This is a genomic window from Pseudomonas sp. TZ252, from assembly GCF_056110345.1.
Window position 1 is genome coordinate 789,900 of the sequence record NZ_CM148566.1, and the last position, 52,525, is coordinate 842,424.

The 52,525-nt window shown below is 67.2% G+C and carries 59 protein-coding genes and 1 tRNA gene (2 of these 60 only partly in view); 32 read left to right on the forward strand and 28 right to left on the reverse strand.

Annotated features, from left to right (window positions below; translation table 11 throughout):
- The 5 genes in view from ACYAF3_RS03665 to ACYAF3_RS03685 are tightly spaced (at most 48 nt apart) and all read left to right on the forward strand, a layout consistent with a single transcriptional unit that may run on beyond the window.
- Positions 1-345, forward strand: the 3' portion of a protein-coding gene (locus ACYAF3_RS03665; RefSeq protein WP_003116508.1) for an OprD family porin. Its footprint begins 939 nt before the window's first position; 345 of the gene's 1,284 nt are visible here — the last part of the coding sequence; its start codon lies off the left edge, out of view; the stop codon is at positions 343-345.
- 29 nt (positions 346-374) lie between these two features.
- A complete protein-coding gene (locus ACYAF3_RS03670) occupies positions 375-1,358 on the forward strand; it encodes a tripartite tricarboxylate transporter substrate binding protein (RefSeq protein WP_003085519.1) in 984 nt (327 codons plus the stop codon).
- Between the two features lie 48 nt (positions 1,359-1,406).
- Positions 1,407-1,877, forward strand: a complete 471-nt coding sequence (locus ACYAF3_RS03675) for a tripartite tricarboxylate transporter TctB family protein (protein ID WP_003101933.1) — start codon at positions 1,407-1,409, stop codon at positions 1,875-1,877.
- Between the two features lie 10 nt (positions 1,878-1,887).
- The gene (locus ACYAF3_RS03680; protein ID WP_003116509.1) at positions 1,888-3,405 is read left to right on the forward strand and encodes a tripartite tricarboxylate transporter permease; all 1,518 of its coding nucleotides are present in this window, start codon (positions 1,888-1,890) and stop codon (positions 3,403-3,405) included.
- Positions 3,398-4,435, forward strand: a complete 1,038-nt coding sequence (locus ACYAF3_RS03685) for an AbrB family transcriptional regulator (RefSeq protein ID WP_003114172.1) — start codon at positions 3,398-3,400, stop codon at positions 4,433-4,435. Before ACYAF3_RS03680 ends, ACYAF3_RS03685 begins: the two co-directional genes overlap by 8 nt.
- A gap of 126 nt (positions 4,436-4,561) precedes the next feature.
- Here ACYAF3_RS03685 and ung read toward each other — a convergent pair whose 3' ends face one another.
- The 3 genes from ung to ACYAF3_RS03700 all read right to left on the reverse strand — a co-directional run bounded on the left by ung (position 4,562) and on the right by ACYAF3_RS03700 (position 7,116).
- Positions 4,562-5,257: a uracil-DNA glycosylase gene (gene ung, locus ACYAF3_RS03690; RefSeq protein WP_003106436.1), complete on the reverse strand. Its 696-nt coding sequence runs from the start codon at positions 5,255-5,257 to the stop codon at positions 4,562-4,564.
- A gap of 99 nt (positions 5,258-5,356) precedes the next feature.
- On the reverse strand, positions 5,357-6,178 hold the full coding sequence (locus tag ACYAF3_RS03695; protein ID WP_003114171.1) for a VanW family protein: 822 nt from the start codon (positions 6,176-6,178) through the stop codon (positions 5,357-5,359).
- Between the two features lie 56 nt (positions 6,179-6,234).
- Positions 6,235-7,116, reverse strand: a complete 882-nt coding sequence (locus ACYAF3_RS03700; protein WP_003106441.1) for an AraC family transcriptional regulator — start codon at positions 7,114-7,116, stop codon at positions 6,235-6,237.
- Positions 7,117-7,248: 132 nt separating this feature from the next.
- On the opposite strand from ACYAF3_RS03700, the gene ACYAF3_RS03705 reads away from it, so the two are divergent.
- From ACYAF3_RS03705 to ACYAF3_RS03735, 7 genes are all read left to right on the forward strand, one after another.
- Positions 7,249-8,757, forward strand: coding sequence for a CoA-acylating methylmalonate-semialdehyde dehydrogenase (locus tag ACYAF3_RS03705; protein WP_023518357.1), 1,509 nt, complete (start codon positions 7,249-7,251; stop codon positions 8,755-8,757).
- Between the two features lie 11 nt (positions 8,758-8,768).
- A complete protein-coding gene (locus ACYAF3_RS03710) occupies positions 8,769-9,932 on the forward strand; it encodes an isobutyryl-CoA dehydrogenase (protein ID WP_003085499.1) in 1,164 nt (387 codons plus the stop codon).
- Between the two features lie 65 nt (positions 9,933-9,997).
- Positions 9,998-10,816 (forward strand): enoyl-CoA hydratase, encoded by an 819-nt coding sequence (locus ACYAF3_RS03715; protein ID WP_003085498.1) that lies wholly within the window; start codon positions 9,998-10,000, stop codon positions 10,814-10,816.
- A gap of 58 nt (positions 10,817-10,874) precedes the next feature.
- The gene (locus ACYAF3_RS03720; protein WP_003114169.1) at positions 10,875-11,978 is read left to right on the forward strand and encodes an enoyl-CoA hydratase/isomerase family protein; all 1,104 of its coding nucleotides are present in this window, start codon (positions 10,875-10,877) and stop codon (positions 11,976-11,978) included.
- 111 nt (positions 11,979-12,089) lie between these two features.
- Positions 12,090-12,986, forward strand: a complete 897-nt coding sequence (gene mmsB, locus ACYAF3_RS03725) for a 3-hydroxyisobutyrate dehydrogenase (protein ID WP_023105527.1) — start codon at positions 12,090-12,092, stop codon at positions 12,984-12,986.
- Positions 12,987-13,042: 56 nt separating this feature from the next.
- Positions 13,043-13,687, forward strand: coding sequence for a potassium channel family protein (locus ACYAF3_RS03730; RefSeq protein ID WP_003085490.1), 645 nt, complete (start codon positions 13,043-13,045; stop codon positions 13,685-13,687).
- A 115-nt stretch (positions 13,688-13,802) separates the two neighbouring features.
- Complete coding sequence (locus ACYAF3_RS03735; protein WP_031756374.1) at positions 13,803-14,444, forward strand: NAD(P)-dependent oxidoreductase; 642 nt, start codon at positions 13,803-13,805, stop codon at positions 14,442-14,444.
- A 34-nt stretch (positions 14,445-14,478) separates the two neighbouring features.
- Here the strand turns inward: ACYAF3_RS03735 and ACYAF3_RS03740 are convergent, their stop codons facing one another.
- The gene (locus ACYAF3_RS03740; RefSeq protein ID WP_105579221.1) at positions 14,479-16,455 is read right to left on the reverse strand and encodes an alkyl/aryl-sulfatase; all 1,977 of its coding nucleotides are present in this window, start codon (positions 16,453-16,455) and stop codon (positions 14,479-14,481) included.
- Positions 16,456-16,557: 102 nt separating this feature from the next.
- Between ACYAF3_RS03740 and ACYAF3_RS03745 the strand changes: the two genes are divergently transcribed.
- The gene (locus tag ACYAF3_RS03745; protein WP_003116515.1) at positions 16,558-17,472 is read left to right on the forward strand and encodes a LysR family transcriptional regulator; all 915 of its coding nucleotides are present in this window, start codon (positions 16,558-16,560) and stop codon (positions 17,470-17,472) included.
- Between the two features lie 3 nt (positions 17,473-17,475).
- Here ACYAF3_RS03745 and ACYAF3_RS03750 read toward each other — a convergent pair whose 3' ends face one another.
- The 4 genes from ACYAF3_RS03750 to ACYAF3_RS03765 all read right to left on the reverse strand — a co-directional run bounded on the left by ACYAF3_RS03750 (position 17,476) and on the right by ACYAF3_RS03765 (position 18,879).
- On the reverse strand, positions 17,476-17,664 hold the full coding sequence (locus tag ACYAF3_RS03750; RefSeq protein WP_003098351.1) for a hypothetical protein: 189 nt from the start codon (positions 17,662-17,664) through the stop codon (positions 17,476-17,478).
- A gap of 122 nt (positions 17,665-17,786) precedes the next feature.
- Positions 17,787-18,032, reverse strand: coding sequence for a DUF1145 domain-containing protein (locus tag ACYAF3_RS03755; protein ID WP_003085479.1), 246 nt, complete (start codon positions 18,030-18,032; stop codon positions 17,787-17,789).
- 116 nt (positions 18,033-18,148) lie between these two features.
- Positions 18,149-18,604, reverse strand: coding sequence for a hypothetical protein (locus ACYAF3_RS03760; protein WP_003114164.1), 456 nt, complete (start codon positions 18,602-18,604; stop codon positions 18,149-18,151).
- Between the two features lie 95 nt (positions 18,605-18,699).
- Positions 18,700-18,879: a hypothetical protein gene (locus tag ACYAF3_RS03765; RefSeq protein ID WP_003098355.1), complete on the reverse strand. Its 180-nt coding sequence runs from the start codon at positions 18,877-18,879 to the stop codon at positions 18,700-18,702.
- Between the two features lie 232 nt (positions 18,880-19,111).
- Between ACYAF3_RS03765 and ACYAF3_RS03770 the strand changes: the two genes are divergently transcribed.
- The 9 genes from ACYAF3_RS03770 to ACYAF3_RS03810 all read left to right on the forward strand — a co-directional run bounded on the left by ACYAF3_RS03770 (position 19,112) and on the right by ACYAF3_RS03810 (position 27,704).
- Positions 19,112-20,188 carry a DUF2157 domain-containing protein gene (locus tag ACYAF3_RS03770; RefSeq protein ID WP_003098356.1) on the forward strand — a complete coding sequence of 359 codons (1,077 nt, stop codon included), beginning with the start codon at positions 19,112-19,114 and terminating at the stop codon, positions 20,186-20,188.
- Positions 20,185-21,000, forward strand: a complete 816-nt coding sequence (locus ACYAF3_RS03775; protein WP_003098357.1) for a DUF4824 family protein — start codon at positions 20,185-20,187, stop codon at positions 20,998-21,000. The genes ACYAF3_RS03770 and ACYAF3_RS03775 overlap by 4 nt, the downstream gene beginning before the upstream one ends.
- Positions 21,001-21,080: 80 nt before the next feature.
- Complete coding sequence (locus ACYAF3_RS03780) at positions 21,081-21,293, forward strand: cysteine-rich CWC family protein (protein WP_023112776.1); 213 nt, start codon at positions 21,081-21,083, stop codon at positions 21,291-21,293.
- Positions 21,293-21,985, forward strand: a complete 693-nt coding sequence (locus tag ACYAF3_RS03785; RefSeq protein ID WP_003124251.1) for a pseudouridine synthase — start codon at positions 21,293-21,295, stop codon at positions 21,983-21,985. Before ACYAF3_RS03780 ends, ACYAF3_RS03785 begins: the two co-directional genes overlap by 1 nt.
- A 135-nt stretch (positions 21,986-22,120) precedes the next feature.
- A complete protein-coding gene (locus ACYAF3_RS03790) occupies positions 22,121-23,164 on the forward strand; it encodes a L,D-transpeptidase (RefSeq protein WP_003098363.1) in 1,044 nt (347 codons plus the stop codon).
- 79 nt (positions 23,165-23,243) lie between these two features.
- Positions 23,244-23,981, forward strand: coding sequence for a murein L,D-transpeptidase catalytic domain family protein (locus ACYAF3_RS03795; RefSeq protein ID WP_003085453.1), 738 nt, complete (start codon positions 23,244-23,246; stop codon positions 23,979-23,981).
- Between the two features lie 451 nt (positions 23,982-24,432).
- Positions 24,433-25,335 (forward strand): (R)-3-hydroxydecanoyl-ACP:CoA transacylase, encoded by a 903-nt coding sequence (gene phaG / locus ACYAF3_RS03800; RefSeq protein WP_034035253.1) that lies wholly within the window; start codon positions 24,433-24,435, stop codon positions 25,333-25,335.
- Between the two features lie 130 nt (positions 25,336-25,465).
- Positions 25,466-25,539, forward strand: a tRNA-Gly gene (locus tag ACYAF3_RS03805).
- A 239-nt stretch (positions 25,540-25,778) separates the two neighbouring features.
- On the forward strand, positions 25,779-27,704 hold the full coding sequence (locus ACYAF3_RS03810) for a tyrosine-type recombinase/integrase (RefSeq protein ID WP_474727461.1): 1,926 nt from the start codon (positions 25,779-25,781) through the stop codon (positions 27,702-27,704).
- Positions 27,705-27,731: 27 nt separating this feature from the next.
- Here the strand turns inward: ACYAF3_RS03810 and ACYAF3_RS03815 are convergent, their stop codons facing one another.
- Positions 27,732-28,355, reverse strand: a complete 624-nt coding sequence (locus ACYAF3_RS03815) for a LysR family substrate-binding domain-containing protein (protein WP_474727463.1) — start codon at positions 28,353-28,355, stop codon at positions 27,732-27,734.
- 104 nt (positions 28,356-28,459) lie between these two features.
- Between ACYAF3_RS03815 and ACYAF3_RS03820 the strand changes: the two genes are divergently transcribed.
- A complete protein-coding gene (locus ACYAF3_RS03820) occupies positions 28,460-28,759 on the forward strand; it encodes a helix-turn-helix domain-containing protein (RefSeq protein WP_474727912.1) in 300 nt (99 codons plus the stop codon).
- A 23-nt stretch (positions 28,760-28,782) separates the two neighbouring features.
- On the opposite strand, the gene mobH is transcribed toward ACYAF3_RS03820, so the two are convergent.
- On the reverse strand, positions 28,783-30,630 hold the full coding sequence (gene mobH / locus ACYAF3_RS03825) for a MobH family relaxase (RefSeq protein WP_474727464.1): 1,848 nt from the start codon (positions 30,628-30,630) through the stop codon (positions 28,783-28,785).
- A gap of 331 nt (positions 30,631-30,961) precedes the next feature.
- Between mobH and ACYAF3_RS03830 the strand changes: the two genes are divergently transcribed.
- Genes ACYAF3_RS03830 through ACYAF3_RS03840 form a run of 3 tightly spaced genes read left to right on the forward strand, consistent with a single transcriptional unit; the run spans position 30,962 to position 32,021 of the window.
- Positions 30,962-31,180 carry an AbrB/MazE/SpoVT family DNA-binding domain-containing protein gene (locus ACYAF3_RS03830; RefSeq protein WP_021205410.1) on the forward strand — a complete coding sequence of 73 codons (219 nt, stop codon included), beginning with the start codon at positions 30,962-30,964 and terminating at the stop codon, positions 31,178-31,180.
- The gene (locus tag ACYAF3_RS03835; RefSeq protein ID WP_474727466.1) at positions 31,180-31,593 is read left to right on the forward strand and encodes a putative toxin-antitoxin system toxin component, PIN family; all 414 of its coding nucleotides are present in this window, start codon (positions 31,180-31,182) and stop codon (positions 31,591-31,593) included. Before ACYAF3_RS03830 ends, ACYAF3_RS03835 begins: the two co-directional genes overlap by 1 nt.
- Before the next feature lie 56 nt (positions 31,594-31,649).
- Complete coding sequence (locus ACYAF3_RS03840) at positions 31,650-32,021, forward strand: DUF3742 family protein (RefSeq protein WP_474727468.1); 372 nt, start codon at positions 31,650-31,652, stop codon at positions 32,019-32,021.
- Positions 32,022-32,035: 14 nt separating this feature from the next.
- Here the strand turns inward: ACYAF3_RS03840 and ACYAF3_RS03845 are convergent, their stop codons facing one another.
- The 12 genes from ACYAF3_RS03845 to ACYAF3_RS03900 form a co-directional block, all read right to left on the reverse strand.
- A complete protein-coding gene (locus tag ACYAF3_RS03845; RefSeq protein WP_474727469.1) occupies positions 32,036-33,559 on the reverse strand; it encodes a conjugal transfer protein TraG N-terminal domain-containing protein in 1,524 nt (507 codons plus the stop codon).
- A 13-nt stretch (positions 33,560-33,572) separates the two neighbouring features.
- The gene (locus ACYAF3_RS03850; protein ID WP_474727471.1) at positions 33,573-33,923 is read right to left on the reverse strand and encodes a hypothetical protein; all 351 of its coding nucleotides are present in this window, start codon (positions 33,921-33,923) and stop codon (positions 33,573-33,575) included.
- Positions 33,920-35,317 (reverse strand): integrating conjugative element protein, encoded by a 1,398-nt coding sequence (locus ACYAF3_RS03855; RefSeq protein ID WP_474727473.1) that lies wholly within the window; start codon positions 35,315-35,317, stop codon positions 33,920-33,922. Before ACYAF3_RS03855 ends, ACYAF3_RS03850 begins: the two co-directional genes overlap by 4 nt.
- An 11-nt stretch (positions 35,318-35,328) precedes the next feature.
- The gene (locus ACYAF3_RS03860) at positions 35,329-36,279 is read right to left on the reverse strand and encodes a TIGR03756 family integrating conjugative element protein (protein WP_474727474.1); all 951 of its coding nucleotides are present in this window, start codon (positions 36,277-36,279) and stop codon (positions 35,329-35,331) included.
- Positions 36,276-36,713: a TIGR03757 family integrating conjugative element protein gene (locus tag ACYAF3_RS03865; RefSeq protein WP_474727476.1), complete on the reverse strand. Its 438-nt coding sequence runs from the start codon at positions 36,711-36,713 to the stop codon at positions 36,276-36,278. Before ACYAF3_RS03865 ends, ACYAF3_RS03860 begins: the two co-directional genes overlap by 4 nt.
- Before the next feature lie 204 nt (positions 36,714-36,917).
- Positions 36,918-37,511, reverse strand: coding sequence for an AAA family ATPase (locus ACYAF3_RS03870; protein ID WP_474727478.1), 594 nt, complete (start codon positions 37,509-37,511; stop codon positions 36,918-36,920).
- Positions 37,508-38,719 (reverse strand): MFS transporter, encoded by a 1,212-nt coding sequence (locus ACYAF3_RS03875; RefSeq protein WP_474727480.1) that lies wholly within the window; start codon positions 38,717-38,719, stop codon positions 37,508-37,510. Before ACYAF3_RS03875 ends, ACYAF3_RS03870 begins: the two co-directional genes overlap by 4 nt.
- A 44-nt stretch (positions 38,720-38,763) precedes the next feature.
- Positions 38,764-40,140: a CoA transferase gene (locus ACYAF3_RS03880; RefSeq protein ID WP_474727482.1), complete on the reverse strand. Its 1,377-nt coding sequence runs from the start codon at positions 40,138-40,140 to the stop codon at positions 38,764-38,766.
- A gap of 214 nt (positions 40,141-40,354) precedes the next feature.
- A complete protein-coding gene (locus tag ACYAF3_RS03885; RefSeq protein ID WP_474727483.1) occupies positions 40,355-41,113 on the reverse strand; it encodes a sulfite exporter TauE/SafE family protein in 759 nt (252 codons plus the stop codon).
- Positions 41,114-41,125: 12 nt separating this feature from the next.
- Positions 41,126-41,761 (reverse strand): LysE family translocator, encoded by a 636-nt coding sequence (locus tag ACYAF3_RS03890; RefSeq protein ID WP_474727485.1) that lies wholly within the window; start codon positions 41,759-41,761, stop codon positions 41,126-41,128.
- Positions 41,762-41,774: 13 nt separating this feature from the next.
- A complete protein-coding gene (locus tag ACYAF3_RS03895) occupies positions 41,775-41,981 on the reverse strand; it encodes a DUF1737 domain-containing protein (RefSeq protein ID WP_474727487.1) in 207 nt (68 codons plus the stop codon).
- A 2-nt stretch (positions 41,982-41,983) separates the two neighbouring features.
- A complete protein-coding gene (locus ACYAF3_RS03900; protein ID WP_474727489.1) occupies positions 41,984-42,595 on the reverse strand; it encodes an RBBP9/YdeN family alpha/beta hydrolase in 612 nt (203 codons plus the stop codon).
- A 107-nt stretch (positions 42,596-42,702) separates the two neighbouring features.
- On the opposite strand from ACYAF3_RS03900, the gene ACYAF3_RS03905 reads away from it, so the two are divergent.
- A complete protein-coding gene (locus tag ACYAF3_RS03905; RefSeq protein ID WP_474727490.1) occupies positions 42,703-43,440 on the forward strand; it encodes a LysE family translocator in 738 nt (245 codons plus the stop codon).
- A 61-nt stretch (positions 43,441-43,501) separates the two neighbouring features.
- Positions 43,502-44,389, forward strand: a complete 888-nt coding sequence (locus ACYAF3_RS03910) for a PhzF family phenazine biosynthesis protein (protein WP_474727492.1) — start codon at positions 43,502-43,504, stop codon at positions 44,387-44,389.
- 103 nt (positions 44,390-44,492) lie between these two features.
- Here the strand turns inward: ACYAF3_RS03910 and ACYAF3_RS03915 are convergent, their stop codons facing one another.
- From ACYAF3_RS03915 to ACYAF3_RS03935, 5 genes are read right to left on the reverse strand one after another with little or no spacing between them, the layout of a single operon-like run.
- A complete protein-coding gene (locus ACYAF3_RS03915) occupies positions 44,493-45,401 on the reverse strand; it encodes a LysR family transcriptional regulator (RefSeq protein WP_021205427.1) in 909 nt (302 codons plus the stop codon).
- Between the two features lie 37 nt (positions 45,402-45,438).
- On the reverse strand, positions 45,439-45,714 hold the full coding sequence (locus tag ACYAF3_RS03920) for a hypothetical protein (protein ID WP_024889575.1): 276 nt from the start codon (positions 45,712-45,714) through the stop codon (positions 45,439-45,441).
- Positions 45,711-46,553 (reverse strand): PfkB family carbohydrate kinase, encoded by an 843-nt coding sequence (locus ACYAF3_RS03925; protein ID WP_474727494.1) that lies wholly within the window; start codon positions 46,551-46,553, stop codon positions 45,711-45,713. Before ACYAF3_RS03925 ends, ACYAF3_RS03920 begins: the two co-directional genes overlap by 4 nt.
- Positions 46,550-47,266: a glutamine amidotransferase gene (locus ACYAF3_RS03930; RefSeq protein WP_024889577.1), complete on the reverse strand. Its 717-nt coding sequence runs from the start codon at positions 47,264-47,266 to the stop codon at positions 46,550-46,552. Before ACYAF3_RS03930 ends, ACYAF3_RS03925 begins: the two co-directional genes overlap by 4 nt.
- Entirely contained in the window at positions 47,263-48,066 is an 804-nt protein-coding gene (locus ACYAF3_RS03935) for a YggS family pyridoxal phosphate-dependent enzyme (protein WP_052151667.1), read from the reverse strand. Before ACYAF3_RS03935 ends, ACYAF3_RS03930 begins: the two co-directional genes overlap by 4 nt.
- A gap of 70 nt (positions 48,067-48,136) precedes the next feature.
- On the opposite strand from ACYAF3_RS03935, the gene ptsJ reads away from it, so the two are divergent.
- Entirely contained in the window at positions 48,137-49,438 is a 1,302-nt protein-coding gene (ptsJ, locus tag ACYAF3_RS03940) for a MocR-like B6 salvage transcription factor PtsJ (protein ID WP_029578116.1), read from the forward strand.
- 65 nt (positions 49,439-49,503) lie between these two features.
- On the opposite strand, the gene ilvE is transcribed toward ptsJ, so the two are convergent.
- The gene (ilvE, locus tag ACYAF3_RS03945; RefSeq protein WP_009463302.1) at positions 49,504-50,481 is read right to left on the reverse strand and encodes a branched-chain-amino-acid transaminase; all 978 of its coding nucleotides are present in this window, start codon (positions 50,479-50,481) and stop codon (positions 49,504-49,506) included.
- Between the two features lie 181 nt (positions 50,482-50,662).
- Between ilvE and ACYAF3_RS03950 the strand changes: the two genes are divergently transcribed.
- The 3 genes in view from ACYAF3_RS03950 to ACYAF3_RS03960 are tightly spaced (at most 6 nt apart) and all read left to right on the forward strand, a layout consistent with a single transcriptional unit that may run on beyond the window.
- Positions 50,663-51,577, forward strand: a complete 915-nt coding sequence (locus ACYAF3_RS03950) for a LysR substrate-binding domain-containing protein (RefSeq protein WP_029578117.1) — start codon at positions 50,663-50,665, stop codon at positions 51,575-51,577.
- 6 nt (positions 51,578-51,583) lie between these two features.
- Positions 51,584-52,087, forward strand: a complete 504-nt coding sequence (locus tag ACYAF3_RS03955) for a GNAT family N-acetyltransferase (protein WP_052151668.1) — start codon at positions 51,584-51,586, stop codon at positions 52,085-52,087.
- Between the two features lie 4 nt (positions 52,088-52,091).
- Positions 52,092-52,525 carry the 5' portion of a peroxiredoxin gene (locus tag ACYAF3_RS03960; protein ID WP_020649397.1) on the forward strand. Its footprint extends 136 nt past the window's final position, so 434 of the gene's 570 nt are visible here — the first part of the coding sequence; the start codon lies at positions 52,092-52,094; its stop codon lies beyond the right edge, outside the window.

Here is a 52,525-nt window from a genome sequence, read left to right on the forward strand (position 1 = left end):
CTGGAAGGCAGCAACCCGTACCTGGTCAACTTCGTCCAGGTCAACGACTTCGCCGGCCCCAAGGAGCGCTCCTGGCAACTGCGCTACGACTACGACTTCGTCGGCCTCGGCATTCCCGGCCTGACCTTCATGACCCGCTACGTCAAGGGCGACAATGTCGAACTCGCCGGGCAGCGCGGCGAAGGCCGCGAATGGGAACGCAACACCGAACTGCAGTACGTGTTCCAGAGCGGCGCGCTGAAGAACCTCGGAATCCGCTGGCGCAACGCGACCTTCCGTTCCAATTTCACCCGCGACATCGATGAGAACCGCCTGATCGTCAGCTATACCCTGCCGATCTGGTAAGCCAGAACAAGAACTCCACAGGAGCACCGATGATGATGAAACTGTCTTTTCGTCCCCTCGCCTTGGTTGCCGCCGGCCTGCTGCTGGCCGGCGCCGCCGTGGCCGAACCCAAGCGTCCCGAATGCATCGCCCCGGCGTCCCCCGGCGGCGGTTTCGACCTCACCTGCAAGCTGGCCCAGAGCGCCCTGGTCGAGGCCAAGCTGCTGAGCAAGCCGATGCGCGTCACCTACATGCCCGGCGGCGTCGGCGCGGTCGCCTATAACGCGGTGGTCGCCCAACGCCCGGGCGACGCCGGCACCATCACCGCCTTCTCCAGCGGCTCGCTGCTGAACCTGGCCCAGGGCAAGTTCGGCCGCTTCGACGAGAACGCGGTGAAATGGCTGGCCGCCATCGGCACCAGCTACGGCGCCATCGCAGTGCGCACCGACTCGCCCTACAAGAACCTCGACGACCTGGTGAAGGCGCTCAAGGCCGACCCGAGCAAGGTGGTGATCGGCTCCGGCGGCACCGTCGGCAGCCAGGACTGGATGCAGACCGCGCTGATCGCCAAGGCCGCCGGGATCAATCCGCGCGACCTGCGCTACGTGGCCCTGGAAGGCGGCGGCGAGATCGCCACCGCGCTGCTCGGCGGGCACATCCAGGTCGGCAGCACCGACATTTCCGACTCCATGCCGCACATCCTCAGCGGCGACATGCGCCTGCTCGCGGTGTTCTCCGAAGAACGCCTGCCAGAGGCGGCGATGGCCAACATCCCCACCGCCAAGGAACAGGGCTACGACATCGTCTGGCCGGTGGTTCGCGGGTTCTACCTCGGGCCGAAGGTCAGCGACGAAGACTACGCCTGGTGGAAGAACGCCTTCGACCAACTGCTGGCCTCCGAGGACTTCGCCAAGCTGCGCGACCAGCGCGAGCTGTTCCCCTTCGCCATGACCGGCGAGGAACTCGACGGCTACGTGAAGCAGCAGGTCCAGCAGTACAAGCAACTGGCCAAGGACTTCGGCCTGATCCAGTAAGCCAGCCCGCGCGCGGCCGGACCCCGGCCGCGCCACGAGGATCGTCCCATGACCCGTTCCAACCTGTACCAGCGCCTGTTCGCCGGGCTCTGGCTGCTCGCCTGCGTCGGCCTGGCGGTCGCCGGCTGGCGTTACCAGGCGCCGTTTTCCTACGAACCGGTCGGCCCGCGCGCCTACCCGCTGCTCTGCCTGGCGCTGATGGGCGCCGGCCTGGCGTGGCTGATCGCGCGGCCGACGCCGATCCGCCACGCCGAGGACGAACAACCGCTGGGCGGCGCCGTGCTGCTCAAGGTGCTCGCCTGCATCGCCCTGCTGCTGGTGTTCGCCGGCCTGTTCGAAACGCTCGGCTTCATCCTCAGCGCCGCCCTGGTCGGCTCCTGCATGGCCATTCTCTACGGCGCCCGGCCAATCCCTGCGGTGGTCACCGCGAGCCTGCTCGGGATCGGCCTCTACTGGCTGTTCGACCGCGCCCTGGACGTCCCGCTGCCGCTGGGCGTTCTCGACTTCCTGCCGCTGTGAGGACTTCGTGATGGAAACCTTGAACTACCTCGGCCAGGGCTTCGGCGTCGCGATGACGCCGACCAACCTGATCACCGCGCTGATCGGCACCCTGATCGGCACCATCGTAGGCCTGCTGCCAGGCCTCGGTCCGATCAACGGCGTGGCACTGCTGATCCCGGTGGCCTTCGCCCTCGGCCTGCCGCCGGAAACCGCGCTGATCCTGCTCGCCGCCGTATACCTGGGCTGCGAATACGGCGGGCGGATCAGCTCGATCCTGCTCAACATCCCCGGCGAAGCCTCGACCGTGATGACCACCCTCGACGGCTACCCGATGGCACGCAAGGGCCTGGCCGGCGTGGCCCTGTCGCTGTCGGCCTGGAGTTCGTTCATTGGCGCTTTCATCGCCACCTGCGGGATGGTCCTGTTCGCCCCGCTGCTGGCCAAGTGGGCGATCGCCTTCGGTCCGGCGGAATATTTCGTGCTGATGGTGTTCGCCATCGTCTGCCTCGGCGGGATGGCCGGCGACCGCCCGCTGAAGACCCTGCTGGCGGCGCTGCTCGGGCTGTTCCTGTCGAGCGTCGGGATCGACGCCAACAGCGGCGTGTACCGCTTCACCGGGGACAGCATCCACCTCGCCGACGGCATCCAGTTCGTGGTCCTGGTGCTGGGCCTGTTCTCGGTCAGCGAGATCCTCCTGCTGCTGGAGAAGACCCACCACGGCCAGGAGGCGGTGAAAGCCACCGGACGCATGCTGTTCAACTTCAAGGAGGCCGCCAGCGTATTCCTGGTCAACCTGCGCTGCGGTCTGCTCGGTTTCGTCATGGGCGTACTGCCCGGCGCCGGCGCGACCCTGGCAAGCGCGGTGGCCTATATGACCGAGAAGAAGCTGGCCGGTGCCAAGGGCGAGTTCGGCAAGGGCGACATGCGCGGCCTGGCCGCTCCCGAGACCGCCATCGGCGCCTCCGCCTGCGGCGCCATGGTGCCGATGCTGACCCTCGGCGTGCCCGGCTCGGGTACCACTGCGGTGATGATCGGCGCCCTGACCCTGTACAACATCACTCCCGGCCCGCTGCTGTTCCAGCAGCAACCGGACATCGTCTGGGGCCTGATCGCCTCGCTGTTCATCGCCAACGTCATGCTGATCATCCTCAACGTGCCGATGGTCCGCGTATTCACCCGCATCCTCGCGGTGCCGAACTGGGCCCTGGTGCCGGCCATCGCGATCATCACCGGGATCGGCGTGTACGGCGTGCATGCGACCACCTTCGACCTGTTCCTGATGGTCGGCATCGGCGTGATCGGCTATATCCTGCGCAAGCTCGACTTCCCGCTCTCGCCGCTGCTGCTGGGCTTCATCCTCGGTGGACTGATGGAGCAGAACCTGCGCCGCGCGCTGTCGATCTCCAACGGTGAACTGGGCATCCTCTGGTCGAGCCCGATCAGCCTGGTGACCTGGGCGCTGGTGGTGGTAATGCTGCTGTTGCCGCTGGTCCGCGCCTGGCGCCGCCGCGTGGCCCGTCGCGCGACAGGGCTGGCCGATGCCTGAGCGCGTCACCTGGAGGCTGTACTGGGCGACGCCGCTGGTGGGCGCCCTTGGCGGCTGGCTGGCAAGCCTGGTCGGCTGGCCGCTGCCGTGGATGATCGGCTCGCTGCTTGCGGTGATGCTGGTGCGTTGCCTGGCCGACCTGCCGCTGGCCGAAGTGCCGGGGGCACGCAAGTGCGGGCAATGGATCGTCGGCATCGGCATCGGCCTGCACTTCACCCCGGCAGTGATCGAGCAAGTGCTGGCGCATAGCGTGATCATCGTCTTCGGCGCCGTGGCCACCACGCTTTCCAGCGTGCTGGCGATCGCCTTCATGCGCCGCAGCGGCGAGGACCGCGCCACCGCGTTCTTCGCCAGCATGCCCGGTGGTGCCAGCGAGATGGTCAACCTCGGGCAGCGCCACGGCGCGGTGCTCAGCCGCGTCGCCGCAGCGCAGAGCCTGCGCCTGTTGCTGGTCGTGCTGCTGGTGCCGGCGGCGTTCCAGTACCTGCTCGGCGGCGGCCAGCCAGGCCCGCACCAGGCCGCGCCGGTGGACTGGCACTGGCTGGCCCTGCTGTTCCCGGCCGGGGCGCTGGTCGCGCTGGGCTGGCAGAAGTTGCGCCAACCCAATCCCTGGCTGCTCGGCCCGCTGTTGCTGGCGGCCGGCGTCAGCCTCGGCTTCGACCTGCATATCGGCCTGCCGGCCGGTTCCAGCGGCGTCGGCCAATGGCTGATCGGCAGCGCCCTGGGTTGCCATTTCAACCGCAGTTTCTTCCGCAGCGCTCCAGCCTTCGTCAGTCGTACCCTGGTCTGCACGCTGTGGATGATGTTCGCCGCGGCGCTCGCCGCCGAGTTGCTCGGCTGGCTGACCACCCTCGACCACCAGTCGCTGATGCTCGGCATGATGCCCGGCGGCATCGCCGAGCTGAGCCTGACCGCCGAAGCCTTGCAGCTCTCGGTGCCGCTGGTCACCGCCTTGCAGGTACTGAGGCTATTGCTGGTGCTGTTCCTCGCCGAGCCGTGCTTCCGCTACTGGAGGAAGCGCGCCGGCTGATCGAGCCACGCCGCCACACTGGATGTGTGGCGTTTTCCAGCCCGCCTCGTGCGGGCTTTTTTTTCCGGGCGCGGTCAGAGGCACACAGCGGCGCCCACCATGTGAAGAGCTGGGCGACAGCGGCCTTCAGAGGTCCGGCAGCGACCAGTCGATAGGCGTCTTGCCGTTCTGCTCGAGGAACTTGTTGGTGCGGCTGAAGTGGCCGTTGCCGAGGAAACCGCGGTAGGCCGACAACGGCGACGGGTGCGCCGACTTGAGAATCAGGTGGCGCTGCGGGTCGATCAGCTTCTGCTTGCTCTGCGCGTGGCTGCCCCAGAGCAGGAACACCAGGCGCTCGCAACGCTCGTTGACCACCTCGATGACGCGGTCGGTGAACGGCTGCCAGCCGGCATTGGCGTGGGAGCCGGCCTTGGCCTGCTCGACGGTCAGGGAGGTATTGAGCAACAGCACGCCCTGCTCCGCCCAGCGCTGCAGGTAGCCGTTGTTGGGAATCGGGATGTTCAGGTCGCGGTTGAGTTCCTTGTAGATGTTCTGCAAGGACGGCGGCGTCGGCACGCCGGGCTGCACCGAGAAGCACAGGCCGTGGGCCTGGCCTGGTCCGTGGTAGGGATCCTGGCCGATGATCACCACCTTGACGTTCTCCAGCGGCGTGGTGTTCAGCGCGTTGAAGATCAATGGCCCGGGCGGAAAGATCACCTTGCCGGCGGCCTTCTCCTGGCGCAGGAACTCGCCCAGTTGCTTCATGTAGGGCTTGTCGAATTCCTCGCGCAGCGCTTCCTTCCAACTCGCCTCGAGCTTGATGCGGTCGTCGTTATCGGTCATGGAACCCCCTGTCTCGGTACTGAAAAAGTCGTCCGGCCTTTTTCAGAAGGTCGCCGACAGCCTGTGGCCGCGGAACCGTAGAAAAGCCCGCCGCGCTTGTCAATCTCGGGACAGGCGGGCCTCTTCCACCGGATACTTCACGCGCACCCGGTTGCGGTACAGGCACTCGCTGGCCAGCAGGGTGCCGGCCTGGCCCTTTTCCCGGATGTCGCGCCAGATCTCGTTGAGCCTCAGCACCGCATCGCCGTCGCGGACAAAGCGCTGTGCCCTCTCATAGACGTGGTAGCGCACAGGGCGCGGCGCGCTGCACAGCAGTTCGCCTTCCAGTTGGTGGGCGGCGATATGGAAGCGCAGCTGGAAGGTATCCGCCGTCGGATTGTGCAGCACCAGGTCGATGAAGTTGTAGAAGATCGCCGCGCCCGAGCCGAACGGCAGGATCCGTCCCTCGTCGGGAAACGGGTCGAAGCTGTGGTTGGCCCGCTCCACCACGCGCAGCGGGGAATGCAGGGCCATCCAGTGGATCAGGTTGCTCAGTTGGCAGATGCCGCCGCCGATTCCGCTGCGCGCCTCGCCGAAGGACAACTCCATACCTTCGACGAAGCCACGCCGGGCGCTGGGCCGACCGACCAGCCGGCAGAACGAGAAGTACTCGCCGGGGCCGATGCTCACGCCGTTCATGCAGTCCACCGCCAAGCGCAGGTTGACCACCTTGTTGCGTTGCAGGGCGAGGTCGCTGTCGCCGAGGCGGCGGATCAACTTCGAGGTGTGCTTGATGTAGCGGTACGGCAGGCGCTCGTCGACCGATGGCAACCGCACGTAGCGACGGCCGCCAAGACGCCAGCGGCAGTGCCGCCAGAGACGTCGTTGCCAGACCCGCAGCCAGTAGAGCCAGGGGTGGTAGAGCGATAGGGGTTTGCGCATCGACGATCCTTGTCGGTCTCGGCCCACGGGCAGGATGCAGCATTATGCCCGGAGCACTAGCCCTGGTGCAGCGCCCGGTAGTGACTGGGCGCCATGCCCACCACCTTGCGGAACAGCCGCGAGAAGTAATAGGGATCGGCGTAGCCGAGCTGCTCGGCGATCTGCCGCACCTCCAGCGCGCCCTCGTCGAGCAGGCGGCAGGCATGGGCCATCTTCATCTGGATGAAATCCTGGATCGGCGCCTGGCCGGTCAGGGCGCGATAGGTCTTGGCGAAATGGAAGCGCGACAGCTTGAACTGCGCCGCCAGCTCGTCGAGGTTGAGGCTGTCGTGCAGGTGCGCGCGCATCAGCGCCTGCACCGCGTCGATGTCCAGCACCCGTCCGGATTTCAGGCTGGCCCGCGCCGGACGCACCGCCAGCGAGGTGAGCAGGCCCTGCAACAGGTGCGCGGCATGGATGAAGTGCGGCAGGCTGAGGCCCTGGCGACGCAGCGCCAGCAGCGCATCGAACTCCGCCAGCAGGCGCGGCTGCATGCCCAGGCGCAGGCGCGGGGCGCTGCCCAGCGGACGCAGGAAATCCTCCGCCAGTCCGCCTTCGAAATGTACCCAGTAGATGCTCCAGGGCCGCTGCGAGTCGGCGCCGTAGGCATGTTCCCGGCCCTTGGGCAGGACCAGCAGGTCGCCGCCGCCGACCTCAACGCGCTCGCCGGCACACTCCAGCCAGCCGCGTCCGGCCCGGCAGTAGATCAACAGGTTGTCGTCCGGCGCGCGCCGCTGCATGTGGTGGCCATGCGCCTCCGGATAGTAACCGAGGGCCAGCGGGTAGCAGGCCTGGCCGAGCGGATGGCGGGCCAGGGCGCGACGCAGGCGGGGCGGCGTGATGAAACGCACCCCCTGGTTGGGCAGGGGCCAGGCGGAGGTCTGTACGGAACGCTTCACGGCGACGCGACTCGGTAGTCTGAATCCCAAGATCGTCCATCCCTTGCGCAAGATCGTCAATCCACAGGCGGCTTGCGGCCGGCTATAACGACTCAAAACAACATCCCGGTCCACCGGGAAGCGGAGGCGACGATGGCCAAGGCAATCCCCCAGCTGATCGACGGCGAATGGCGCGGCAGCCGTTCCCGCGAGCTGGTCGAAGTCACCGATCCGGCGACCCAGGACGTCCTCGCGCTGGCGCCGAAGGCCACCGCCGACGAGATCGAGCAGGCCATCGCCAGCGCCCAGCGCGCCTTCGAGACCTGGCGCGAAGTCCCGGCTTCCGAGCGAGCGCGGTTGATGCTGCGCTACCAGCACCTGCTCAAGGAACACCACGACGAACTCGGCGAACTGCTGGCCCGGGAGACCGGCAAGAACCTCGCCGATGCCAAGGGCGACGTGTGGCGCGGCATCGAGGTGGTCGAACACGCCGCCAACGTGGCCAGCCTGATGATGGGCGAGACGGTGGAAAACGTCGCCCGCGAGATCGACACCGCCAGTTGGATCCAGCCCCTCGGCGTGTGCGCCGGGATCACCCCGTTCAATTTCCCGGCGATGATCCCGCTGTGGATGTTCCCGCTGGCCATCGCCTGCGGCAACACCTTCGTCCTCAAGCCCTCCGAACAGGATCCGCTGACACCCAACCGCCTCGCCGAGCTGTTCCTCGAGGCCGGCGCGCCGAAGGGCGTGCTGCAGGTGATTCATGGCGGCCGCGAGCAGGTCGATGCCCTCCTCACCCACCCGGACATCCGGGCGATTTCCTTCGTCGGCTCGGTCGCCGTCGGCCAGCACGTGTACCGCACCGGCACCGCGCACCTGAAGCGGGTGCAGGCCTTCGCCGGGGCGAAGAACCACATGGTGATCCTCCCCGACGCGAACAAGGCCCAGGTTCTCGGCAACCTGGTCGGCGCCAGTTGCGGCGCCGCCGGCCAGCGCTGCATGGCGATCAGCGCGGCGGTGTTCGTCGGCGCGGCGCGCGAGTGGATTCCCGAACTGGCCGAGCGGATGGCCGCCCTGCGCCCCGGCCACTGGCAGGACCCGGACGCCGCCTATGGTCCGCTGATCAGCCCGCAGGCGCGCCAGCGCGTGCTGCGCCTGATCGCCGAAGGCAAGGCGGAAGGCGCCGAGTGCCTGCTCGACGGCTCGCAGTGCCAGGTCGAAGGCTATCCCAACGGCAACTGGCTCGGTCCCACCCTGTTCCGCGCAGTGACGCCGAAGATGGGCCTGTACCGCGAGGAAATCTTCGGCCCGGTGCTGGCCTGCCTGGAGGTGGAAAGCCTGGAAGAGGCCATCGCCCTGGTCAACGCCAACCCCTATGGCAACGGAACAAGCCTGTTCACCCGCTCCGGCGGCGCCGCTCGGCGCTACCAGCACGCGGTGCAGGTCGGCCAGGTGGGTATCAACGTGCCGATCCCGGTACCGCTGCCGTTCTTCTCCTTCACCGGCTGGAAGGGTTCCTTCTACGGCGACCTGCACGCCTACGGCAAGCAGGCGGTGCGCTTCTATACCGAGACCAAGACCGTCACCAGCCGCTGGTTCGACGATGAACCGACGACCGACGAATCGTCGGCCGGCCCGAACATGACCATCCATCTCAAGTGACCCGAGGACCTATGGATTTCGACCTCACCGAAGAACAACGCCTGCTGGTGGAGAGCGCCCGCGCCTTCGCCCGCCACGAACTGGCGCCGAAGGCGGCCGACTGGGACCGCGACCATCACTTCCCGGTGGAAGTCATCCGCGCCGCCGCCGAACAGGGCTACCTCGGCCTGTACATCGCCGAGGAAGACGGCGGCCTGGGCCTGTCGCGGCTGTCCACCTCGCTGATCTTCGAGCAACTGGCCGCCGGCTGCGTGGCCACTACCGCCTACATCAGCATCCACAACATGGCCGCCTGGATGCTCGCCTCGTTCGGCGACGCGGCGCTGAAGGAGGCCTGGCTGCCCGGCCTGATCGGCGGCGAGTCGCTCGCCTCCTATTGCCTGACCGAGCCCGATGCCGGCTCCGACGCCGCGCGCCTGCGCACCCGCGCCCGCCGCGAGGGCGACGAATACGTGCTGGACGGCAGCAAGTGCTTCATTTCCGGCGCCGGCAGCACCCAGGTGCTGATCGTCATGGCGCGCACCGGCGAGGACGGCGCCAGGGGCATCTCCTGCTTCCTGGTGCCGGCCGACGCGCCCGGCATCCGCTACGGCCGCAACGAGGACAAGATGGGCTGGCGCGCGCAGCCGACCCGCACCATCACCTTCGAAGGCGTGCGCATCCCCGCCGGCAACCGCATCGGCCCGGAGGGCCAGGGCTTCGTCTATGCCATGAAAGGCCTCGACGGCGGCCGCCTGAACATCGCCAGTTGTTCCCTGGGCGCCGCCCAGGCGGCGCTGGAGCAGTCGATGCGCTACGTCGAGGAGCGCGAGCAGTTCGGCAAGCCGCTGGCGACCTTCCAGGCCTTGCAGTTCAAGCTCGCCGACATGCTCACCGAACTCACCGCCAGCCGCCAGATGGTCCGCCTCGGCGCCCATCGGCTGGACCGCGGCGACGCCGAGGCGACCCTGTACTGCGCAATGGCCAAGCGCTTCGCCACCGACCGCTGCTTCGATGTCTGCAACGAGGCCTTGCAACTGCACGGCGGCTACGGCTATCTCAACGATTATCCGCTGGAGCGCTGGGTACGCGACACCCGCGTGCACCAGATCCTCGAAGGCACCAACGAAATCATGCGGGTGATCGTCGCCCGCCGCCTGCTGGAGCAGGGCGGCATGCTCGATCGCCTGCTGTGAACGCCGCGAACCATCGCATCCGATAGTGCCGGGACGCCCCGGCCCATGATCCAGTGAGGGACTTCATGAACACTGCCGTCGAACCCTACAAGGCTTCCTCCTTCGACCTGACCCACAAGCTCACCGTGGAAAAGCACGGGCACACCGCGCTGATCACCATCAACCACCCGCCGGCCAACACCTGGGACCGCGACTCGCTGATCGGCCTCCGCCAACTGATCGAGCACCTCAACCGCGACGACGATATCTACGCCCTGGTAGTGACCGGCCAGGGGCCGAAGTTCTTCTCCGCCGGCGCCGACCTGAACATGTTCGCCGACGGCGACAAGGCCCGCGCTCGCGAGATGGCCCGCCGCTTCGGCGAAGCCTTCGAGGCGCTGCGCGATTTCCGCGGGGTGTCGATCGCGGCGATCAACGGCTACGCCATGGGCGGCGGGCTGGAGTGCGCCCTCGCCTGCGACATCCGCATCGCCGAGCGCCAGGCGCAGATGGCCCTGCCGGAGGCCGCGGTGGGCCTGCTGCCCTGCGCCGGCGGGACCCAGGCGCTGCCCTGGCTGGTGGGCGAAGGCTGGGCCAAGCGGATGATCCTCTGCAACGAGCGGGTGGATGCGGAAACCGCCCTGCGCATCGGCCTGGTCGAACAGGTGGTGGACAGCGGCGAGGCGCGCGGCGCCGCCCTGCTGCTGGCGGCCAAGGTGGCACGCCAGAGCCCGGTGGCGATCCGCACCATCAAGCCGCTGATCCAGGGTGCCCGCGAACGCGCGCCGAACACCTGGCTGCCGGAGGAGCGCGAGCGCTTCGTCGATCTGTTCGACGCCCAGGACACCCGCGAAGGGGTCAACGCCTTCCTCGAGAAGCGCGATCCCAAGTGGCGCAACTGCTGAGCCTTCCCATCGAACCCGGCGGGCTGCGCCACAGCCCGCCCGAGCCGAGAGCCCCGACATGAACGTGCTTTTCGAAGAACGCCCGAGCCTGCATGGCTTCCGCATCGGCATTGCCACCCTGGATGCGGAAAAGAGCCTGAACGCCCTGTCCCTGCCGATGATCGAGGCCCTGGCGGCGAAACTCGACGCCTGGGCCGAGGACGCCGGCATCGCCTGCGTGCTGTTGCGCGGCAACGGCGCCAAGGCCTTTTGCGCCGGCGGCGACGTGCGCAAGCTGGTGGACGCCTGCCGCGAGCAACCCGGCGAGGTACCGGCCCTGGCGCGACGCTTCTTCGCCGATGAATACCGCCTCGACTACCGCATCCATACCTACCCGAAACCCTTCATCTGCTGGGCCCACGGCTATGTGATGGGTGGCGGCATGGGGCTGATGCAGGGTGCCGGGATTCGCATCGTCACCCCGTCCAGCCGCCTGGCGATGCCGGAGATCGGCATCGGCCTGTACCCAGACGTCGGCGCCAGCTGGTTCCTCGCCCGCCTGCCCGGCAGGCTCGGCCTGTTCCTCGGCCTGAGCGCGGCGCAGATGAACGCCCGCGACGCTCTCGACCTCGACCTGGCCGACCGCTTCCTTCTCGACGACCAGCAGGACGCCCTGCTCGCCGGCCTGGTGCAGATGAACTGGAACGAGTCGCCCCAAGTGCAACTTCACAGCCTGCTTCGCGCCCTCGAACACGAGGCCCGCGGCGAACTGCCGGAGGCCCAGTTGCTCCCGCGCCGGCCGCGCCTGGACGCACTGCTCGACCAGCCGGACCTGGCGAGCGCCTGGCAGGCGCTGGTGGCGCTGCGCGACGACGCCGACCCGCTGCTTGCGCGTGGCGCGAAGACCCTGGCCGAGGGCTGCCCGATGACCGCGCATCTGGTCTGGCAGCAGATCGAGCGTGCGCGCTACCTGTCGCTGGCCGAGGTGTTCCGCCTGGAATACGCCATGAGCCTGAACTGCACGCGCCATCCGGACTTCGCCGAGGGGGTACGCGCAAGGCTGATCGATCGCGACAACGCACCGAACTGGCATTGGCCGCAGGTGGAATCGATCCCGCAGGCGGTGATCGAGGCGCACTTCGAGCCGACCTGGGAGGGCGAGCATCCGCTGGCGGGGCTCTGATCCGCCGCGCCGCCCTCTGCCGAAGGAGGGCGCGGGCCCGCCACGTCCATAGCGTCTAAGCTGTTTCACAGCATCCCCAAGAGGCCTCGCGGCCGCCACAGGAGGAGCTCCATGAAACAGATCGCCTTCATCGGCCTCGGCCACATGGGCGCGCCGATGGCCACCAACCTGCTCAAGGCCGGCTACCTGCTGAACGTCTTCGACCTGGTGCAGAGCGCCGTCGACGGCCTGGTCGCCGCCGGCGCCAGCGCCGCCCGCAGCGCCCGCGACGCGGTGCAGGGCGCCGACGTGGTCATCAGCATGCTGCCGGCCAGCCAGCACGTCGAAGGCCTGTACCTCGACGACGATGGCCTGCTCGCGCACATCGCCCCCGGCACCCTGGTGCTGGAATGCTCGACCATCGCCCCGACCTCGGCGCGCAAGGTCCACGCCGCCGCCCGCGAGCGCGGCCTGGCGATGCTCGACGCGCCGGTGTCCGGCGGCACTGCCGGCGCGGCAGCCGGCACCCTGACCTTCATGGTCGGCGGCGACGACGAAGCCCTGGAGAAGGCCCGGCCGCTGTTCGAGGCCATGGGTCGCAACATCTTCCATGCCGGCCCCGACGGCGCCGGCCAGGTGGCCAAGGTGTGCAACAACCAGCTCCTCGCGGTGCTGATGATCGGTACCGCAGAAGCCATGGCCCTGGGCGTGGCCAACGGCCTCGAGGCGAAGGTGCTGGCCGAGATCATGCGCCGCAGCTCCGGTGGCAACTGGGCGCTGGAAGTCTACAACCCCTGGCCGGGGGTTATGGAGAACGCTCCGGCGTCGCGCGACTACAGCGGCGGCTTCATGGCCCAGTTGATGGCCAAGGACCTCGGGCTGGCCCAGGAAGCCGCCCAGGCCAGCGCCAGCAGCACGCCGATGGGCAGCCTGGCGCTGAGCCTGTACCGTCTGCTGCTGAAGCAGGGCTATGCGGAGCGGGACTTTTCCGTGGTGCAGAAATTGTTCGATCCGACCCAAGGCCAATAGACAGGCAGGCGGGTCCGCGCCCAGGCTGGTCGATTCGACGATGCGAGGAGCCCGCCTTGAACGCCCTGCTGCTGCGTTACCGTTTCCGCCTGCTGTTCTTTTCCACCGTGCTGTTCACGGCGATCCTCGGCCTGCCGTCGAGCACCAAGCCACGGGTGCTCGGCAGCCTCCTGCTGCTGGTGCTGGCCGGGATGAACACCTTGCGCAGACGCAGTCCGCTGGTCTACCTGACGGCCTTCTTCGGCCTGTTCAGCCTGGCCCTGTACACCACTGCGGACTTCAGCAGTCCCTATTCCAGCCTGCCGCCCGGCCTGCTGCGCGGGCTGAGCCTGATCCTGCTGTACCTGACCCTGTTCGCCGCGCTGTTCCGCCGCGTCACCCAGGAGCGCCCGGTGACCCACGAGCTGCTCTACGGACTCTGCGCACTCTACCTGCAGATGGCGCTGGCCTTCGCTCTCGCCTACTACATGGTCGAACAGATGCAGCCGGCCAGCTTCATCGCCAGCCATGGCGCACTCGGCCTGGATACCTTCGTCTACTACAGCCTGGTGACCCTGACCACCGTGGGCTATGGCGACATCCAGGCGATCAACCCGCTGGCGCGCCTGCTGGCCGGCAGCGAAGGAGTGATCGGGGTCCTGTTCATCGCCCTCGCCGTGGCCCGCAGCCTGACCCTGATGAGCGACAGCGAGGAGGTCTGATTATTAAGCTGGGCTAACGAGTGCATCCCCCGCGCAGCGGTTTATCCCGGCGAGCGCAGGGCGGATGATGCTGATCGACGCCGCTCTGCGGCATTTCTCGAACGGAAGGTGCAGCATGAAAATCGCCCTGATCGGCGCCACCGGCCACGTCGGCCACTATTTCCTCAACGAAGCCCTGCAACGCGGCCACGCGGTGACCGCCCTGGTCCGCGACCCGAGCAAGCTGGCGGCGTGCGACGGCCTCTGCGTAGCGCAGGCGGACGTCAGCGACCCGGCCCAGGTGGCCAGCGCCGTGGCAGGCCACGAGGTGGTCATCAGCGCTTTCAACGGCGGCTGGGGTAGCGCCGACCTCCGCGCCCGCCACGCCGCCGGCAGCCAGGCCATTCTCGACGGCGTGAAACGCTCCGGCGTGCCGCGCCTGCTGGTTCTCGGCGGCGCCGGGAGCCTGGAGATCGCCCCCGGCCAGCGCCTGGTGGACAGCCCGGAATTCCCCGAGCAGTGGAAGCAGGGCGCCCTCGGCGCCGCCGACGCCCTCGACCAACTGCGCGGCGAGCAACGACTGGACTGGGTGTTCCTCAGCCCGGCGATGCTCCTCGAACCCGGCCAGCGCAGCGGCAAGTTCCGCCTCGGCGGCGACCAGGTTCTGTTCGACGCCAAGGGCGAGAGCCGGATTTCCCTGGAAGACCTGGCGGTAGCCATGCTCGACGAGGCCGAGCAGCCCCGTCATCATCGCCAGCGCTTCACCGTGGCCTACTGAAAAGACCAGGCGCCCCTCTCGGGCGCCTTCGTCGTCAGCCTTCGGACTTCGCCGCCGGCGTGACGATATCGAACCAGAAGTCGAAGTCGCCGAGCATGCCGAACAGTTGCCCCAGCAACAGCGGATTGCCGGAACTCTTCAGCTTGCCCTCGAAGACCAGGCGTACCGCCGATACCTCTTTGAGCAGCAGCCGGTTGAGATCGGCGCGGTCGATGCTCACGGTCTGCCCGGCGTCCTCGCTCTGCACGCCGCGCAGGTTGTTCAGGTGCGAGTTCTTCAGTTCCAGCAGGTAGTTCTCACCGATGTCCGGCAGGCGCAGGTTGATGCTCAGCGCCTTGCCCTCCGCAGCGCCGGCGTCCAGGCGCACGCCGAGATAGTCGAACAGCAGGCCGGTGTCCATCGCCGCCAGGGCATCGGCGCTGCCGGCCTTCATCGTCGGCTGGTCGCGCGGTACGCCGTGGCGCAGTTCGTAGGCGGCGCTGAGGTAGCTGTTGCGCCAGCCGGCGTTCTCCGCCTGGTAGCCGAGCTGCTCCAGGGCGTCGGCCTGCAGCTCGCGCGCGGCCCGGTTATCCGGCTCGGCGAAGACCAGCCTGTTGACTACCTCGACCACCCAGCGGTATTCGCCCCTGGCGTACGACGCCCGCGCTTGCTCCAGCAGGCGCTCGGCGCCGCCCATGTATTCCACGTAGCGGCCCGCCGAGTCCTCCGGGCTGAGCGGGTCGAGGCTCGCCGGGTTGCCGTCGTAGTAGCCCAGGTAGCGGTTCAGCACGGCCCGTGCGTTATGGCTGACCGAGCCGTGGTAGCCGCGGTCGTACCATTCCTGGTCGAGGCTGGGCGGCAGGCGCAGGCGGTTGTGCACCTGGCCGATGGTCACGCCCTGGTTGGCCAGGTGCAGGGTCTGGTCGTGCAGGAAGCCGTACAGGTCACGCTGCTTTTCCAGCACCTCGACGATCTCCGCGTTGCCCCAGCGCGGCCAGTTGTGCACTGCGAACATCACCTCGGCCTGCCTGCCGAAACGATGCAGCGCCTGGTTGATGTACTTGCTCCAGCCCAGCGCATCACGTACCTCGGCGCCGCGCAGGGTGTACAGGTTGTGCAGGGTGCCGACCACGTTTTCGGCCATCAGCAGGGCCTTCTGCCGCGGCAGCCAGATGTTCATCTCCGCCGGCGATTCGGTACCCGGCGTGTTCTGGAAGGTGAACGGCACGCCGTCCAGCACCAGGTCCTCGCCCTCACCTTCGATCAGGCGGGTCGGCGCCAGCAGGCTCAGCGGTCCGCGCGCCAATCCCTTGCCGATGGCCATGTCGACCTGCCCCTGCGGCCCCTTGGGCAGTTGCGTGCCGTACTGGTAGGTGGCGCGGCGCATCATGGCGTTGCCGGCCAGGACGTTCTCCTTGATCGCCGCCTCCATGAAGCCGGCCGGAGCGATGATCTGCACCGCGCCGCTGGCGACCTGCTGTGGCTCTACCAGACCGCGCACGCCTCCAAAGTGATCGGCGTGGGCGTGGCTGTAGATCACCGTACGGATCGGCCTCTCGCCCAGCTCGCGGCTGACCAGTTCGTAGGCCGCCCTGGCGGTGGCCGGGGTGGCCAGGGTGTCGACCACGATCCAGCCGCTGTCGCCGCGGATGAAGGTGATGTTGGCCAGGTCGAAGCCGCGCACCTGGTAGATACCCTCGGCAACCTCGAACAAGCCGTACTTGAGATTGAGCAGGGCCTGGCGTTGCAGGCTGGGATTGATGCTGTCGCGAGGCTTGCCGTCGAGGAGGAAGTCGTAGCCACCGAGCTGCCAGGCGACGCTGCCGTCGGGGTTGCGGATGAGTAACCGCTCCGGGCGCCGGATCAGGCCGCGTTCGGTGCGCTCGAAGTCGGCGCGGTCGGCGAAGGGCAATTCCGCTTCGACCCGCCGCTGGGCCTCGACGGTGAAGGCACTGGGCGGTTTGGGCGCGGTGGTTTCGGCGGCGCCGGCGAGCAGCGGGGCGAGCGCCAGGAGTGCAAGCAGACGGCTCATCGGATACTCCGTTTTATTGTTGTGGGCTTCGGCTGGCACTATGCCGAGCGGCACGGCAATAATTCCAATGCATTCCAGGTCCACATTCGATGCGGAGTCCGCATGAGCGATCTACGCCAGTTCCGCCACTTCGTCGCCCTCGCCGAGCACGGCCACTATGCCCGCGCCGCCGAAGCGGTGAATCTCAGCCAGCCGGCGCTGTCACGCAGCATCCAGGCGCTGGAGGGACAGTTGGGTTGCACCCTGGTGGAGCGCGGCAGCCGCGGCGTGGCCCTCACGGCCCACGGCCGGCTGGTGCTGGAACACGCTCGGCGCCTGCTGGCCGGGCATCGCGCACTGCACAACGCGGTGAGCCAGTTGGCCAATCTCGACAGCGGCGAGCTACGCCTGGGCGGCGGTCCCTTCCCCGCCGCACGGCTGTTGCCCGAGGCACTGGCCGGTTTCTCCAGCGCCCACCCACGCGTGCGCGTCGTACTGCTCATCGAAGACTGGCAGACCCTACGCCAGCGCCTGCTGGATGACGCCGTCGAACTCTTCGTCGCCGATATCCGCGAGCTGCAAGGCGATCCGCAGTTGCGCATCCACCCGCTACGCGAGTATCCCGGCGTACTCTTCTGCCGCCCCGGCCATCCGTTGCTGCGTCTGGTGAGGCCGAGCGCCGAGCAACTGGCCGACTACCCGCTGGCCGGCCCGCGCCTGCCCGAGGCAGTCCGCGGCGACCTGGCGCGCCTGCTGCAACGCGAAGAACCGCTCGGCATACAGTGCGACGACGTGCTGATGCTCAAGGGCCTGGTCGGCTCCAGCGAGCTGATCAGCCTGGCGCCCTGGGACGTGGTTGCCGCCGACGTCGAGGCCGGCCGTCTGGCGCTGCTGCCCTGGCCCGCCGGCGCCGAGCCCGCCCGCGCCAAGGGCTCCGCCTACGGTCTGGTCAGCCGCGCCGGCCGCAGCCTGTCGCCGGCCGCGGCAGTGTTCGTCGAGCGGGTGCTGGAACAGGACCGGCGCTTCGCCGCCACCTGAGGATCAGCGCCAGCGAGCGTCGTCGCGGCGCTCCTGCCAGGAACGGTTCCAGTCGCGCCCGCGGTTGTCACGGTCGCGGTCGTGATAGCGCTCGTAGCGGTAGTCGGGACGATGCCGGTGGTCGTTGCGGTCGTAGACCACGCAGGCCGACAGCGGCAGGACGAGGATCAGCAGGGAAAGCAAACGACGCATGGCGCCTCCTGTGCGGTTCCGGCCTCTCCTGCGGATGCGGGAGGATTGCCTGTTCCGGAACCTGCACATCGGACTGCGCGGCGCGCGGGCGGTGCCCGCGGCGAGAGTAAAGCCTGGGTAAATCAGCCGAGGCTACGCAGGTGCAGGACGCCGAACAGCAGCACCTGGAGGCGCTCCAGCCAAGGTGCCGGGCGCGCCTTGAGACGCCCGTTGAGCAGCAGGATCTCGGCGGCATGGACCAGCACCAGCACGCCGGACAACAGCAGGATCGGTCGATGCAACTCGCCCAGCGGGTAGGCCAGGTTGACCAGCGCGACGAGCCAGAACATCGCCAGGGCGCCCTTGGCGAACGACAGAAAATGACTCATGGGAACCTCCTCGTTTCGGTATCGGCAGAGTGTGCCGAGCAAATGCGCCAAGAGGGTCCGCACTTTCGACTGGAAAGCACGACGGCGCCCGCAGGCGCCGCCTTTCCTTGCGCACCTCAGTTGCGCCAGCGAGGTGTCCCGCCCTGCTGGCCCTGGTGTCCCGGACGATCCTGCCGACCGTGTTGTTGCCAGCGTTGCGGAGAATGCCCGCGCCATTGCGGCTGGCCGCCGCGCTGCCAGTTGCCCGGATGCCGCTCGCCACGATGGGCCGGGCGCGATTCGTGGTAGCGCTGCTGGTAGCGATATTGCTCGCGCCGGTAGTCGCGGTGGCCATCGTAGCGGCGTGGCGCCGGGTAGTAGCGTTGGTCGTAGTAGCGCGTCGAGTAGTAGCGCCGTTCGCTGCGCCAGCCATCGTCATACACGCGATAGCGCGGCACTTCGTAGGCGTAGCCGTAGGGCTGGCCGCGATAGTGGCGCCAATCGCCGTCATCGTAGTCGTAGTCATACACCGCGCAGCCACCCAGGCTGGCGAGAAGCAGAAGAAGCGGGACTCTCAGGAATGTGCGCCACATGGCAGCCTCCTGCGGCCCCGCTGCCGACCGGCCGGACGACCGGCGACGCCGCGAGGCGCGCATACGACGTGAAGACTCGGGAAATGGAAGTGGGCTCAGCACCAGCCTTTCTTGGCGTGGCCCGGAGGACAATGGGGCGGGCCGCCGCGATCGTAGCCGTAGTAGCCATCGTCGAACGGATCCAGTTCGACGTAGGCGCCCGGCACCCGAACGCTGCAACCGCTCATCAGGAAGGCCGCCAGTAGCAGCCCGAACAATCGCATGACCATCAGCATTCTCCTTCATCGCAGAACGCAGCCGAACCACGCCTGGACAAGATCCCGATGGAGCGGGAAGCCGGTTGCGGCGGTTGCAACCCGGCTGCAATAGAGACCGAAGGAAAAAACGGAAATTCCCTGAATCCGACCAACGACACGGGCCTCCAGAACGTGACCGCAGCCGGCGTTTCTCGGTAGAGTGCGCGGACCAAGGACTGCCGGCCCCGCCGGAACCGCTCAAGGAGCATGCATGCAACCCATCGACCGCGCCCAGGCACAGCAGCGCGCCAACGACATCCTGGTGTTCCAGCGCGAGCTGCAACGCCTCGACCAGGAGCAGGCGTTCCGCCTCGAACCGGCCCAGGCCCGGCAACTCGCCGACTATCACCTGGCCCTGCTGGACAGCTACCGCGACCGTTTCGACATCGACCACGACCTGCGCAGCCAGCAACTTTCGCTGGGCATGCGGGTAGCCTCGTTCTTCGGCGCCCTGGCCTTCGCCGCCAGCGTGTTCCTGCTGTTCTATCGCTTCTGGGGCCTGTTCCCCACCGTCGCCCAGGTGGCGATCCTGATCGGCAGCGCCTTCGCCGCGTTCTTCGCCACGCTCTGGGTCCAGGCCAAGGACGCCTCGGGCTACTTCAGCAAGCTGGCGGCGATGGTCGCGTTCGCCTGCTTCGTCCTCGACCTGACCATGCTCGGGCAGATATTCAACGTCACCCCCAGCGACCTGGCGCTGGTGCCCTGGGCGCTCTACGCCCTGCTCCTGGCCTACCTGTGCAACGCCCGCCTGCTGCTGGCGGCGGCGATCCTCTGCGTGATGGGTTTCATCGCCGCGCGCGTCGGCACCTGGGGCGGCGGCTACTGGCTGAGCGTAGGCGAGCGACCGGAGAACTTCTTCCCCGCCGCCGCGCTGATCTTCGCCGTGCCGCTGTGCTTCGAGCAGCGCAACTTCAGCGGCTTCGCCGTGATCTACCGGGTGTTCGCCCTGCTCGGCCTGTTCCTGCCGATGCTGGTGCTGGCCAACTGGGGCTCAGGCAGCTACCTGGCGTTACCGTCGGCGCTCATCGAGGGGCTCTACCAGGTCGCCGGCTTCGTCGCCGCCGCCCTTGTGATCTGGCTCGGCGCGCGACGCAACTGGGCGGACGTGAGCAATACCGGGATCACCTTCTTCGTCATCTTCCTCTACACCAAGTTCTTCGACTGGTGGTGGGAAGCGATGCCGAAGTACCTGTTCTTCCTGGTGCTCGGCCTCAGCGCCCTGCTGATCCTGCTGGTCCTGCGCCGCCTGCGCACGCCCCTGGGCATCGCCGCGAGGACTGACGCATGAATCGCAACCGTCGCAACGCCCTGATCGCCGGCAGCCTCCTGCTGCTGGCGGCGAACCTGGCCGCCCTCGGTGGCGTCGCCTGGAACCGGTCCGGCGAGGCCGAAAGCAAGCTGGTGCTCAGCCAGCGCGAGCTCCAGCGCAACTGGTCCTACGGTTTCTGGAGCGAAGAGAACAGTGGCGTCGAACTGCGCCTGGAGCTTCGCTCGCCGAGCAGCGAGCCGCCCAGTGACCTCGCTCCCCCGCTGCCGCCCGAGCAGATGCGCGCCCTCGGTTTCAGCATCCCGGACGCGCTCGACGAAGAGAGCGTACGGCGCTACCGCCGCCAACAGGAAAAACAGGTGCTGCTGGTCCTGGAGCTCGACGGCCCGGCCTATCGCCGCGAAGTACGCCTGGCCGAGGAGCGCCTGGCCGAGGCCAGCGCCCGTAGCAAGGCCCTGCCCAAGGACGAAATGCTGTCCAGCCAGATGGAAGCCGCTCGCCACCAACTGAAGCATGAGCAGGGAGAGGCCAGCCGACTGTTCATCGTCGACGCCGGCCTCGACCTGGCCGCCCTGCGCCAGCGCTACCCCGAGCGCCAGCGCTACGCCATCGTCAAGGGCCGGGTGCGTCCCTGGTCCGCGGTCGACGGAGGCAGGACGCTGGTCGGCGGCTACATCAGCCGTACCGACCTCGCCGCGATCAACGTGCCACGACAATGGCACGCGGTATTCGCCAAGGTCGACGAACAAAACTACCGGCTAGCGCCGCTGGAACTGCACCTCAGCTTCGGCCAGCGCCTGGAGCCCTGGATCACCAACGCCGTTCGCCGCTGAAACGCCCCGCCCGGCGCGCGATGCTTGCATCCGCGCGCCGGGCGCTGCACCCTGGGCACCCGCCAGCCATCCACCGCGCCATGAACAGCGAAATCGACCCCGGCCGCTGCCCGCTGTGCCAGCAATCCAACCGCTGCACCCTGGCCGATCCCGCTAGCGCCGCCCAGGCTTGCTGGTGCTTCACCACGGAAATCAATGCGGCCGCGCTGGAGCGGATTCCCGCCGAGCTGCGCCGCCGTGCCTGCCTCTGCCCGCGCTGCGCGCAACTATTGCCGCCCGACGCCGACGACTGATGCGCCTGGACCGCTTCCTCGCCAACCTGCCCGAACTCAGCCGCCGCGACGCGCAGATGCTGATCGCCGGTGGACGCCTGCGCGTGGACGGCCAGGTGGTGCGCGACGGCACCCACGAAGTGCGTGTCTTCAGCCGGGTGGAACTGGACGAGCAGCTGCTCCAGGCTGGCAAGCCGGCGCGCTACTACATGCTGCATAAACCGATGGGCTGCGTCAGCGCCACCCGCGACCCGCAACACCCGACCGTCCTCGACCTGTTCCCGGAAGACCTGCGCGACGACCTGCACATTGGCGGTCGTCTCGACTACAACACCACCGGCCTGATGCTGCTGACCAACGATGGCCAGTGGTCGCGCCGCCTGACCCTGCCGGGCAGCCGGCGCGACAAGGTCTACTACGTGGAAACCGAGGCGCCCATCGACCAACGCTACGTGGATGCCTTCGCCGCCGGCCTCCACTTCCGCTTCGAAGACCTGGTCACCCTCCCCGCGCAGCTCGAACCGATCGGCCCACGCTGCGCCCGCCTGACCCTGCACGAAGGCCGCTATCACCAGGTCAAGCGCATGTTCGGCCACTTCGACAACAAGGTGCTGCGCCTGCACCGCGAGCGCATGGGCGATATTTGTCTCGACCCACAGTTGCCGCCGGGTGCCTGGCGCCCCCTGAATGCTGAAGAAATCTGTTCGGTGTGAAACCCCGCCGCCCGCCGCCTGTCCACCGAAAGAGGCCGGACCGCAGGGGTTTGGCCGGCCGTCGCGAGCGGCGCTAAGCTGAATGGCATCTGTCGGAGCGACAGCCTTTCCCGCATGGAGCAAGAGAAAGCGCCAATGAAAAGATCCCTTGCCGTACTGCTGCTGGCCTTCGCCGTCGGCAGCCTCCACGCGGCGCCCGCCAGCCCAGCGAACGCGCCTTTGCCGCCGGCCGACATCAAGGCGCGGCTGAAGAGCATGAAGCCCGGCGAGTACCTCTGGTACCCGGAGGTTTCCCCGCAGGGACCAGTGACCATCGTGGTCAGCCTTACCGAACAGAAGGCCTACATCTACCGCAACGGTATCGCCATCGGGGTCAGCACCCTCAGCTCCGGCAAGAAGGGCCGGGAGACCCCGACCGGAGTGTTCTCGATCCTGCAAAAGAGCGTCGACCACAAGTCCGACCTCTACAACAGCGCGCCCATGCCCTACATGCAGCGCCTGACCTGGGACGGCATCGCCCTGCACGCCGGCAACCTGCCCGGCTATCCCGCCTCCCACGGCTGCATCCGCCTGCCCATGGCGTTCGCCAAGAAGCTCTACGGCATCACCGGATTCAGCTCCACCACGGTAATCATTTCCAACGCCAGCAGCGCGCCGAAGGAAGTCGACCACCCCGGCCTGCTGGCACCGACGGTAGCGGACGGGCGACCGGTGACGCTGCCGGTGGAGCCCGGAGAAATCGCCTGGAACGACCCCGGCGCGGAACGCGGTCCGTTGTCGGTGCTGATCAGCCGCGCCGACCAGCGCGCCTATGTCTATCGCGGCGGCCAGCGCATCGGCACCGCACCGGTGCAGTTGCCGGCACGCCCGCAAACCGGCATGGCGGTGTTCTCGCTGCTGGAAAAGCCGACCCCGGAAGAAATCAGCGAGACCTCGCCGAACCTGCGCTGGTCGGTGGTCCAGGTGAGCAACCCGGGACAGGGCCTGACACCCTCCGAGCAACTGGGCAAGATCCGCATGGACCCGACCTTCGTCCGCGAAATGCTCGGTGCCATGGACGTCGGCAGCACCCTGGTGATCACCGACTGGGCCTCGACCCGGGACACCCACAGCGACTCCGATTTCACGGTGATCGCCACGGAAACACCGAACAATCCGACGAAATCGCTTAAAAAGTAGTCGGCAAGTTGTTCAAAAATCGAGCACAATGCCTCTCATCCGGTAAAAACCACACTGAACCGATGGGAATACTGCTCGTATGCCAACCTTCCTCCGTGCCGCCCTGCGCAGGCTGAGCCTGGCGGGCGCCACCCTTTGCGCACTGGCCAGCGGGCCGGTATTCGCCATGCCACTTCCCTCCGCCAAGGACCTGCAGAAACTCGCTCCCCAGGCCAGCCTGCCGACCCTCGAACTGGCCCTTACCGCCTATGCCTGCGCGAGTGCCAGCCAAGGCGGCGACAACGGCCTGCTGACGGTGATCGACTACTCGCGGCCGTCGCGCGACAAGCGTCTCTGGGTATTCGACCTGAAGGCCCGCAAGCTGCTCTTCGAAGAGTGGGTGACCCACGGCAAGAACAGCGGCGATGACCTTGCCACCTCCTTCTCCAACCGGCCGAACAGCTACCAGTCGTCGATCGGGCTGTTCCAGACCGGCCAGCTCTATACCGGCAAGCATGGTCAGTCGCTGCGCCTGGTTGGCCTGGAGCCGGGCTTCAACGACAAGAGCGAAGAACGCGCCATCGTCATGCATTCCGCTGCCTACGCCGATCCCAGGGTGGTTCCCGGACTCGGTCGCCTGGGCCGCAGCCAGGGCTGCCCTGCGGTACGCCCGGCCGTGGCCGCCCGGCTGATCAACACCCTCAAGCGCGGCAGCTACGTGTTCGCCTACTACCCGCAGCCGAAGTGGCTGGAAACCTCGCGCTTCCTCGCCCCGCAGAGCTGCGCCGTGGCACGTGCGGCGCGTACGCCGGAAGTCATCGCCAGCCTGCTCAAATGAACCGCCGGGGCGGCGGCCGCGCCGTCCCTTTCCTTCCCGGCATCCCGAAATCGCAGCATCGGTACTTGCCTCGCGGCATTTCGTCGGATTCCAGCCCCCCTTCCCCCATCCAAAAGCGAAACAGGGCTTGCAGCCCGGCACGCCGGCTGCTTAACTGACGCTCACGTTGTGACTGACAAGTCACAAACGACTTCCAAGAAAGCCCGCGTGACTGCCCGCGCTTCGGCGCCGGCCTTTCCTGCCCGGCCAATAGCCGCTTCGCCAAAATCCGAGAGGATTTCGGACGCTCTCTATTTGCCTGTAAGTCGTTGAAAATCAAAAGTTTATTAAATCCATCCGAATGACATTCAACTGTCATTGGGAGGCGCTTTCATCTGCCCATGAGCATTTTGTATTCGCCGCGACAAGCAGGTCGCCGCGTTCCCATCGAACGATTCCAGGAGGAAGCGACATGAGGCCGGAAACAGCCATCATCGAGATCCACGGGCAATACAGGATTCACACCGAGTTCTACGGCAACCCCGCGGCGCAGCAGACCATCATCCTGGTCAACGGCTCGCTGTCGACCACAGCGTCCTTCGCCCAGACCGTGAAGTACCTGCAGCCGCATTACAACGTGGTGCTCTACGACCAGCCGTATGCCGGCCAGTCCAAACCCCATAACGAAAACCACACGCCGATCAGCAAGGAATGCGAGGCCAGGATCCTGCTGGAACTGATCGAACGCTTCCGTGCCGAGGTAGTGATGTCGTTCTCGTGGGGCGGCGTCGCCACCCTGCTGGCCCTGGCGCAGCGTCCCGGACGGATCCGCAAGGCGGTGGTCAACTCATTCTCGCCTCAGCTCAACCCGGCCATGCTCGACTACCTGCATCGCGGCCTCGACTACCTCGCCGCCTGCGATCGCACCCAGGTCGGCAACTTGGTCAACGAAACCATCGGCCGCTACCTGCCGCAGTTGTTCAAGCGCTACAACTTCCGCCACGTCAGCAGCCTGGACGAGCACGAATACCACCAGATGCACTTCCATATCCGCGAAGTGCTGCGCCTGAACGCCGATAGCTATACCGAGAGCTTCGCCGGCATCGAGATCCCGGTGCTGTTCATGAACGGCGAGCTGGACATCTACACCACGCCCCACGAAGCCCGCCAGTTCGGCCAACTGATCCGCGGCGCGGAATTCCACACCATCCGCAATGCCGGCCACTTCATCGACGTCGAGCACAAGGCCGCCTGGCAACAGACCCAGGACGCCCTGCTGGCCTTCCTCCGCCCGCAGCGCACGCAGCCGCTCAACCCGATCTACCGCCCCCAGCCCAACGGCGCCAGCGTCCCCCTCGCCGCCCTCGCCAGCTAACCGCCACCGCCACGGGGAGCCCCGCTCCCCTGGCGGAAAAACCCAGCGAAATCAACAAAAACCCCGCCCCGGGCTTCACCTGCCGCCGCGCATCTGGTAAAAAGGCGCCCTGGCCGCAAAAGCCGTCCGAGCGGGCGTCGTATAATGGCATTACCTGAGCTTCCCAAGCTCATGACGAGGGTTCGATTCCCTTCGCCCGCTCCACTTCAACTTTCCATGGTGTTCCAAGGACGTCCATGGAGTGTTGTAAGTCATTGTCACGGTTCGGTTTTTCCAGAGAATCCGTTCCAGTGACGTCCAGCGAGATCCACTGACAGCCGGTCAAAACCGGTACATCAAGTGGTACATCTCAATGCGGAGCTTCCCGATTCCGCATTGTTGCTGGGGGAGCCGGGGCTCGATGGGAAACATGGCACTCAACTCGCTTTCAAGGAGTTGGGATCATGCTTTCGGACCTCACGGTTCGCCAAGCCAAGGCGACCGGCAAACCCTACACCCTGGCCGACACAGACGGCCTTTCCCTCTTTGTTTCAGCCACCGGTGCAAAGGCGTGGCACTTCCGCTTCTCGTGGGGCGGCAAGCGCGACCGCATGTCCTTCGGCACGTATCCGGCGCTCTCTCTGAAGGACGCCCGTGCGCTTCGCGATGAAGCCCGCTCGCTGCTCGCCAAGGGCGTCAATCCCCATAGCGAACGCAAGCGCAAGCGGCACGCGATCGTCCTGGCCGGCGAGCACACCTTCATGGCCGTCTACGAGCAATGGCTGACCCATCGCCGGCTCTCGCTGGAGGAAGGACGGCAGACCAGCTTGGAACAGATCGGGCGTGTCTTCAAGAAAGATGTGTTCCCCTCGCTGCGGCACCTGACCATCTACGAGATTACCCGCGCACACCTGCTGGACATCATCGGCAAGGTGGAAAAGCGCGGCTCGCTGTCCGTGGCCGAGAAGCTGAGGACCTGGTTCACCCAGTTGTTCACCTACGCCACGGTGGCGATTCCCAACATGGGCGATAACCCGTCCAGGGATCTGGAAGTGGTCGCGCTGCCGTTGCCGCCTGTCGAACACAACCCGTTCCTGCGCATGCACGAGCTGCCGGTCATGCTGCAGACACTGCGCAAGTACCGCGGGCGCCTGAACACGCAGTTGGGCATCCGGCTGCTGATGCTCACTGGTGTGCGCACCGGCGAGCTTCGTTTCGCCACGCCCGATCAGTTCGACCTCGACCGGGGCCTGTGGGTCATCCCGGTGGCCAGGCTCAAGCAGCGCAAGCTGCTGACGAAGAAGAAGCGCAAGCGTCTCATCGACATCCCGCCCTACATCGTGCCGCTGTCGGTCCAGGCGCAGGAGATCGTTCGCCACCTGTTGGACCAATGCAAGCCTGCCCAGGTCCATCTCATCCCAGGCGACTGGTGCCTGAAGAACCCGATCAGCGAGAACACGCTCAACGCCGCGCTCAAGCGCATGGGCTACGAGGACCAGCTCACGGGGCATGGCATCCGGGCGACGATCTCGACGGCGCTGAACGAACTCGGCTACCCGAAGAAATGGGTGGATGCCCAGCTATCGCATGCCGATCCAGACAAGATCAGCGCGACCTACAACCATGCCGAATACGTCGAGCAACGCCGCGTCATGATGCAGGACTGGGCTGATCGCCTGGACCTGTTCGAGCAGAACCAGGTCGAGGTAGCCAGCCGGCATCTGACCATCACGCTCCAGGGCCTGCCGACCATCGCCGGCCAGGCGGCCGTGCAGCCGCCGGTGGTCGACCTCACCGCGCCGCAGCTGATCGTGACCGCGCCGACGTCCAACCAACCCGAAGCGCCGGCATCGGTGCAGCGGCTGTCGGCTGTGCGCATGCCCGAGTACGCGCGGCCGCGTCTGTCGGAGGCGCAGCGCGAACGCCTGCAGGTGCTGGAGACCTTCGAGGCGCCACACAACCTCTCGGTGGCGGACTACGCCAAGCTCGCGGGCAAGTCGCGCCGCTGGATCACCTACGAGATCCAGGCCGGTAACCTGCTGTCGATCCACATGGGGCATCGCGGGCAGCGCGTGCCAGACTGGCAGCTCGATCCGCTCAAGCGCAGGCTGGTCCAGTCCGTCCTGAAGCAACTGCCACGGGGCATCGACACCTGGGACATCTACCACGCACTCCTGCGCTCGTACGAGGCTCTCGGGACACGGCCGGCCGTCGAAGCTGTCAACCCAACGAACCTGCACCTTGCCGCCCGGCTGGTGGCCGCACAGTGCATGCAGGCGAGCGAGCCAGTCGTGACGACCGAGTTCCCTGAGCAGGTCCGGCAAAGCGTGCAGCGGCTGGTGCGCGAAGCCGTCGCTGCCGATGCCGCCGAAGTGATGCCCGGAGACTGATCGAGCCAGGGTCGCGCCGAAGTTCGGTCAGGCGCTTGCCTGGAGCGCTTGGAAGAACGGCTCCAGGCGGGTGCTGTCCGTATTTCGACGGCTCAGGAAGTACGTGGTGAGCATCAGTGCTCCCTCTTGCAAGGGACGCTGGACAACGCCAAGGGCACGATGGCCCTCGATGCGGGCGGCGGGTGCTAGGCAGACACCGTAGCCGGCGGCCACCAAGGTCATCATCAACCCGAACGATGTGACCGTCGTGACGGCCGAGGGGACGACGCCGGCCACCGTCAGCAGTGAGTCGATTTGCCCACAGTAGCCGGCACAGTCGCGCCCATCCAGGGCGATCCAAGGGTGGTCGGCCGCTTGCTCCAGGGACACTGACGCGAAGGCCAGCAAGGGGTGATGGGCCGACACGGCCAATGCTAGCGCGTCGCGCCAGACGGGTCGGACTTCGATGCCTTCAGGTGCTGCGGGCGATTGGCAGAGGCCTGCCTCGAAAGCCCCCGCAAGCAGTCCTCGATGCTGATCCTCTAGGCGCTCTTCGTGAAGACGAATCGGGTTGTCCGGATAGCGCCGACGGTGTTCCGCCATCGGTACCGACAACCTGGGATAGGCTAGGCAGTCCGACAGGGCAATGTTCAAAGGATCGGAAGCGATCATCGTGTCACCCGCACAACGCCGACACTGGAAAAAACCGCGTGCTGTCGGTCAATGAGATAAGTTTAACGTGGTTTAAATTCGCTTGAAACGTGACGCTTCTGTTGATGCAGAAGCGATCGGTGCAACGCGGGAGACCTGCGGGAACAAGAACCTATGAAAGCGAGCCAGCGCGCGCTTTCGGCGTTGCCGTGCGCGAGGCACGGTCCGCGCAGGGGCTGGCGCAGGAGGTGTTGGCGGAACAGGCGGGCATCGCCCGGTCGCACATGGGCAAGATCGAGCGCGGCGAGCACATGCCCACGCTGGTGTTGATCCTGCGGATCGCGAAGGGGCTGGGTTGCTCGGCCGCAGCACTGATGGCCGCAACCGAATCGCAACTGTCCGAGGAACAGGACACCACCGAATAGCCCGACAACGCGGGCTTGGCCGGTCAGTCATCTGGTCGCAGGCAGGTGCCATGCGTTGTGCCCGGGGGCGCTGAATTCCGCGCCAAGGACAGGTAGGGGTTGTCCGGCGGGACTTCCGCGAACAATCCCGAAGGCGCCATCAACAGATAGCCGTGCAACCGCCGCGACTTGCGCGGTCCGGTAACTTCGCAGGTCCAGATGTTCAGGCCGCTGTCCTGTTTACGGTGCAGCCCCAGCTTCTCGAAGCGCTTCTGCACCCATTGCCAGTCGTGCAGATCGTCCTGCCGGGCCAGCACCTGGATCTCCGGATGTTCCTGCACGTAGCGCTGGAAAACGCCGGGGCTGACCAAGTACGCCGTGCCATCGACGGTATGCACCAATGCCTTCGCATCGTTGATGATGAGCTTGCGCGATTCGATGCCGTGCTTGAGCCAGGCGATGAAATCTTCCCCGGACGGCGTAGCCCTCGCGGGAGCCGGCATGGTGGCAGGACTGGTCGGCGCCAAATGGGTCACTGCCGCAGGTGCGGCGGTGGATGGTGATGGGGGTTCCGCGCTGGCGGACGATGTACTGGTGGTGACTGCGTCGGACGCATCGAGCATCGTCAGCAGATCGGAGACCGGGTCCGCGATCCCGGCCGGGGAATCCGCCACCCCAGAGGGCGGTGAGGTGGCCGGGATGCCGGCGGAGGCCGGCGGCGCTGCCTCATCGCCAGGGAGGGCCTCTTCCGTCGTGACCGTGCCGGCGAACGGTGCGGGACGCTCGCCCGACTCCCAAATCAAGGCCGGCGACAGGCGCAGGAAGGTAAAGCTGTGGGACCAGCCGGTGCCGCTCGTGACGGTCGCCCGCCAGATCGCCTTCCCATCCGGGGCGGGCTGCACGATGCCATGGTCCTGGAGCACCGTGAAGACGGCGGTGTTGTTCGATGGAATGCCTTCGATGCCCTGCGACAGGAGATGCGCGCGCAGCTTGTCGCTGACCGTCTTGCTGACGAGCCAGAGTGCCTCCGGGGTCAGCCATCCATCCGACGGGCCGCCGGGCTGGTTCAGCTTGAATTCCTCGCGCAGCAGGTAGCGCAGGCCATCCAGCAGCTTGCGCTGCAACGCATGCTTGGGCGCCGCCATCGCCCTGGCCGGATCACCGCCGAGCGCCAGGGCCACCGATGCCTGGTCGGCCTTGACGACCAGCTCGCCCAGCGTGCCGGCATGCTCGTACTGGCCCGCCAGAACGTACAGCAGCGCCGACCACAGGTCCTGGTAGTCGCTCAGCCAGTCGAGGATGCAGGCATCGAGCACACGGGTGTAGAGCAGTCCCGTGGCGGCGCCATGCAGCCGGTACTCGCGATCCGCCCGGTAACGAAAGCGGTACGGCTGCCGCAGCGGCCCGTGCCAGGGGTGCCAGACCACGCCATCGGCCTGCTCGACGTGCAGGTCGACGGCGATCTTGCCGATGTCGTGCAGCAGCGCGGCGTAGGCGGTCCCGGCGGTCCAGGCCTCGGCTTGCGCGGCCTGGGCCTCGGGCGAGGCGCCGGCCGGAAGCAAGTGGGACTGCCTCAGCTTGAGCGCGTAGGCCACGATCTCCAGGCCGTGGTCCAGCATGCCGCCCGGCCAGGCATGGTGATGCGCCTCCGAGGCCGGGAACTGCTGGACCAGTTCGGCGTAGCGCTCCAGCGGCACGAGGTACAGCGAGCGGAACTGCCGACGCGACAGCGAGGTGCGCTGCCAGATGTGTTCCAGCAGCCGCTGCCGGCGCGGCTCCGCCAGCAGCGATGTGGCCGACTGCGGTGGCGTCAGCCCTTTGGCAGGCTCGACAGGAGGTGGCGCGGCGGCGGTGGCCAGCGGCACCCGTTTGCGCTGGAACAGCGAAAGCATGGCGACATCCTGGTGATGGGCTGGCCGGAGGAGCCTTTTGGCCTTTTCGGGTAGGGCCTTTCCCCTTGAGGCCATTCCCTTGCTCCATCCCCAGCCCTTTGGCCTTCGACAAGCCCTTTGATATAGGGGCAGTCGGCTTCGTGTGCCGCAATCAATGCGGAGCCGGTGCGCTCCAGGATCGGGCGGAACAGGCACTGTGTTTTCACGGGATCAGGCCGTTTCAACCGGCGCTGAAAGCGCAGCAGGCCCTGAAACCCCTGCGCCCGAAGGCATGCTTGTCGAGAATGAAGTAAGGAAGTAAGATTTCATTTGAAACTTACGGAGGCCTCCCATGCTTGCCAAGCTCACTTCGAAAAATCAGATCACGCTGCCCAAGGCGGCCGTGTCCGGCGTGGATGCGGCGGAGTACTTCGACGTAACCGTCGAGGGCGGTCGGATCGTCCTGACCCCCGTGCGGGTCCAGAAAGCCCAGGCCGTGCGCGAGAAGCTGGAGCAACTCGGGATCACCGAGCAGGACGTCGAGGATGCCGTGGCCTGGGCACGGCAGTGATGCGAAGGGTCGTCCTCGACACCAACATCGTGCTGTCGGCGCTGATCTTCAGTGCCGGACGCCTGGCCTGGATACGCCACGCCTGGCAGCACCAGCAGTTGCAGCCGCTGGTCTGCCGGGAGACGGCCAGTGAACTCCTGCGCGTCCTGGCCTATCCCAAGTTCAAGCTGTCGACCTTGGAACAGCAGGAGTTGCTGGCGGACTTTCTGCCTTACGCCGATGTGGTGGAACTGCCGATGCCATGGCCAGACCTGCCGGCATGCCGCGACGAGAAGGATCAGGTGTTCCTGGTGCTCGCGCATGTCGGCAAGGCGGATGCGTTGATCACGGGGGATGCGGACATTCTCGCCATGCGAGAGGACTTTCCCGGCTTGATCATGACCGCCGAAGCATTCGCGGCGCGGCAGGCATGAAGGAAACCGGCACGGCCTTGCCCAACGACCGTGGAACGACCATGAGGTAGCCAACCATGAAGCACACCGCACGCATGACCACCGCAGCGCGACTCGGCCGCTGGCTGGGCGGTGTATGGGGCGGTTGCCTGCGCGCGGAGCGTCGGGTGCATCAGTGGCTGATGGCGCAGGGACTGCCGGCAGGCGGTGCAAGGGTGCTGATCTGGGTGGTCAAGCTGGCGACCCTCGGGGTGTTGCTGTACGTTGCGGTCTGGGCGGCGCTGTTGCTGGTCGCTCTCGCTGTGGCAGCCAGGATGGCGGAGCAATCGCCGCAAGGTGACGATGATTTCCTCGGACGCAAGGCCGAAGAGCTGGATCATCGCGAAAGCCTTGCCTACGACCCCATCAACTACAGCGATGACCCAGATCCACGATTCGAAGACGATTGAACCGGCGGTTGGAGCTATTTCTGCTTGGCCGCACCGATCATCAAGCCGCCGCCCCTGCCACCGGCTTGTCCGGCATCCCGCGTGCCAGTACTCAATCCTTGAAGCACGTTGCCTGCACGGATACCACCCCAGGCCAATGCCGCCACCCAGAACGTGGGCAAGATCAAAAACATCGTGGCCATCACGAAGTTCAGCAGCATGTCTCCGAAGGTGTTGTTGAGGCCCACCAGTGGATCGAAGTTCGTGTGCGGCCGGTTCCAGCCCCACCCCCAGCCGTAGAGCGCATCGAGGATCGTCGAGTCGATCCAGCGGGCGAGCTGAAACCAGAATTCGGTGAAGAACAGCGCGAACTGCACCACGCTCACCGTGACCACGGTCTTGAGGTCATAGGTGCCGATCAGCAGCACCAGCGGGATGCAGATGACCAGCGCCATCTTGAGCAGGGACAGCACCATCGGCAGCGCCTGCCGCACCACGTCCATCGCCGGGAAATAGCCCAGTGATCCGACGGTCAGCCCCACGTCGCTGGCGGCGCGGGTGACGATGTTGGGCAGCGTCATGTCGATCTGGCCACCGTAGTCCGTGTAGACCGCCCCCCGGTTGAGCTTCTGTTGCCGAGGGCTCGCGACGGCGCGGATCACCGCGTCGTTGACCTCGGCCTGGCTCAGGAAGCCCGCCCAGCCGGCCAGTCGCGTCAGCAGGTTGGGATCGACCTGGGCCAGCAGTCGTGCCCGCAGGCCGTGGCCGCCGTCGGACCACCACTGCCGGCAGGTCGGGTAGCCGCCCCCGCCGGGCACCTCGGCCAGGCCGGCGTCGCGCGTGGCGTCGAACGGCCAGGCATCGCGCGGAGTCCTGGAGCGGTAGCTGTCGTAGAAGCCGGCGGTGCCGACGAAGTAGCTGGAGCCGATCCAGGTGACGTCGTGCATCTGCTCCTCGCTCAGGCTGGGCCGGGTCATGAACAGCTTGGCGCGGGCGGGGCCGTAGCAGTCGCGGGTGAAGTCGCTGATCTCCTGGGCCAGCACCGGGTCGTCGATGCGGGTCGCGTCGATATCCATGCGGATCTGCCGCAGGTCGGTGCCGCAGGGAATGGCCGCGACCGAAGCACCGGTGATCGCGCGCGAGATCGCGTGCATGGCGAACCACCACACCGGCACCTTGGCCGACTGGTTGTTGATCGTGCTGAACGATTGCGACCAGCCCGTATCGGTCGGCTCTGGGACATTTACTTGGCATTGGGTCGAACGCGAACGGTCGTACTTGATGGTGTTGAAATCGACGTCGATGAAGGGGATGCCCGCGAACATGATCACCACGATGGCGACGAAGACGCGGTTCTCGATGCGAGCCGAGGACAGCACGCCCTTGTTGCCTTCGTCCGCGCCTTCCGCGCGGGCCTTCAGCCATTCCTGGATGACGATCGCCAGGAACGGGACGGCGAACATGCCGCTGGCGACCAGCACCGACCAGATGCCGTTGTGGACCACCCAGGACACCAGCGTCAGGTAGTACTCCAGGTAGTCGGTCGTGTACAGCGTCATTGCGAACCCCGCGCTACCGTGCCTGCATCAGCAGGCTGGCTTCCAGCACGATCACGGCGACGATGGCCGCAATCTCCGCGCGCAGCAGCCGCTGCCCGGCAGCGCGCTCCGGCTCCCGCGTGCGCAGGCGACGTCGCGTCCAGAGCCAACCCCAGGCGGTGGCGGCGTAGAGCAACAACCGCCAGGCCAGGAAGGCCCCGGATTGCGCCGCTATCCAGCGTTGCCAGCCCTCGATGCCGCCCGCGATGCGGATGCCGACCACATTGACGGCGGTCGCGGCGATCAGCAGCGACACCACCCACACCAGCACCAGGATGGCACGCCGGCTGGACAGCCAGCGCAGGCACCGCCCCACGGTATTCATGGATGGCTTCCGCCAGACGGCGGCCGCTGCAGTTCATCGACCCGATTGCGCACCGGGTCACCCTCGTAGATGCCACGCGCACCGGCGGCACGGGTGCTGTGGCGCTGGATGATCGCCATCGGCGAGTTGCTGGCCAGTTCGCGGCGCAGCTCCAGCTCTGCTTTCAGGTTGTGAATCTCGCGATCGAGGATGTCGCTTTCGTGGGTGACGGCCTTCTGGGCCAGTTCGTTGGCGGCCACGTTGGGCTCCTTGCGCCCGGTCAGCAGCGTGCGTTGCAGCAGCAGCGCCTTCTCCAGCACGCTGGCCAGCGCAACCTCCGAGGCCAGGCGCCGAGCCAGGATGTCCTGGTCCGTCTCGTCGCGCAGTGCCTCGATCACGCCACGGGTGATGGGCAGCGACGCGCTGCTCGCAGCCAGCAGGTTCTGCGCCGTGGTCGGACGGCTGCCGGCGACCAGCTCCTGCAGGGCCTGCAGCTTGTCCTCGTATTCCTCCTGGATCAGCGGGGTCAGGCCAACGCCCGGCGTGGTGACGGTCTTGGTGCATGCATCGCAGGTGCGCTGCTCCTGCTCGCCCAGCACGCGAATGGCCCAGGCTGCGGCGGCATCGGGCGAACTCCAGGTCTGGCATGCCAGGTTGCCGCTGCAACTGGCTTGCGGAATCGAACTGGCATCGCCGACGCCACGGCCATTGAGCAGGTTGTAGCCGGCGCGGGTCACGTCGCCGACCACACGCACCGGACGTTGGCCCGCGCCGCCGGCGTTGTCTCCGCCGACCCACGGCACGCCATTGTTGCCACGGTTCGCCTCGGCGTCGTCGATCGCCGAGACCGCATCGGTGCTCGCGACGGCCTGCTTCAGCGCCATGCCTTCGGCGAGCTGGTCCCAGCCGAGCTGCCCACCCGCCATGTCGGCCATCCGATTGGCGATGGCACGGCAGGTCAGCTTGCTGCGATCGAAATCCAACCTGGCTTGCAGCACCCCATTGGTCAACAGGTTGTACAGCCCTGGATCGGCGCGCTGGATGATCAACGCGGGCAGCGACGCCACGGCAGCGGTGGCGTTCTGGATCACCGAGGACATGATGGCCTGGAAGCCGTTGGTGATGCCGTTCAACTGGTTCTGCAGCGTGGTGGTGATGCTCATGTCGCCACAGATCAGGTTGCTGTTCCAGCCGACGCCAACGCCGATGGAGTGCATGTTGGCCGCACCGCTCATGGATACCGCGCGGCCGCCCCCAATGCTGTAGAGCACGTCGTCGCCGATAACGCTGCCTTGATGCTGGACGCCGTACTCGTTGACGCTGGTCTGCGCCCCGGCGCTGGAGTAGCTCAGCGCTGCGACAACGGCCAATGCGACGTACAGAAATCGACGGGCGCTCGGAAATGAAGTCGTCATGGCATCGGGCCTCACAGGAAATCGACGCTGCCGAGGAATATCTGGCCGCGGCGCTGGCAGCAGCTATAAGGACGCCACAATGCCCAGGCGTAGTCGCCTTGCCGGGCCTGCACCTTGGCATTGCCGTGGGGGAATACCGCGCAACTCCTGGACAGCGTGGGGGTCAGCTCCTGCCACTTGCCCGTGGCGGCATCGGTTTCCATCAGGGCGCCGGCCGGCCAGTAGCCATCGCGCGAACTGGCGAGCAGCGGCTGGTACACGTGGATCTGGTTGCGGCGCGTCACGATGTCACCCGCGCGCTGGGCGACCACGGCTGCGGCCTTGTGGTCATCCACCTGGTGCAGGAAGCCGCCACGCGGATAGACGTTGCCCCAGAGATTCAGGCCCGTGCGCGTGCCGATCTCGCGCCGGCCGGGAATCAGTGCTTCCGGATACAGCGCCTCGGGGATGTTGTAGCGCCATGCAAGCGTGTCGAGCGTGCTCAGCAGATAGGGCATGAAGGCGGTGCCGGCGCCCTCGCAGGTGTAGCCGGAGGAGCTGGCGAACTGGCTGAACACATGGCCACCGGGATGGCCGATGACGTCGGCGTTCTTGAACTTCGCCAGGTTGTTCTCGTGATCTTCGTTGGTGGTGCCGTCGCCGCCGGCCTTCGCGGTCGGGTTCGGCAGGCTCATCGCCCGCACCTCGACCCAAGGGTTCTCGCCGGTGTTCGAGTAGCTCGACACCACGGCATCCGGGATGTAGTGGCGCACCTTGACCGAGGTGCGCACGGTGCATCCCGTCCAGGTGCAATAGAGCCAGTAGCAGATGCCGGTGACGCGGTACGCCAGGCAATCCGGCGACAGGGTGGAGGCCACGATGGTGGCGGTGTTCAGTGCAAAGGACGATGCGGAACACACCAGCAACAGCGATGCGATGGCCAACCGCTGGCGCCGGGATGGCGCGAACGGACGCCTCGTCATGGCTGCGTCCTCCGGTATTGGTCGATGCGTGCTACCGCACGGGCCACGTCCGTCTCGCCATAGAGCACGTATCGGCGATCCACCACGATGGCCGGAACCTTGATGACGCCAAGGCTCCAGGCGTCGGCAATGCCCTGGTAGGCGGTGCCGATCCTTCGCTGCAGGTCTGTACCGCCCAGCTTCAGGCGTTGCTGGACGATGGCGCTGGCGCGCTCAGGATCGGTGGGCAGGTTGTCGGCCAGCTCCGCTTCGAGCACCGCGGCCGCGTCCAGGATGAGGTGTCGGTCAGCCTGGCCATGGACCGGATGATGCGAGTCGGTAACGACCCATACTTCCGCTGCGGCGGCGCGGGTGGCCAATGCCAGGATGGCAATGCCCGAAGCAAACCATGCTGAGCGAGCGCGAGCGGCATGAGGAACAGCGCAAGAGTCCATGAGACAACACCGGAGGGAAGCCAATCCGGTGACAGTCGAACCGAAATCCGGCTTCGACACGACAAACAAACCGGAGACCGCTTCGCCCCGTTTTCGCCATCCCTGTCATCGCGTGATCACCCCAAACGGTGCCTGCGAGTGCGCCTGCGACAAGGCCGCGTTCAGATCGACAGCCAAGGCGGCCGCCGCAAGTTGGTCTCGCCTTCAGCAGCGATGAATCGCTTGGAGAACGAAGTCGGCCCGTTCGACCACATTGGCGCGCGGAAGCAACCTGACTTCGTAGCCGAGTGCCCGGTAGGTGGCATCCAGGTGGGCGTACTCCGCCTCAGCCTCGGGAAAGCCGTGCCGCCGCGCCTCGTCGGCGCCATAGATGTCCGGCCAGGGCGGTGCGAGGAACACGAGCCGCCCATAAGGGCGGGATTCGCCCAGGCTGTGCGCCAACGGTACGCCGCAGAGTCGTTGAAGCGCTGCAGCGGCGTCGATCAGCCCTCGGTCGAAGAAAACCGGACCAGCGTCCCGTGCCGCGCCTTCGAGATCCATGGCGGCGACGCTCAGCGCCTCGCGCAGAAAGGCCGCCATGTCGGTCCATGGCAGGGCGTTGCCGCCCTGTCGAATCTGCTCGGCGATGATCCTCCGCCCGGGTTCGGCGACGGTCGCATGACCACGCCGCCGCAGTTCCCCGAGCAGGGTCGACTTGCCGCCGCCGGAGCACCCCGATATGACCACCTGAGGTGGCATCGGCGTCATGTCAGGGTTTGCTTCGACCAGCAGACGGTTTGTCAATTCACTTGTCATCATTGGTTTAGCCGAAGAGACAGGCCCCACGCAATGGTGGTGCTGAGCATGCCAAAGGCGCAGACCCCGGCCCATCCATGCGCGGTGAAGGCCCACCCGCCTGCAGCAGCGCCGAAGGCCCCGCCAAGCAGCATCGTGCCCATGAACACGGTGTTCAGCCGGCTGCGTGCACCCGCATCCAATGCATAGACCATGGTCTGGTTCGCCACCTGGGCCGACTGCACGGCCACGTCGAGCAAGAAGATGCCGAGGACGAGTGCGGGGATCGATGAGCCCCCCAGGTACAGCACGGCAAATGCCATGGCGGTACCCACTGCGCCCGCACGAACGACTGCGCCGTGTCCGCGCCGGTCGGCAAAACGGCCAGCCGCCGGTGCAGCCAACGCGCCGCACACGCCAACCAGCGCAAACAGGCCGGCGGATACCGCGCCGAGCTGCAGCGGCGGCCGCTCCAGCCAGAGCGCGAACGTTGCCCAGAAGCCGATCATGCTGGCAAACAGCAGGAACTGGACGGCCATAGCCTGGCGCAAGGAAGCGTGCTTGCGCACCAAATGCCACATCGACAGCAGCAATCGTCCATAGCCGAGATCGGAGGACGGCGGCACCACCGGCAGCGTCCATGCCAGCCGAAAGCCCAGTACCAGCATCAGTGCCGCAGAAAAACCGAAGACGGACCGCCAGCCCCAAAGCTCGGTCATCCAGCCGCTCACCACACGGGCCAGCAGGATGCCGATCAGGATGCCGCCCGTCACCACGCCGAGCACCTGCCCCTTGCGGTGGGAGGGCGCCAGGTGGATGGCCAATGGAACCAGTTGTTGCGCCACGGTGGCGCACAAACCCACGGCGAGGCTCGCCAGTGCCAATTGAACGAAGCCGGAGGACGCGGCTGCCAGCACCAGGGCGAGCACCAGCGTCGCCAGCGTTCGCAGGATGAGCGACTTGCGCTCCAGGCGGTCACCCAGTGGTGCCAGGAACAGCACGCCCAGGGCATTGCCCGCCTGGGTGAGCACGGGCAGCCAGGTCACGGTCCCCGCAGAGAGCGCGAACTCCCGGCTCAATTCGCCGAGAAGCGGCTGGTTGTAGTAGCTGTTGGCCACGGATGCGCCCGCCGCCAGGGCAATGGTCCACAGCAGATGGGAGGGCAAGGCTGACGTGGCAGGCATCGGTGCGGCACGCGATGCATCGCCGGGGTGACCTGGGATATTGCTCATTCAAGGGGTCCGGCCGTATCAACTCTCGGCTTGCGGACAAGCTCTCACCAGTTCGGGCGATCCGTTCCCGGCGGCACTGACGGTCGCGCATAGCCGGCCGGTGTTCGCGCCATTTGCGCGCTGGGGCGCACGGCGCGCAGCAGGCCGAAGCCGGAGACTTCGTCGGCGAGCCAGGGGCTGAGGTCCGGCCTGCCGGCCCGCAGGCCCTCTTCGATGCGCCCCAGCCCGCGCAGCCAGTGCCCGGTCTGCGCCAGCGACACCTGCACGTGCCAGCTTCCCCCTTCGCGCGACTGTCGCCACAGCGCGGCGGCGGCGCCGAAAGCCATCAGGAAGCCGCTGGCCTGGTCGAGGATCTGCATCGGCAGCGCGCGCGGCTTGCCGTCGCCCGCCGCCTCGCCCTCGGCGTGGTTGAAGCCCATTGCCGTCTGCACCAGCGAATCGAAACCGCGCCGGTCGGCCCAGGGCCCTTGCGTGCCGTAGGCGGTCAGCGACACGGCGACGATGCCGGGCCGGCGCGCGGCCAGGGCCTCGGGCGAGAAGCCGAGCGCGGCCAGGCCGCCGGGCCGGTACCCCTGCGAGAACACGTGGGCGTCTTCCAGGAGCTGCCACAGCGCTTCGCGCCCGGCCTCGCTGCGCAGGTCGATGTGCGCCGAGCGCTTGCCGCGGCTGGTTTCGGCAATAGCGGCGATGTTGGGCAGGTTCGGTGAGTTGACCAGCATCACGTCCGCGCCGAACGACGCCATCGCCCGCCCACCGACGGGGCCGGCCAGGATGCGCGTGAGGTCGAGCACGCGCAGGCCGGCGAGCGGCCGCTCATCGGCCGCCAGGGGCGGCAGTGCGCGCGGTGACGCATCGGCGATTCGGGTGATGGTCATCAGGGGTTGCGAGGCCACCGCCTGACCCTGGGGCGTGGCATCCCACTCGGCGAAGCTGCGCAACGCCGTGGCCACCAGTGCGTGGTCGGCCGCGGCCTGCTCGAAGTCCAGCGCCTTCCAACCCAGCAGGGCCTGCTCTGCGTCGGCGCGTGTGGCAGTTGCGGGGTCCAGGCCCAGCAGGCGCAGCGCGCCATCGCGGTGGTGCGGGAAGTTGGTGTGGACACGCACGTGACCATCGGCGCAGCGGTACAGGCCGGCGAACGGGTCCCACAGCTCGGGCTCCTGGCCGTCGAGCGTGAACCAGCCGGTGCATTCGGCGGCGGCGTGGGCCATGTCCACGGCGACACGCTGGCGCGGAGCACCCCGCTCATGGCCGAGTTCGCAAGCGGCGAGCGCAGCCGCGGCAATGCTGGTCTGCGCGGCGGTGCCGACGGCGAAGGACGAGGGGAACACCGGGTCGCTGCCCGTCAGCGCGATCCCGGCCAGCGCCTGCGGCGGCAGCCCGCCCAGCGACCAGAGCGCGGTCAGTGCATCAAGTGAATTCATCGAATGGACTCCTCACAGAAAGTTCGCCAACTGAATCGACACGGCGCCTCGTTGGTCGAGTCGAGTTGGCAGATCCAGGCGGGCGGCAGGGTCGGCGCCGCGTTGTCCGCAAACGCAGCGGAGCGCGGAAAGCAGCATCGCCCGCCATTGGCGATGCCGGGGAGCGCCGTGTTCGCACAGGCGTGGGCGTCGCGCGCCCGCTGCAAACGATCCATCATGCTCCTGCCTTCAGCCCGAAGTACGCAGAGAGCGCCAGGCCGGTCGCCACGATCGTCCAACGCAGCGCCAGTGGCGGAATCCAGCGCGCCAACCGCGCGCCGGCATAGCCCCCCACGATCGCGCCCAGCAGGACCGCGCTGCCTTGCGCCCAGGCGATGGACCCGGTGGCGACGAAGAGCATCACCGCGGCACTGGTCACGACGGTAGCCATCGCATTCTTGACGGCGTTGGCCTCCTGGACATCGCGCACACCCAGCAAGGTCAGGATCGCCATCAGCATGATGCCCAGGCCGGCGCCGAAGTAACCGCCATAGAGTGCGGTCAGGAACTCCGCTTCCGCCGCCACCAGGTGCGGCACCTGACCGCGAGCATGCCGCTCGATGGCCTGGCGCAGCCAGGGTCCCAGGGCGAACAGAACGGTCGCGACGAGGATCAGCCACGGCACCAGACGGCTGAACTGTGCATCTCCGGTGAACACCAACAGTGCGGCGCCCACCAGCGAACCGGCACCGACCACGGGCAGGCTGCGCCGCAACGCGGCGCGGTGGCGCCCGAGCTCGCTGCGATAGCCGAGCAGGCTGCTCGCATGCCCCGGCCATATCGACACCGCGCTGGTGGCGTTGGCCACCACGGGTGGTACGCCGGCAGCCAGCAACGCGGGAAAGGTGAAGAATGTGCCGCCGCCGGCCACCGCATTGCAGATGCCGCCGATCATGCCGGCACCGGCCAGCAGGAGGAAGGTTCCGATGTCCATGCCGCTCGCACCTCAGCTCGTCGGCCTGGACAGGGCCAGACGCAGGCCAAACCCCATCAGCGCCAGGCCAGTTAGCGCATCGAGCGAGCGCATCACCGTGGGCCGGCGCAGCCAGCGTGCCAGTGGCCGCGTGGCCAGCACCAGTGCGGCGAACCAGAGCAGTCCCATCGCGGCGTGGATGCCGGCCAACAGCACGCTGAATGCGACCACCGGCACATCGGCGGGAACGAACTGTGGCAGGAGGCTCACGTAGAACACCCCGACCTTGGGATTGAGCAGATTCGTCAGCAGACCGCGCAGGAACCAGCGCTCGCCACGCACGAGCGGCGGATCATCTGCGGGCAGTGCCGGCCGGCTCTTGAGCGCGCCAGAGATCAGCTTCCAGCCGAGCCAGAGCAGATAGGCCGCGCCCGCGATCTGCAGCAGGGTGTAGGCGAGTCGGGAGACCGCGAGCACCGCGCCGAGCCCGAGGGCCGCGATCAGCCCCCAGATCAGCACGCCGGTCACGATGCCGCCGCCCGCCCTCATCGCCTTGCGCCCCCCTTCCACAGCGGCCGTGCGAAGTACCAGCGCCGTGTCCAGGCCGGGGGTCAATGTGAGCAGCAGCGCTGTCAGCGTGAAGCCCAGGATCGCAGTCGATGCATCCATTAGGGGATCTCCGTCAGAGCACAGACAAGTCCAGTGACTCGCTGTACGTCGTCGATTCGATGGTCTTGACGATGGCCTGGCCGCAGATCACTTCGCCACGCGCCGCGTCGTAGGTCAGGCTCGGCGCGCCATACAACTCCCAGCCGCTGTTCAGGGCCGCGGTGACGCGGTGGCAGAACGCCGCGTCGTCGATGCCGGTCAGGTAGCGATACGCGCGCATGCTCACCCTCCCGGTCGATTCGATGCCGGCATCTGGACGCGCAGCCCCGCTCCGAATGCCTGCAGCAGATGCCAGCCGGTGTCCCAGTCGCCCACGCCGCTGGCGGCATTGATGTGCCCGAGGGCGCCGACTTCCACGCATCCCGCTACCCAACCCATGGCCATGCGCCGGGCGTGCTCCGGCGAGCCATAGGGGTCGTCGCTGCTGGCGACCACCAGCGCGGGAAACGGCAGGGGTTCGGTCGGTGGCGGGCCGAACTCGCTCGCCTCGCCCGGAAACGCCGGTGCGCCGGTGTCAGGGACGGCAACGAGGAAGGCGCCCCGGACCTGGGCGATCCGATGCTGGATGTCTTCTCCGATTCCCGGCCGCGATGCCCAGTGCGCGACGAGCAGGCACGAAAGGCTGTGTGCGACCAAGACGACGGGCGCGCCGCACTCGTCGATGGCCGCATCGAGTGCCTGCAGCCAGTCGGCCAGGTCCGGCCTGTCCCAGTCGGCAGGCTGGAATCGCCGGCCATGCTCCTGGCGCGACGCCCAGCGCGTCTGCCAATGCTCCGGCCCGGAATTGCCGATACCGGGAAGCATCAAGAGGCGAACGGTCTGAAGGTGGCTCATGGTGGCGTGCGCGGATATCCGGGGTGAGGTTGTCTGGCTGGAAACCTTAAGACCGATGCGTCGAATTGCCGAGTGAGAAGGTCTCAGCAAACGTCGAGAAAAGCTCAATGGTCAGCTCGAATGGCCTTGGCTATCGTCGAAGTGCACTTCCTTCACAACCGACGAAGAAGCCCCCCGAGTTCGCCATGTCCGATATCCCACTCCTGATTTCCTACGTCCTGGCGGCCTGGCTGTCCATCCTTACGCCCGGCCCGGCCATCCTGCTGGCGATGCGCAATGGCGCTCGCCAGGGCGTGGTCGCGAGCCTGTGGTCGACGCTGGGCAACATGTTGGGGTTGCTCGTGGTTTCCGCGGCGGCCGCGTGGGGCGTCGGCCTGTTCCTGCTTGCATCCGCCCACGCGATGTCCGCACTGCGGCTGGCCGGCGCCGCCTACCTGGCGTACCTCGGTCTTCGCCTGCTTGTGCAGGGCAGACACACACGGCCGCCGGACGCCGGTGCCCATGACGCAGGGCCGGTGCAGGCCTTCGCGCTGGCAAAGGAAGGATTCCTGGTGGCGACATCCAATCCGAAGTCGATCCTCTTCTTCACCGCCTTCTTCCCCCAGTTCATCCGGGCCGACCAGGCTCTCATCCCTCAGTTCATGGGCCTGACCACGATCTTCGTGATCCTCAGCGGCGCCACCTTGACCGGCTATGCCGCCATCGCAAGCCGGGTGCGGGGAGCATTGGGCACTTCCGTCTGGCGCCAGCGCTGCACGCGCTTGGCGGGGATCGGCTTCCTCGGATTCGCCGCATGGATTCTTTTGTGGAGACCGTGGAGCGGCGCCAAGGCCCTGGCCGCGTGATTCATTCCCGACCACGCGCACGCAATCGAGCACAGGCGGTGCGACCGAACCTGGAGAAGCGATGAAAAAATCCTTCCTGCAAGTCGATGTGTTCACGAGCCAGCCGCTCAGGGGCAACCCGGCTGCCGTCGTGTTCGATGCCGACGACCTCGATGCGCGGACCATGCAGCGGATCGCGCGCGAGATGAACCTGTCCGAGACGGTCTTCGTGCTGGCCCCGGAATCGCCCGATACCGACTATCGGGTGCGCATCTTCACGCCCTCCAGCGAGCTGCCGTTCGCCGGGCACCCCACCATCGCCACTGCGAGCGCGGTGCGTGCGCACCGTGGCGACCTGGCCGATGCAAGTCTGCTGCGGCAGGCCTGCGGCATCGGCATCGTGCCTGTCGAAGTCGTTCCGACCGAGGGCCCGCCGATCTACTGGATGACCCAGGCCAGCCCGCAATTCCGCAACACGGCCATTGGTCCTGGGGAAATGTCGGCCCTGCTAGGCTGCGATGCGAACATGCTGGCCGCGATGCCGGTGGAAGTCGTCTCCACCGGCATCCCGTGGCTGATCGCCGAGCTGCGCAGCGTCGCCGCCCTCGCGTCGCTGCGTCCCGACCTGCCTCGCATCGCCGAACGCTGCCGCGCATCGGGCGCTGTCGGCGTGACCGTCTTTGCCGAGCACGAGGCCGACGCGCCGGTACGCTTGCGCCTGCGCACGTTCGCGCCAGGCGAAGGCGTGGCCGAGGACCCCGTCTGCGGGTCTGGAAACGGGTGTGTCGCGGCATTCCTGGCAAGGCACCGGCACGCATCGGCTCTCCAGGGTGGCTACCTTGCGGAGCAAGGCATCGAGATGGGACGCGATGGCTTGATCCACGTCGAATGGACCCGAAACGGCGACGAACTGACGGTGCGCGTCGGTGGCCAGGCCGTGACCGTCGCCAGCGGCACCCTGCATCTGTAGACGCGGCGGCACGTTCAGCTGCTCGGTCGCCCATGGCTTGCCATGGCACCTGCGCGGCGTCCCCGACGAAGGTCTGCGCTGCGAGGAACGCGGTTGCCCAGGGCTAGATCGGATCGACGGCGGGACTGTCGTCGCGCGAGAGCATGGCGCGTTCGATGAAGTGCTGCAGCGGTTCCGAGGGCTCACTGTCCGGCCGCAACAGGTAGGTGGTCATGCATGCCGACGGGTCCGACAGGGGACGCGCAATGATCTCGGGATGACGGCAGACCGAAATCTGCGCCGCCGTGGCGAAACCCAGTCCGTAGCCTGCGGCCACCAGCGTCAGCATCAATTCCAGTGTCGCGACCCGCTCTGCGATCCGGGGCTGGATGGCGGCCGTGCGGAGCAGCCGTTTGATCTGCCGGTACGCGCCCTCGCAGGTTTCCGGGTGGCACTTGATCAGCGGATAACGCAGCAGCTCATCCAGAGGGACCTGCCTGAAGGCCAGCAAAGGATGGCGCGTCGGAATGGCCACCAGGATGGGATCGGACCAGACCGCCTCGCACAGGATGCCCTCTCCAGCCTCGTCGGACTGCGCAAACCCGGCATCGAAAGTGTCGTCGCGCAACCCGCGCACTTGCGATGCGAGCGGCGTCTCGAACAGGCGGATTTCCACATCGGGCTCCTCCTCCCGGCACAGGGCCAGGAGTGCCGCGAGGCGTGTCTGCGCGATACCGTCCGACAGCGCGAGGCGCAGCATGCCGCGATAGCCCGTGGCGGCGGCCCGGACGTTGGTTCGTGCCTGTTCCAGCACCGCGAACACGCGGCGGGCATCTTCCAGCAGGACCTGGCCCGCCCAGGTGAGCTGGGTGCCGCGCCGATTGCGCTCGAACAGCGTGGCGCCGAGGTCAGACTCCAGCTCCCGGATGGTGCGCGACAGCGGAGACTGCTCGATATGGAGCCGCACCGCCGCACGCGTGAAGTGCAGTTCCTCGGCCACTGCCACGAAACAGCGCAGGTGTCGCAGCTCCATCGCGCCACCTACGCGTACATGAGGCCGGGAGCTTGATTCACGCGAGCGGCTCCTCGGGCGCCGTGCCAGACAGCAGCGCCGTGATCGGCAAGGGTTGGAACAAGAGCTCGCGGCCGAGGACCTTCAGGCCGCCAGGACCGCTTTCGAGCAATCGGCGCTCTTCGCGCGCGACGAACAGTTCGGTGCGATAGCCATCGCATTCGGGAAGTCGCTGTAGCAGGTCGCGGATCGCGTCGCCCGCCCAGGGCGTTTCGCTGTCGAACTGACCCAGCAGCCGGCTATGCCGGGAAATCACGAGGCGGTAGGCATTCATGGCCGGACGCTCCCGGCCATAGCGTGGATGGCCATTTCCTCCCAGCCCAGGCGCCGGGTGCGGGTCAGTTGCTCGGCGGTTTCGCCGCAGGCGCGCTCGACGGCCTGAGGCATCTCTATGCCAAGCAGGCAATGGCCGGTCAGGCGCGCGGCGAAGTAGTCGCCGGCCCCTTTCACCACGCAGGGCACGTGGGGATGCTCGAAGAGGCGCGATACCCCCTCTCGCGTCTCCAGCAGCGTCTGGACGACGGCGCTTTCAGGATCATCCTGGACACTGGTCACCACCACCCATTGGGTGGGGCCGCGCAACAGCGCACGGGCAGCCTCGCGGCAATCCGCCAGACCCTGCAGCGTTCTGCCGGTGACCTGTTCCAGCTCGAACCGATTGGGGACGAGGCCGTGGGCTTCTGGAATCAGCAGCGTGCGCCAGGCCTCGGCCATGCCAGCCGCCGCATACACGCCTTGGTCGTAGTCGCCAATGACCGGATCCAGGTGCAGGCGCAGTTGCGGGTGGCGCTCGCGCATCGTCGACCACCAGGATGCGAGGATCCGTGCCTGCGACGGCGCGCCGAGGAAGCCGACCTGCACAACGCGAGCGCACGCGGGGATGCCGCGCGCCTCCAGGTCATCCAACCAGCCAGCGAACCACGCGTCGGGCACCGCACCGCCATGGACCGAGGGATAGTGCGGGGTGTTGCTGAGCAGCGCGGTCGGCACCGCGGTCGTAAGCAGCCCGCAGGCTTCCAACGCGGGAATCGCCGCGTTGTTGCCGACCCGCCCGTAGATCACCTGGGACTGGATGCTGATGACAACGATGGGCACAGGTTGGGTCACCGTCATTCAGGACGCCCCCCCGTGTCCTGCTGCCGGTCCAGCCACGCGCCGATCGTGCGGTGGGCCGCAGCCTTCAGCGTTGCCCCATGCCGCTCGGCATCCGCGCGCAGCGTGCGCGGATCGACGCCGGCCTGGCCCAGCTCGCAGCAATGGCCGACCAGCCAGCGTTCGATTCGGCTGGCATCGGCTTCCAGGTGGAACTGCAGACCCAGCACCCGGTTGCCGACCGCGTAGGCCTGCTGCACGCAGCTTTCGGTGCTCGCCAGCAGTTCACTGCCCTCAGGCAGCTCGAAGCGGTCGCCGTGCCAATGCAGCACCGGCACGCCGGCCAGCGGTGCCAGCACCGAGCGGCGGCCCGCATCCGTCAGCGTCAGCGCGCCGAAGCCGATCTCCTTGAAGCCCATGGGGGCGACGGCGGCGCCGAGCAGGCGCGCGATCAATTGCGCGCCCAAACAAATGCCGAGCAGCGGCCGGCCGCTGGCCAAGCGCCGTTCGAGCAGACGCAGTTCGTCGGCAAGAAAGGGATAGGCCCGCTCGTCGAAGGCGCCGATCGGCCCACCCAGTGCAATGAGAAGATCGCTTGCCGCGGCCTCCTCACCGGCCAGGTCGTCCGTCGCGGGGTCGAGGTAGCGCACGTCGAATCCACGCTCGCGCAGCAGCGGTTCGAGCGTGCCGAGGTCTTCGAAATGGATGTGGCGCAGGGCCAGGGCGGTCTTCATGCGGTCTGCTCCGATGCGGTCGATGTCGCAGCCCGGTCGTCGTCGGGCCAGTAATGGCTGTCCGGCGTCGCGCGAGCGCCAAAGATGGCCTGGCCGACGCGCACGACGGTGGCGCCTTCCTCAATGGCCAGCTCGAAGTCGCCGGACATCCCCATCGACAGTTCGTCCATGCCGATGCCCGCCGGCGCCTCCTGGCGCAGCCGATCACGCAGTTCGCGCAACAGCACGAAGCAGGGACGGACCCGCGCCGGATCGGCCGACAGCAGCGCCAGTGTCATCAGGCCTCGCACGCGCAGGGCGGAGAAGCCCGGCAGCGCCCGGACGAAGCCGGCCACCTCGGAAGGCGGCAAGCCGAACTTGCTGGCCTCGCCCGAGGTGTTGACCTGCACGAACACATCCAGTGCGCGCCCTTCGGCTTGCAGGCGACGGTCCAGCGCCTCCGCCACACGCAGGCTGTCCAGGGCCTGGAACTCGCTGGCGAAGCGTGCCACGACCTTGGCCTTGTTGGTCTGCAGGTGGCCGATGACCGACCAGCGCAGGTCGGCGAGATCCACCATCGCTTCGGCCTTGCGCTGCGCCTCCTGCACCTTGTTCTCACCCAGGTCGCGGCAGCCGGCGGCGTAAGCCAGACGGATGCGCTCCTCCGGCACGGTCTTGCTGACCGGCAGCAGGCGCACATCGGACGGATCGCGTCCCGCGCGGGAGCAGGCATCGGCGATGCGCCGATGCACCGCCGCCAGATTGCGCCGAAAGTCCTCGACGCTGTGTGCGGTGGGCCAGGGATGCGTCTGCGCGTTCATGGACAAGGGGTTCTCCGTGCTGCTAACATTGTCATAGGACAAAATATACATTGTCACGGGACAAACGGGAATGGCAGAAAAGACCGCATCGGACATCTTTGAGCGCATTCGCCGCGAGGCACATGCGGGCCAGCTTGCCGCGGGCCAGACACTGCCGTCCGTGCGCGAGATGGCCGATCAACTGGGCGTCAACCGCAACACGGTCGCCGCCGCGTACCGGAAGCTGGTGGCCGCAGGCATTGCCGAGACGCTGGGGCGCAACGGAACGGTGATCCGGCCAGCGGCGCGTCTCGGTGAGCAGGAGGGCCTGCAGCCCGGCTCGGCGCTGGCGGATCTGGCCAGCGGCAATCCGGACCCGGCCTGGCTGCCCGATCCATTGCAGGCGCTGGCAGCCAGCGGCTACCGGCCCGCGCTGTATGGCCAGCCTGTACTCGACCCAGCACTCGAACGGCTGGCGCGGCAGTGGTTCGGAGCGGATCTCCGGGAGGGTGACGGTCTGGTGCTGGCGCATGGTGCGGTCGATGCGATCGAGCGTCTGTTGGCTGCCTACCTCGTCGCCGGCGACAAGGTGGCGGTGGAGGACCCGTGCTTCCTCGGCAGCCTCAACATCCTGCACAGCACGGGCCTGGCAGCGGTGCCCGTGGCCATGGATGCGCACGGCATGCGCCCGCAGGCGCTGGAAGCGGCGCTGGCCAATGGCGCCCAGGCGGTGCTGTGCACACCAAGGGCGCAAAACCCCACCGGCTGCGGCCTGAGCGAGCAGCGCGCCCGCGAACTGCGCCGCGTGCTCGCCCGCCATCCGCACGTGCTGGTGATCGAGGACGACCACTTCGCCTTGCTGGCCGAGACGCCGTACTTCTCTATCGCGCCCGCGGCCACCACGCGGCGGGCGCTGGTGCGCTCCGTGTCCAAGGGCTTCGGCCCGGACCTGCGGCTGGCCTTCATCGCTACCGATGCGGGGACCGCCGCAAGGCTCGGCATGCGACTGGCTCCCGGCACGACCTGGGTCAGCCACCTGCTGCAGGCGGCCGTGCGCGGCCTGCTCGGATCCGACGCGGCCACGGCGCGCCTGCATGCGGCCAAGACCGCCTACGCCATGCGTCGCAAGGCCCTGATCGATGCACTCGGCGCCGTGGGCATCGCCGCCAGGCAGCCCTGCGACGGGTTCAATGTGTGGATTCCGTTGCCGGAAGACCGTGACGTTCACCGCACCGCGCAAAGCCTCGCACGCTGCGGCTGGGCCGTGCGAACCGGCGATGCCTTCGCGATCGCGCCCGCGGCCCCCGCGCTGCGAGTCACGGTCTCGACGCTCGAACCCGGGGACGCGGCGCGCTTTGCCGCGCAACTGCGCGACTGTCTGGGGCGTGTATGAAGCCAGTCTGCATGGCATCGTGCCTGTCCTCTCGCGGGTCCGTCTGCGTACCGGTCCATGGCGCGCTACGGCGCCTGCAAGGCGGAGGCGACGCGAGCGGGCCACGGGCGCCGTTCCAACAAGCCGGTCTCCCGTTCCCGCAGCGTCCGGCCGACCTGGCTCGCCTCGGTCACGGACGCGCGAAAGTCCCGGATCAGTTGTCGCGTCACCGGCCCCACGGGCCATTCGGTGGTCGCCGCATCCTCGACCAGCGCCACCACCGGCTGCAGTTCGACCGAGGTGCCGGCGGTGAATACCTCGGAGGCGGCGCGCAGTTCGTCCAGCGTCACGGTCCGCTCCTCGACCCGCAGCCCGCGCTGGCGCGCCAGTCCCATCACGTGCCGCTTGGTGATGCCGTCGAGGAAGCAGGTCGGCAATGGGGTCACCAGCACCCCGTCATGGACCATCAACAGGTTGGTTGCCGTGGTCTCGGCGACCCGGCCTTCGCTGTCGAGCAGCAGTGCGTCGTCGCAGCCCGCCGCTGCGGCGGCATGGCGCGCAAGGGTACCGATCATGTACAGCCCCGAGCACTTGGCCGCGGTGGGTGCGGTGTCAGGACGGGGACGCCGCCAACTCGCCAGCTGCAGCCGGATGCCTTCCTCGGCGCGGCCCTGGGACGCCGCCGTGGGCCAGTCCCAGGCCGCGATCGCCACGTGGATGCGGGCGCGCGGCGAAGCGATGGAAACACTCTCCGCGCCGCGCCAGGCCACCGGGCGGATGTAGGCGTCGTCGAGCTGGTTGGCCCACAGCACCGCCTCGATGGCCTGTGTCAGTTCGCCTTGCGACCACGGCAGGTGGTAGTCCAGCAGCGCGGCGGACTGCTGGAAGCGTTCCAGGTGAGGCGCATTGAGGAAGACATGACCGCCATAGGCGCGCATGCCCTCGAAGACGGCCCCGCCCATATGCAGCGCATGCGTGAGCACGTGCAGGCGCGCCTCGCGCCAGGGCAGCAGCTCGCCATCGAGCCAGATCAGGCCATCGCGATCGTCAAGGGAATTGAGCATGGTGCGCACCGCTGTACAGGTTGTCGATGGCGTCAGTGTGCGGCCGGTTCGCCGTCGGCACGAGTGAGCAAATCTCAGACGATGCTGAGTTTTGGTCCTCGTGTCGGCGAGCGTGGAGACGACGATTTCCGGTTTAATGAGTCCATGAACGACCAATGACTTCCAGGAGGGTGAATCCCCCATGCGCATCCCTGTCCCGTTGAATGCCTTGCGCGCCTTCGAGGCTGCGGCGCGCCATCTCTCGATCAAGGACGCGGCCCTGGAACTGGCGGTCACCCCCTCGGCGGTCAGCCACCAGTTGCGCACGCTGGAGGACATGCTCGGCGTCGAACTGCTGCGCCGCATCGGTACGCGGCTGGAATTGACCAGCGCCGGCCGCCGGCTGGCACCTAGCCTCAACGAGGGTTTCGCCCTGATCGCCGAGGGCGTGAGCAGCTTGCGCGAGGAGCGGCGCGACGGGCCCCTGCGCGTGAACATGCTGCCGACCTTCGCGACCAACTGGCTGTCGCCCCGCCTGAGCCTGTATCCGTTCGAGCGGCGCGGCTTCTCGCTGGACATCTCCACCACGCAGGACGACGTGGATCTGGCCGCCGGCGTGGCCGATGCCGGCATCTGGTATGGCGACGGCCAGTGGGCCGGCCTGCAGGCCGACCTGTTGTTCGAGGCCACCATCGATCTGTACGCGCGCCCGGGCTTTGCCACCGGCTCGCGCCGGGAACGCCTCAAGCAGGTCGCGCGCGCCAACCTGTTCGTTTCGCGGCATTGCCTCACTTGGCAGCGCTGGATGGACAGCCTGCCCGGCGGGCCGTTCGAGCCGGCTGTCGTGACCCGCGTGGATTCGGGCGGCCTGACGATGCAGGCGGCCGCCGATGGGGCTGGCGTGTCGATCGCCGTCTGCGAACTGGCCGAGAGTGCCGTCCGGCTCGGACGCCTGGCCTCGGTCTTCGACCACCCCGTGAGCGCGGGTGTCGGCTTTTGGCTCGTCTATCCCGAGGCGCTATCCGAGGATCGACGGCTGGATAACCTGCGCGGCTGGCTGCGCGAGCAATGTCAGTCGGAAAGCGGAACTCGGAACCCAGAAGCGCGGACAGCATAGACACGTATGAATACCGCATATCCGAAAGACCAGAAAGCACCGCCGGATGACGATGTGACGCTTCGACGGCTCGTTGCCCATGAAGCCGTTGCGCTTGCCTCCCTGCTGGCCGCCTATGGCGACGAGATGCGCCACGGGCAAGGCGCCGGGGCGAATGCACTGGCTCATGCCAATGCCTTGATCGCCGATCCGATCGCGGAAGTGCTGGGTGGCTTTCTCGGCGACGAACTCGTCGCCTTCGCAGTGTTCTTCGATCTGCCCGAGGCGATCTCCGGAGGGCGGTCGGGCCAGCTCGACGACCTGTACGTCCTGCCCGCCGCGCGCGGAAAACGACTCGCTCAGCGGCTCATCGCGGCCATCGCCGATACCGGTCGATCACGCGCCTGGATCCATCTGCGCTGGCTGGTCCCCGAGGACAACCCCGATGCCATCCGGGCCTACGCGCGCTTCGCCGAACCCGCCGGCTGGAAGAGCTACGTGCTTTGGCTGGCCGGTAGCGAGCGGTGGTGAAGCCATGAATAACCTGCAGCAGGTCGATTGGTCGCGTCTTCCGCAGCCGGAGGATGATGGCGGCGCCCGCCACCTCGCGGGCATGCGCCTGCCCACGCTTGAACTGGCATCGACGGATGGTGGCCGTGTCGACCCTTCGCGCCTGCGCGGACGCACGGTGCTTTATCTCTTCCCGATGACGGGCCGGCCGGATATCGCACTGCCTCCAGGCTGGGACGAGATTCCAGGAGCACGGGGCTGCACCCCGCAATCCTGTGCCTTCAGGGATCATTTCGCCGAACTGAAGTCCTTGGGCGTCGCCCAATTGTTCGGCGTGTCGACGCAGGACACCGCGTACCAATGCGAGGCGGTGGCGCGCCTCCACCTGCCTTTCCCGTTGCTGTCCGACAACCGCCTTTCATTCGCAACCGCGCTCGGTCTGCCGGTCTTCGAGGTGCA

Excerpts from the sequence above, each read along its gene's own strand:
- ACYAF3_RS03880 (WP_474727482.1), bottom strand. The coding sequence starts at position 40,140 with ATGAATTCACTTGATGCACTGACCGCGCTCTGGTCGCTGGGCGGGCTG.
- ACYAF3_RS03735 (WP_031756374.1), top strand. The coding sequence starts at position 13,803 with ATGAAAATCGCCCTGATCGGCGCCACCGGCCACGTCGGCCACTATTTC.
- ACYAF3_RS03935 (WP_052151667.1), bottom strand. The coding sequence starts at position 48,066 with ATGAACGCGCAGACGCATCCCTGGCCCACCGCACACAGCGTCGAGGAC.
- ACYAF3_RS03915 (WP_021205427.1), bottom strand. The coding sequence starts at position 45,401 with ATGGAGCTGCGACACCTGCGCTGTTTCGTGGCAGTGGCCGAGGAACTG.
- ACYAF3_RS03930 (WP_024889577.1), bottom strand. The coding sequence starts at position 47,266 with ATGAAGACCGCCCTGGCCCTGCGCCACATCCATTTCGAAGACCTCGGC.
- ACYAF3_RS03765 (WP_003098355.1), bottom strand. The coding sequence starts at position 18,879 with ATGCTGATGGTCATGCGATTGTTCGGGCTGCTACTGGCGGCCTTCCTG.
- ACYAF3_RS03710 (WP_003085499.1), top strand. The coding sequence starts at position 8,769 with ATGGATTTCGACCTCACCGAAGAACAACGCCTGCTGGTGGAGAGCGCC.
- ACYAF3_RS03810 (WP_474727461.1), top strand. The coding sequence starts at position 25,779 with ATGCTTTCGGACCTCACGGTTCGCCAAGCCAAGGCGACCGGCAAACCC.
- ACYAF3_RS03750 (WP_003098351.1), bottom strand. The coding sequence starts at position 17,664 with ATGCGTCGTTTGCTTTCCCTGCTGATCCTCGTCCTGCCGCTGTCGGCC.
- ACYAF3_RS03745 (WP_003116515.1), top strand. The coding sequence starts at position 16,558 with ATGAGCGATCTACGCCAGTTCCGCCACTTCGTCGCCCTCGCCGAGCAC.
- ACYAF3_RS03755 (WP_003085479.1), bottom strand. The coding sequence starts at position 18,032 with ATGAGTCATTTTCTGTCGTTCGCCAAGGGCGCCCTGGCGATGTTCTGG.
- ung (WP_003106436.1), bottom strand. The coding sequence starts at position 5,257 with ATGACCGATAACGACGACCGCATCAAGCTCGAGGCGAGTTGGAAGGAA.
- ACYAF3_RS03715 (WP_003085498.1), top strand. The coding sequence starts at position 9,998 with ATGAACACTGCCGTCGAACCCTACAAGGCTTCCTCCTTCGACCTGACC.
- ACYAF3_RS03740 (WP_105579221.1), bottom strand. The coding sequence starts at position 16,455 with ATGAGCCGTCTGCTTGCACTCCTGGCGCTCGCCCCGCTGCTCGCCGGC.
- ACYAF3_RS03890 (WP_474727485.1), bottom strand. The coding sequence starts at position 41,761 with ATGGATGCATCGACTGCGATCCTGGGCTTCACGCTGACAGCGCTGCTG.
- ACYAF3_RS03850 (WP_474727471.1), bottom strand. The coding sequence starts at position 33,923 with ATGAATACCGTGGGGCGGTGCCTGCGCTGGCTGTCCAGCCGGCGTGCC.
- ACYAF3_RS03840 (WP_474727468.1), top strand. The coding sequence starts at position 31,650 with ATGAAGCACACCGCACGCATGACCACCGCAGCGCGACTCGGCCGCTGG.
- ACYAF3_RS03925 (WP_474727494.1), bottom strand. The coding sequence starts at position 46,553 with ATGACGGTGACCCAACCTGTGCCCATCGTTGTCATCAGCATCCAGTCC.
- ACYAF3_RS03875 (WP_474727480.1), bottom strand. The coding sequence starts at position 38,719 with ATGAGCAATATCCCAGGTCACCCCGGCGATGCATCGCGTGCCGCACCG.
- ptsJ (WP_029578116.1), top strand. The coding sequence starts at position 48,137 with ATGGCAGAAAAGACCGCATCGGACATCTTTGAGCGCATTCGCCGCGAG.
- ACYAF3_RS03830 (WP_021205410.1), top strand. The coding sequence starts at position 30,962 with ATGCTTGCCAAGCTCACTTCGAAAAATCAGATCACGCTGCCCAAGGCG.
- ACYAF3_RS03775 (WP_003098357.1), top strand. The coding sequence starts at position 20,185 with ATGAATCGCAACCGTCGCAACGCCCTGATCGCCGGCAGCCTCCTGCTG.
- ACYAF3_RS03795 (WP_003085453.1), top strand. The coding sequence starts at position 23,244 with ATGCCAACCTTCCTCCGTGCCGCCCTGCGCAGGCTGAGCCTGGCGGGC.
- phaG (WP_034035253.1), top strand. The coding sequence starts at position 24,433 with ATGAGGCCGGAAACAGCCATCATCGAGATCCACGGGCAATACAGGATT.
- ACYAF3_RS03905 (WP_474727490.1), top strand. The coding sequence starts at position 42,703 with ATGGTCAGCTCGAATGGCCTTGGCTATCGTCGAAGTGCACTTCCTTCA.
- ACYAF3_RS03820 (WP_474727912.1), top strand. The coding sequence starts at position 28,460 with ATGCAGAAGCGATCGGTGCAACGCGGGAGACCTGCGGGAACAAGAACC.
- mobH (WP_474727464.1), bottom strand. The coding sequence starts at position 30,630 with ATGCTTTCGCTGTTCCAGCGCAAACGGGTGCCGCTGGCCACCGCCGCC.
- ACYAF3_RS03895 (WP_474727487.1), bottom strand. The coding sequence starts at position 41,981 with ATGCGCGCGTATCGCTACCTGACCGGCATCGACGACGCGGCGTTCTGC.
- ACYAF3_RS03790 (WP_003098363.1), top strand. The coding sequence starts at position 22,121 with ATGAAAAGATCCCTTGCCGTACTGCTGCTGGCCTTCGCCGTCGGCAGC.
- ACYAF3_RS03950 (WP_029578117.1), top strand. The coding sequence starts at position 50,663 with ATGCGCATCCCTGTCCCGTTGAATGCCTTGCGCGCCTTCGAGGCTGCG.
- ACYAF3_RS03865 (WP_474727476.1), bottom strand. The coding sequence starts at position 36,713 with ATGGACTCTTGCGCTGTTCCTCATGCCGCTCGCGCTCGCTCAGCATGG.
- ACYAF3_RS03785 (WP_003124251.1), top strand. The coding sequence starts at position 21,293 with ATGCGCCTGGACCGCTTCCTCGCCAACCTGCCCGAACTCAGCCGCCGC.
- ACYAF3_RS03705 (WP_023518357.1), top strand. The coding sequence starts at position 7,249 with ATGGCCAAGGCAATCCCCCAGCTGATCGACGGCGAATGGCGCGGCAGC.
- ACYAF3_RS03670 (WP_003085519.1), top strand. The coding sequence starts at position 375 with ATGATGATGAAACTGTCTTTTCGTCCCCTCGCCTTGGTTGCCGCCGGC.
- ACYAF3_RS03845 (WP_474727469.1), bottom strand. The coding sequence starts at position 33,559 with ATGACGCTGTACACGACCGACTACCTGGAGTACTACCTGACGCTGGTG.
- ACYAF3_RS03855 (WP_474727473.1), bottom strand. The coding sequence starts at position 35,317 with ATGACGACTTCATTTCCGAGCGCCCGTCGATTTCTGTACGTCGCATTG.
- ACYAF3_RS03675 (WP_003101933.1), top strand. The coding sequence starts at position 1,407 with ATGACCCGTTCCAACCTGTACCAGCGCCTGTTCGCCGGGCTCTGGCTG.
- ACYAF3_RS03685 (WP_003114172.1), top strand. The coding sequence starts at position 3,398 with ATGCCTGAGCGCGTCACCTGGAGGCTGTACTGGGCGACGCCGCTGGTG.
- ilvE (WP_009463302.1), bottom strand. The coding sequence starts at position 50,481 with ATGCTCAATTCCCTTGACGATCGCGATGGCCTGATCTGGCTCGATGGC.
- ACYAF3_RS03720 (WP_003114169.1), top strand. The coding sequence starts at position 10,875 with ATGAACGTGCTTTTCGAAGAACGCCCGAGCCTGCATGGCTTCCGCATC.
- ACYAF3_RS03815 (WP_474727463.1), bottom strand. The coding sequence starts at position 28,355 with ATGATCGCTTCCGATCCTTTGAACATTGCCCTGTCGGACTGCCTAGCC.
- ACYAF3_RS03870 (WP_474727478.1), bottom strand. The coding sequence starts at position 37,511 with ATGATGACAAGTGAATTGACAAACCGTCTGCTGGTCGAAGCAAACCCT.
- ACYAF3_RS03860 (WP_474727474.1), bottom strand. The coding sequence starts at position 36,279 with ATGACGAGGCGTCCGTTCGCGCCATCCCGGCGCCAGCGGTTGGCCATC.
- ACYAF3_RS03885 (WP_474727483.1), bottom strand. The coding sequence starts at position 41,113 with ATGGACATCGGAACCTTCCTCCTGCTGGCCGGTGCCGGCATGATCGGC.
- ACYAF3_RS03955 (WP_052151668.1), top strand. The coding sequence starts at position 51,584 with ATGAATACCGCATATCCGAAAGACCAGAAAGCACCGCCGGATGACGAT.
- ACYAF3_RS03760 (WP_003114164.1), bottom strand. The coding sequence starts at position 18,604 with ATGTGGCGCACATTCCTGAGAGTCCCGCTTCTTCTGCTTCTCGCCAGC.
- ACYAF3_RS03770 (WP_003098356.1), top strand. The coding sequence starts at position 19,112 with ATGCAACCCATCGACCGCGCCCAGGCACAGCAGCGCGCCAACGACATC.
- ACYAF3_RS03835 (WP_474727466.1), top strand. The coding sequence starts at position 31,180 with ATGCGAAGGGTCGTCCTCGACACCAACATCGTGCTGTCGGCGCTGATC.
- ACYAF3_RS03910 (WP_474727492.1), top strand. The coding sequence starts at position 43,502 with ATGAAAAAATCCTTCCTGCAAGTCGATGTGTTCACGAGCCAGCCGCTC.
- ACYAF3_RS03780 (WP_023112776.1), top strand. The coding sequence starts at position 21,081 with ATGAACAGCGAAATCGACCCCGGCCGCTGCCCGCTGTGCCAGCAATCC.
- ACYAF3_RS03680 (WP_003116509.1), top strand. The coding sequence starts at position 1,888 with ATGGAAACCTTGAACTACCTCGGCCAGGGCTTCGGCGTCGCGATGACG.
- mmsB (WP_023105527.1), top strand. The coding sequence starts at position 12,090 with ATGAAACAGATCGCCTTCATCGGCCTCGGCCACATGGGCGCGCCGATG.
- ACYAF3_RS03695 (WP_003114171.1), bottom strand. The coding sequence starts at position 6,178 with ATGCGCAAACCCCTATCGCTCTACCACCCCTGGCTCTACTGGCTGCGG.
- ACYAF3_RS03900 (WP_474727489.1), bottom strand. The coding sequence starts at position 42,595 with ATGAGCCACCTTCAGACCGTTCGCCTCTTGATGCTTCCCGGTATCGGC.
- ACYAF3_RS03920 (WP_024889575.1), bottom strand. The coding sequence starts at position 45,714 with ATGAATGCCTACCGCCTCGTGATTTCCCGGCATAGCCGGCTGCTGGGT.